The organism is Suilimivivens aceti, assembly GCF_025567405.1.
Lineage (GTDB): Bacteria > Bacillota > Clostridia > Lachnospirales > Lachnospiraceae > Suilimivivens > Suilimivivens aceti.
The window spans coordinates 172,096-229,766 of sequence record NZ_JAOQKJ010000002.1 but is presented as its reverse complement, the minus strand read 5'-3'; the positions used below and the strand labels follow the sequence as shown (position 1 = coordinate 229,766).

57 protein-coding genes and 1 tRNA gene (2 of these 58 only partly in view) are annotated in these 57,671 nt (G+C 44.5%); 51 read left to right on the top strand and 7 right to left on the bottom strand.

Going from position 1 to position 57,671, the window contains the following annotated elements:
- The 9 genes from tgt to OCV77_RS02835 all read left to right on the top strand — a co-directional run.
- Positions 1–219, top strand: partial view of a tRNA guanosine(34) transglycosylase Tgt gene (gene tgt / locus OCV77_RS02875; protein ID WP_262573188.1) — the end only. It extends 927 nt beyond the left edge of the window; only the last 219 of its 1,146 coding nucleotides appear in the window; its start codon lies off the left edge, out of view; the stop codon is at positions 217–219.
- A 109-nt stretch (positions 220–328) separates the two neighbouring features.
- On the top strand, positions 329–652 hold the full coding sequence (gene yajC / locus OCV77_RS02870; RefSeq protein ID WP_118796911.1) for a preprotein translocase subunit YajC: 324 nt from the start codon (positions 329–331) through the stop codon (positions 650–652).
- A 78-nt stretch (positions 653–730) separates the two neighbouring features.
- The gene (gene leuB / locus OCV77_RS02865; RefSeq protein ID WP_262573186.1) at positions 731–1,819 is read left to right on the top strand and encodes a 3-isopropylmalate dehydrogenase; all 1,089 of its coding nucleotides are present in this window, start codon (positions 731–733) and stop codon (positions 1,817–1,819) included.
- Complete coding sequence (locus OCV77_RS02860) at positions 1,803–3,467, top strand: glycosyltransferase family 39 protein (protein WP_262573184.1); 1,665 nt, start codon at positions 1,803–1,805, stop codon at positions 3,465–3,467. The genes leuB and OCV77_RS02860 overlap by 17 nt, the downstream gene beginning before the upstream one ends.
- Positions 3,464–5,134: a dihydroxy-acid dehydratase gene (gene ilvD / locus OCV77_RS02855; RefSeq protein WP_118796914.1), complete on the top strand. Its 1,671-nt coding sequence runs from the start codon at positions 3,464–3,466 to the stop codon at positions 5,132–5,134. The genes OCV77_RS02860 and ilvD overlap by 4 nt, the downstream gene beginning before the upstream one ends.
- A 25-nt stretch (positions 5,135–5,159) precedes the next feature.
- The gene (gene ilvB / locus OCV77_RS02850) at positions 5,160–6,833 is read left to right on the top strand and encodes a biosynthetic-type acetolactate synthase large subunit (RefSeq protein ID WP_262573182.1); all 1,674 of its coding nucleotides are present in this window, start codon (positions 5,160–5,162) and stop codon (positions 6,831–6,833) included.
- Complete coding sequence (locus OCV77_RS02845) at positions 6,833–8,236, top strand: L,D-transpeptidase family protein (RefSeq protein WP_262573180.1); 1,404 nt, start codon at positions 6,833–6,835, stop codon at positions 8,234–8,236. The genes ilvB (OCV77_RS02850) and OCV77_RS02845 overlap by 1 nt, the downstream gene beginning before the upstream one ends.
- A 105-nt stretch (positions 8,237–8,341) precedes the next feature.
- Positions 8,342–9,433: a 3-phosphoserine/phosphohydroxythreonine transaminase gene (gene serC / locus OCV77_RS02840; protein ID WP_262573177.1), complete on the top strand. Its 1,092-nt coding sequence runs from the start codon at positions 8,342–8,344 to the stop codon at positions 9,431–9,433.
- A gap of 6 nt (positions 9,434–9,439) precedes the next feature.
- Entirely contained in the window at positions 9,440–10,603 is a 1,164-nt protein-coding gene (locus tag OCV77_RS02835) for a phosphoglycerate dehydrogenase (protein ID WP_118796918.1), read from the top strand.
- Between the two features lie 117 nt (positions 10,604–10,720).
- Here the strand turns inward: OCV77_RS02835 and OCV77_RS02830 are convergent, their stop codons facing one another.
- Positions 10,721–11,017: a hypothetical protein gene (locus OCV77_RS02830; RefSeq protein WP_118796919.1), complete on the bottom strand. Its 297-nt coding sequence runs from the start codon at positions 11,015–11,017 to the stop codon at positions 10,721–10,723.
- Between the two features lie 142 nt (positions 11,018–11,159).
- On the opposite strand from OCV77_RS02830, the gene glgB reads away from it, so the two are divergent.
- The 3 genes from glgB (at position 11,160) to OCV77_RS02815 (ending at position 14,574) form a co-directional block, all read left to right on the top strand.
- Positions 11,160–13,580, top strand: coding sequence for a 1,4-alpha-glucan branching protein GlgB (glgB, locus tag OCV77_RS02825; RefSeq protein ID WP_262573174.1), 2,421 nt, complete (start codon positions 11,160–11,162; stop codon positions 13,578–13,580).
- A complete protein-coding gene (locus tag OCV77_RS02820) occupies positions 13,581–14,450 on the top strand; it encodes a mechanosensitive ion channel family protein (protein WP_262573173.1) in 870 nt (289 codons plus the stop codon).
- 51 nt (positions 14,451–14,501) lie between these two features.
- Positions 14,502–14,574 (top strand) — tRNA-Thr (locus OCV77_RS02815).
- A gap of 14 nt (positions 14,575–14,588) precedes the next feature.
- Here OCV77_RS02815 and OCV77_RS02810 read toward each other — a convergent pair.
- A complete protein-coding gene (locus OCV77_RS02810) occupies positions 14,589–15,413 on the bottom strand; it encodes an ABC transporter permease (protein ID WP_262573171.1) in 825 nt (274 codons plus the stop codon).
- Entirely contained in the window at positions 15,391–16,161 is a 771-nt protein-coding gene (locus tag OCV77_RS02805) for an ABC transporter ATP-binding protein (protein ID WP_118796921.1), read from the bottom strand. The genes OCV77_RS02810 and OCV77_RS02805 overlap by 23 nt, the downstream gene beginning before the upstream one ends.
- 174 nt (positions 16,162–16,335) lie before the next feature.
- On the opposite strand from OCV77_RS02805, the gene argH reads away from it, so the two are divergent.
- From argH to OCV77_RS02740, 13 genes are all read left to right on the top strand, one after another.
- The gene (argH, locus tag OCV77_RS02800) at positions 16,336–17,715 is read left to right on the top strand and encodes an argininosuccinate lyase (RefSeq protein WP_262573169.1); all 1,380 of its coding nucleotides are present in this window, start codon (positions 16,336–16,338) and stop codon (positions 17,713–17,715) included.
- Between the two features lie 19 nt (positions 17,716–17,734).
- Positions 17,735–18,820, top strand: coding sequence for an aspartate-semialdehyde dehydrogenase (gene asd, locus OCV77_RS02795; protein WP_262573167.1), 1,086 nt, complete (start codon positions 17,735–17,737; stop codon positions 18,818–18,820).
- 40 nt (positions 18,821–18,860) lie between these two features.
- The gene (locus tag OCV77_RS02790; RefSeq protein WP_262573166.1) at positions 18,861–20,582 is read left to right on the top strand and encodes a putative bifunctional diguanylate cyclase/phosphodiesterase; all 1,722 of its coding nucleotides are present in this window, start codon (positions 18,861–18,863) and stop codon (positions 20,580–20,582) included.
- A 19-nt stretch (positions 20,583–20,601) separates the two neighbouring features.
- Entirely contained in the window at positions 20,602–21,963 is a 1,362-nt protein-coding gene (locus tag OCV77_RS02785; protein WP_262573162.1) for an ATP-binding protein, read from the top strand.
- Positions 21,963–24,014, top strand: coding sequence for a DNA topoisomerase (locus tag OCV77_RS02780; protein WP_262573159.1), 2,052 nt, complete (start codon positions 21,963–21,965; stop codon positions 24,012–24,014). The genes OCV77_RS02785 and OCV77_RS02780 overlap by 1 nt, the downstream gene beginning before the upstream one ends.
- Complete coding sequence (locus tag OCV77_RS02775; protein WP_262573156.1) at positions 24,015–24,680, top strand: acyltransferase; 666 nt, start codon at positions 24,015–24,017, stop codon at positions 24,678–24,680. It begins immediately after the preceding gene.
- A 130-nt stretch (positions 24,681–24,810) separates the two neighbouring features.
- A complete protein-coding gene (locus tag OCV77_RS02770) occupies positions 24,811–25,503 on the top strand; it encodes an iron-sulfur cluster assembly scaffold protein (protein ID WP_118796927.1) in 693 nt (230 codons plus the stop codon).
- Positions 25,504–25,523: 20 nt separating this feature from the next.
- Positions 25,524–26,534, top strand: a complete 1,011-nt coding sequence (locus tag OCV77_RS02765) for a GGGtGRT protein (protein WP_262573153.1) — start codon at positions 25,524–25,526, stop codon at positions 26,532–26,534.
- Between the two features lie 92 nt (positions 26,535–26,626).
- Positions 26,627–27,205 (top strand): ECF-type riboflavin transporter substrate-binding protein, encoded by a 579-nt coding sequence (locus tag OCV77_RS02760; RefSeq protein ID WP_118796929.1) that lies wholly within the window; start codon positions 26,627–26,629, stop codon positions 27,203–27,205.
- Positions 27,206–27,329: 124 nt separating this feature from the next.
- Entirely contained in the window at positions 27,330–29,057 is a 1,728-nt protein-coding gene (locus OCV77_RS02755; protein WP_262573151.1) for an ABC transporter ATP-binding protein, read from the top strand.
- Positions 29,029–29,883 carry an energy-coupling factor transporter transmembrane component T family protein gene (locus OCV77_RS02750; RefSeq protein ID WP_118796931.1) on the top strand — a complete coding sequence of 285 codons (855 nt, stop codon included), beginning with the start codon at positions 29,029–29,031 and terminating at the stop codon, positions 29,881–29,883. The genes OCV77_RS02755 and OCV77_RS02750 overlap by 29 nt, the downstream gene beginning before the upstream one ends.
- 16 nt (positions 29,884–29,899) lie before the next feature.
- Complete coding sequence (locus OCV77_RS02745) at positions 29,900–30,745, top strand: SAM hydrolase/SAM-dependent halogenase family protein (protein ID WP_262573147.1); 846 nt, start codon at positions 29,900–29,902, stop codon at positions 30,743–30,745.
- Between the two features lie 11 nt (positions 30,746–30,756).
- Complete coding sequence (locus OCV77_RS02740) at positions 30,757–31,680, top strand: NYN domain-containing protein (protein WP_118796933.1); 924 nt, start codon at positions 30,757–30,759, stop codon at positions 31,678–31,680.
- Between the two features lie 5 nt (positions 31,681–31,685).
- Here the strand turns inward: OCV77_RS02740 and OCV77_RS02735 are convergent, their stop codons facing one another.
- Complete coding sequence (locus tag OCV77_RS02735; RefSeq protein ID WP_262573144.1) at positions 31,686–32,144, bottom strand: helix-turn-helix domain-containing protein; 459 nt, start codon at positions 32,142–32,144, stop codon at positions 31,686–31,688.
- Positions 32,145–32,284: 140 nt separating this feature from the next.
- Between OCV77_RS02735 and OCV77_RS02730 the strand changes: the two genes are divergently transcribed.
- Positions 32,285–32,926, top strand: coding sequence for a DUF4190 domain-containing protein (locus OCV77_RS02730; protein ID WP_262573141.1), 642 nt, complete (start codon positions 32,285–32,287; stop codon positions 32,924–32,926).
- Positions 32,916–33,326 carry a DUF2752 domain-containing protein gene (locus OCV77_RS02725; protein ID WP_118796935.1) on the top strand — a complete coding sequence of 137 codons (411 nt, stop codon included), beginning with the start codon at positions 32,916–32,918 and terminating at the stop codon, positions 33,324–33,326. The genes OCV77_RS02730 and OCV77_RS02725 overlap by 11 nt, the downstream gene beginning before the upstream one ends.
- Here the strand turns inward: OCV77_RS02725 and OCV77_RS02720 are convergent.
- The gene (locus OCV77_RS02720; protein WP_118796936.1) at positions 33,309–33,893 is read right to left on the bottom strand and encodes a hypothetical protein; all 585 of its coding nucleotides are present in this window, start codon (positions 33,891–33,893) and stop codon (positions 33,309–33,311) included. The two genes, OCV77_RS02725 and OCV77_RS02720, sit on opposite strands and share 18 nt — an antisense overlap.
- A gap of 141 nt (positions 33,894–34,034) precedes the next feature.
- Between OCV77_RS02720 and OCV77_RS02715 the strand changes: the two genes are divergently transcribed.
- The 9 genes from OCV77_RS02715 (at position 34,035) to OCV77_RS02675 (ending at position 43,952) form a co-directional block, all read left to right on the top strand.
- On the top strand, positions 34,035–36,515 hold the full coding sequence (locus OCV77_RS02715; protein WP_262573140.1) for a homocysteine S-methyltransferase family protein: 2,481 nt from the start codon (positions 34,035–34,037) through the stop codon (positions 36,513–36,515).
- A gap of 8 nt (positions 36,516–36,523) precedes the next feature.
- Positions 36,524–36,943 carry a hypothetical protein gene (locus OCV77_RS02710; RefSeq protein WP_262573138.1) on the top strand — a complete coding sequence of 140 codons (420 nt, stop codon included), beginning with the start codon at positions 36,524–36,526 and terminating at the stop codon, positions 36,941–36,943.
- Between the two features lie 56 nt (positions 36,944–36,999).
- The gene (ilvB, locus tag OCV77_RS02705) at positions 37,000–38,616 is read left to right on the top strand and encodes a biosynthetic-type acetolactate synthase large subunit (RefSeq protein ID WP_262573135.1); all 1,617 of its coding nucleotides are present in this window, start codon (positions 37,000–37,002) and stop codon (positions 38,614–38,616) included.
- Between the two features lie 13 nt (positions 38,617–38,629).
- Positions 38,630–39,121 carry an acetolactate synthase small subunit gene (gene ilvN / locus OCV77_RS02700; RefSeq protein WP_118796940.1) on the top strand — a complete coding sequence of 164 codons (492 nt, stop codon included), beginning with the start codon at positions 38,630–38,632 and terminating at the stop codon, positions 39,119–39,121.
- Between the two features lie 94 nt (positions 39,122–39,215).
- On the top strand, positions 39,216–39,713 hold the full coding sequence (ilvN, locus tag OCV77_RS02695; protein WP_118796941.1) for an acetolactate synthase small subunit: 498 nt from the start codon (positions 39,216–39,218) through the stop codon (positions 39,711–39,713).
- 16 nt (positions 39,714–39,729) lie between these two features.
- Complete coding sequence (ilvC, locus tag OCV77_RS02690) at positions 39,730–40,749, top strand: ketol-acid reductoisomerase (protein WP_331488695.1); 1,020 nt, start codon at positions 39,730–39,732, stop codon at positions 40,747–40,749.
- An 82-nt stretch (positions 40,750–40,831) separates the two neighbouring features.
- A complete protein-coding gene (gene leuC, locus OCV77_RS02685; RefSeq protein ID WP_262573130.1) occupies positions 40,832–42,100 on the top strand; it encodes a 3-isopropylmalate dehydratase large subunit in 1,269 nt (422 codons plus the stop codon).
- Positions 42,101–42,120: 20 nt separating this feature from the next.
- Positions 42,121–42,609, top strand: coding sequence for a 3-isopropylmalate dehydratase small subunit (gene leuD / locus OCV77_RS02680; protein ID WP_118796943.1), 489 nt, complete (start codon positions 42,121–42,123; stop codon positions 42,607–42,609).
- Between the two features lie 47 nt (positions 42,610–42,656).
- Positions 42,657–43,952, top strand: a complete 1,296-nt coding sequence (locus OCV77_RS02675; protein ID WP_262573129.1) for a hypothetical protein — start codon at positions 42,657–42,659, stop codon at positions 43,950–43,952.
- Between the two features lie 40 nt (positions 43,953–43,992).
- Here the strand turns inward: OCV77_RS02675 and OCV77_RS02670 are convergent, their stop codons facing one another.
- A complete protein-coding gene (locus OCV77_RS02670; RefSeq protein ID WP_262573127.1) occupies positions 43,993–44,778 on the bottom strand; it encodes a histidine phosphatase family protein in 786 nt (261 codons plus the stop codon).
- A 161-nt stretch (positions 44,779–44,939) separates the two neighbouring features.
- Here OCV77_RS02670 and OCV77_RS02665 point away from each other — a divergent pair, with 161 nt between their 5' ends.
- The 13 genes from OCV77_RS02665 to OCV77_RS02605 all read left to right on the top strand — a co-directional run bounded on the left by OCV77_RS02665 (position 44,940) and on the right by OCV77_RS02605 (position 55,652).
- Positions 44,940–45,341 carry a NusG domain II-containing protein gene (locus tag OCV77_RS02665; protein WP_262573125.1) on the top strand — a complete coding sequence of 134 codons (402 nt, stop codon included), beginning with the start codon at positions 44,940–44,942 and terminating at the stop codon, positions 45,339–45,341.
- A 6-nt stretch (positions 45,342–45,347) separates the two neighbouring features.
- On the top strand, positions 45,348–45,851 hold the full coding sequence (locus OCV77_RS02660; RefSeq protein WP_118796946.1) for a Gx transporter family protein: 504 nt from the start codon (positions 45,348–45,350) through the stop codon (positions 45,849–45,851).
- Complete coding sequence (gene ruvA, locus OCV77_RS02655; protein WP_262573122.1) at positions 45,848–46,456, top strand: Holliday junction branch migration protein RuvA; 609 nt, start codon at positions 45,848–45,850, stop codon at positions 46,454–46,456. The genes OCV77_RS02660 and ruvA overlap by 4 nt, the downstream gene beginning before the upstream one ends.
- Before the next feature lie 21 nt (positions 46,457–46,477).
- Positions 46,478–47,476, top strand: a complete 999-nt coding sequence (gene ruvB / locus OCV77_RS02650) for a Holliday junction branch migration DNA helicase RuvB (RefSeq protein WP_262573119.1) — start codon at positions 46,478–46,480, stop codon at positions 47,474–47,476.
- 42 nt (positions 47,477–47,518) lie between these two features.
- Positions 47,519–47,923, top strand: a complete 405-nt coding sequence (locus OCV77_RS02645; RefSeq protein ID WP_118796949.1) for a cell division protein ZapA — start codon at positions 47,519–47,521, stop codon at positions 47,921–47,923.
- Between the two features lie 86 nt (positions 47,924–48,009).
- Entirely contained in the window at positions 48,010–50,292 is a 2,283-nt protein-coding gene (locus tag OCV77_RS02640; protein ID WP_262573116.1) for a peptidase U32 family protein, read from the top strand.
- Positions 50,293–51,735: an FtsW/RodA/SpoVE family cell cycle protein gene (locus OCV77_RS02635; protein WP_118796951.1), complete on the top strand. Its 1,443-nt coding sequence runs from the start codon at positions 50,293–50,295 to the stop codon at positions 51,733–51,735. It abuts the gene before it with no gap.
- Positions 51,716–53,158: a peptidoglycan D,D-transpeptidase FtsI family protein gene (locus OCV77_RS02630; protein WP_262573114.1), complete on the top strand. Its 1,443-nt coding sequence runs from the start codon at positions 51,716–51,718 to the stop codon at positions 53,156–53,158. The genes OCV77_RS02635 and OCV77_RS02630 overlap by 20 nt, the downstream gene beginning before the upstream one ends.
- Before the next feature lie 44 nt (positions 53,159–53,202).
- The gene (locus OCV77_RS02625; protein ID WP_262573112.1) at positions 53,203–53,535 is read left to right on the top strand and encodes a hypothetical protein; all 333 of its coding nucleotides are present in this window, start codon (positions 53,203–53,205) and stop codon (positions 53,533–53,535) included.
- On the top strand, positions 53,525–54,436 hold the full coding sequence (locus OCV77_RS02620; RefSeq protein ID WP_262573109.1) for a DUF2953 domain-containing protein: 912 nt from the start codon (positions 53,525–53,527) through the stop codon (positions 54,434–54,436). Before OCV77_RS02625 ends, OCV77_RS02620 begins: the two co-directional genes overlap by 11 nt.
- Positions 54,423–54,821 (top strand): GerW family sporulation protein, encoded by a 399-nt coding sequence (locus OCV77_RS02615; protein WP_262573106.1) that lies wholly within the window; start codon positions 54,423–54,425, stop codon positions 54,819–54,821. The genes OCV77_RS02620 and OCV77_RS02615 overlap by 14 nt, the downstream gene beginning before the upstream one ends.
- Positions 54,822–54,899: 78 nt before the next feature.
- Entirely contained in the window at positions 54,900–55,040 is a 141-nt protein-coding gene (locus tag OCV77_RS02610; protein WP_262573104.1) for a hypothetical protein, read from the top strand.
- 39 nt (positions 55,041–55,079) lie between these two features.
- A complete protein-coding gene (locus OCV77_RS02605) occupies positions 55,080–55,652 on the top strand; it encodes a hypothetical protein (protein ID WP_118796955.1) in 573 nt (190 codons plus the stop codon).
- A gap of 48 nt (positions 55,653–55,700) precedes the next feature.
- Here OCV77_RS02605 and rpmB read toward each other — a convergent pair whose 3' ends face one another.
- Positions 55,701–55,886: a 50S ribosomal protein L28 gene (gene rpmB, locus OCV77_RS02600; protein ID WP_118796956.1), complete on the bottom strand. Its 186-nt coding sequence runs from the start codon at positions 55,884–55,886 to the stop codon at positions 55,701–55,703.
- Positions 55,887–56,068: 182 nt separating this feature from the next.
- Between rpmB and OCV77_RS02595 the strand changes: the two genes are divergently transcribed.
- On the top strand, positions 56,069–56,428 hold the full coding sequence (locus OCV77_RS02595; protein ID WP_118796957.1) for an Asp23/Gls24 family envelope stress response protein: 360 nt from the start codon (positions 56,069–56,071) through the stop codon (positions 56,426–56,428).
- 51 nt (positions 56,429–56,479) lie between these two features.
- Positions 56,480–57,671, top strand: the 5' portion of a protein-coding gene (locus tag OCV77_RS02590; protein WP_262573360.1) for a DAK2 domain-containing protein. It continues 425 nt past the right edge of the window; only the first 1,192 of its 1,617 coding nucleotides appear in the window; it begins with the start codon at positions 56,480–56,482; its stop codon lies beyond the right edge, outside the window.

Below are 57,671 nucleotides of genomic sequence, written 5' to 3'. Positions count from 1 at the left end.
CAGTGTCCCGCCTGCAGACGGTATTCCAGAGGCTACATCAGACATCTGCTGAAAGCAAAAGAAATGCTTGGTATGAGGCTCTGTGTGCTTCACAACCTTTATTTCTATAATACGATGATGACGGAGATCAGGGATGCACTGGATGCCGGCAGGTTTGCAGCCTATAAGAAGAGAAAACTGGAAGGAATGGCACAGGAGCCTGATCAGAAGGAAAAATAAAAAGGTCTTGTTTTTAAGCTGGGGATTGTGTATTATATTTTTTAAGGCATGAAATTTGCGGTCATTTGCCTGAACAGGACCGCAGACCAATTTTTCAGGAGGAAATTTAATGGGCAATACATTACTGAGTAGTACCGATGCAGCTGGATCTGCAGCCGGGGGCGGTCTGATCATGATCGTTTACATCGTTTTAATCTTTGTGTTTATTTATTTCTTTATGATCCGTCCACAGAAGAAGGAGCAGAAGAAACAGGCAGCAATGCTGTCTCAGCTTGCAATAGGTGACTGTGTTCTGACAAACAGCGGTTTTTATGGAATTATCATTGACATTACAGATGACACTGTGATCGTTGAGTTCGGAAATAATAAGAACTGCCGCATTCCCATGCAGAAAGCTGCCATTGCACAAGTAGAAAAAGCAGACAATGAATAAAGCAGAACGTGATTGGAAATGAGGCGCTTATGGCGTCTCATTTTGTTTACAGGAATATAAAAAAGGAGACCGAAAACTATGAAACTGAATATTACCTGTATCCCGGGAGATGGAATCGGACCGGAGATCGTTGCAGAAGCGAAAAAGGTTTTGGATAAGGTGGCTGAGGTTTACGGACACGAGATCACTTATAAGGATATTCTGATGGGAGGCGCTTCCATTGATGTACATGGCGTACCGCTGACAGATGAAGCAATTGCGGATGCCAAGGCAGCAGACGCTGTCCTGATGGGTTCCATTGGTGGAAATACCAGTACATCACCCTGGTATCAGCTTCCTCCGGAGAAGAGACCGGAAGCTGGACTGTTAAAGATCAGAAAGGCACTTAATCTGTTTGCTAATTTAAGACCGGCAGTGCTGTATCAGGAGCTGTCTGATGCCTGTCCGCTGCGGAAGGATATCAGTGACCGGGGCTTTGATCTTCTGATCATGAGAGAACTGACAGGTGGTCTTTACTTTGGAGCAAGACATACCACAGAAGTGGACGGTGTGCGTACCGCAGTAGATACTCTGACTTATAATGAAAATGAGATCCGCAGAATCGCCATCAAGGCATTTGACATTGCAAGAAAGAGAAGAGGAATTGTGACCAGTGTGGATAAGGCCAATGTACTGGATTCTTCCAGACTCTGGAGAAAAGTGGTTGAGGAAGTGGCAAAGGACTATCCGGATATTACACTTTCCCACATGCTGGTAGACAACTGTGCCATGCAGCTTGTAAGGGATCCTTCCCAGTTTGATGTGATCCTGACAGAGAATATGTTTGGAGATATCCTTTCGGATGAAGCAAGTATGGTAACCGGCTCCATCGGCATGCTGGCAAGTGCATCCCTGAATGATTCCAAATTCGGTTTATATGAGCCAAGCCATGGCTCAGCACCGGATATTGCCGGTATGGATATTGCCAATCCAATCGCAACCATTCTTTCAGCGGCAATGATGCTCCGTTATTCCTTTGACCTTGACAAAGAAGCAGATGCGATCGAAATGGCTGTCAAAAGCATATTGAAGAAGGGCTACCGCACAGCTGACATCATGGCAGAAGGCTGTGAAAAGGTTGGCTGCAGCAGAATGGGTGATTTATTAGCTGATGAAATTTCACGTTAATACAGAACGCAAAAAGGATCCGGAGATCATCATATTTGCTTGTATTTTGGCAGGAATGGCCGTTTATTATGGCTGCAGGATGTTTACCCTGACTCCCTGGTATGATGAGCTGTATACTTACTATTATTTCATCAGCCGGGGACCTGTCTATGCGGCGATCCACTGGCCGGTGCCCAATAATCATGTGGGATATTCCGTACTGTCAGCTTTTCTTGATTTCTTCGGGAATCCTTATATAGGACTTAGAGGTGTCAGTTATCTGTGTGCCCTGATTAATATGGTGCTTCTGTTTTTATTAGGAAGACGTTATTTTAAGGAAGGGATCTCACTTGCTGTAGTTTCCGGGTACTGCCTTTTAAATCTGGTGAATCAGCTTTCTGTGCAGGGAAGAGGATATACGCTTTCTGTGACCTGTTTCCTGACAGCCGTCAGTATGCTGGATGTGATCTGCAGGGAAGAACGGGTACGAAAGAAGACATATGTATTTTTTGCGCTTTCCCTGGTGCTTGGACTCTATACTGTTCCAAGCGATGTTTACTGGGTGATTCCGGTGTGCCTTTCCGGTGGGATTTACCTGCTTTTGCAGGCATTTGCAGAGAAAAGAAGCCGGCAGGGAAAGCTGATAGAAGCATCTGCATTCCAAAAGCTGATCCGGCTGATCCTTGTATCTCTGCTGGCAGCGTTTATTACAATATGCCTGTATGGAATCATCTGGCTGGCAATCGGATCCAACCTCTTGATCAAGGAGGATCCGGCATTTCAGGGAACAGGACATGTGCAGATGATCTTAAGGCATCCATTTATCTGTGTCAGTACAGGGATCGATTATATGCTGGCAACGCCCTATATCCAGAGTGTGCCAAAGGAAGGCTTCCTTACAAAGCTTGTGACATGGCTTCAGAATCTTTTTATCCAGTATCTGGATGGAAGCTGGTGGCTGATCCCAATGATTGTTATTGGCGGCTTCCTTGCGCTGGGAATCCGGACAGTGATCGGAAGCAGAAAAAGGAGGCAGCTGTCAGAAGAGGACATGAAAGACCAGGAAAAGGAAGAATTTACAGGGCAGACCAAAGAGAAGATGGCAGGAATACTGCCACTTCTTACAGTGATCTGTACACTTGCAATTCCCTTGTTTTTGCTCGTGCAGCATAAGCTCCCTTATTACCGGGTGTTTATGTATGGCGGTGCACTGACCGCCTTACTCCTTGGCTTTTTTCTTGACTGGATCTTACCTGATGACAGGAAGAAGACCGGATATGCAGCGTTTCTGACCGTGGCAGCCTTTGGCATATGGTGTTTTGCAACCAGAGGCTATCAGAATCAGTACAGTGACAGGGAACACAGCATGCAGGAGGTATTGGCAAAAGGCAATATCGAAGAAGCACAGAATGTCTGTGTCACGGACTGCACACAGCAGTATCTGATTCGGTTCCTGTATGGGATCACCTGTGAAAATCAGCAGATAGAGGGTTCTGACTTCCTGCTTCTTGACAGGAGGATGGCAGATCCGGACTTTACAGAAATGGAATGGGAGTTTTATCATTATTACAACACGATCCCCTGGGATTATGTAAATACAGAAATGGAAAAGAAATATGAAAACCAGAACTTTATTTTATATACTGGCATAAGGGAGGAAACAAAATGAGAAGTGATAACGTAAAAAAAGGAATGCAGCAGGCTCCTCACAGAAGTTTGTTCAATGCACTTGGCTTTACCGAAGAGGAAATGCAAAAGCCCATGATCGGTATTGTAAGCTCCTACAATGAGATCGTTCCGGGACATATGAACCTTGACAAGATCGTAAATGCTGTCAAGCTTGGCGTGGCAGAAGCAGGTGGTGTACCGGTTGTATTTCCGGCCATTGCTGTCTGTGATGGAATCGCCATGGGACATGTAGGTATGAAGTACTCTCTGGTAACCAGAGACCTGATCGCTGATTCTACAGAGTGTATGGCACTTGCACATCAGTTTGATGCCCTTGTTATGGTGCCAAACTGTGATAAGAATGTACCAGGACTTCTGATGGCTGCTGCCAGGATCAATATTCCGACCGTATTTGTATCCGGAGGTCCCATGCTGGCAGGTCACGTAAGAGGACAGAAGAGAAGTCTTTCATCTATGTTTGAAGCGGTAGGTGCCAATGCAGCTGGAACCATGACAGAAGAAGATGTCCGTGAATTTGAGGAAAAGGTATGTCCTACCTGCGGCTCCTGCTCCGGTATGTACACAGCCAATTCCATGAACTGCCTGACAGAAGCCCTTGGAATGGGGCTTAAGGGAAACGGAACCATCCCTGCAGTATATTCAGAGAGAATCAAGCTGGCAAAGCATGCCGGTATGGCTGTTATGGAAATGCTAAAGAGAGATATCAGGCCAAGAGATATCATGACAAAGGATGCCATCTTAAATGCACTGACCGTAGATATGGCACTTGGATGCTCAACCAATTCCATGCTGCATCTGCCTGCTATTGCCCATGAGGTTGGTTTTGACTTTGATATTGCCTTTGCCAATGAGATCAGTGAGAAAACACCGAACCTCTGTCATCTGGCACCTGCAGGACCGACCTATATGGAAGATCTGAACGAGGCCGGCGGCGTTTCTGCTGTTATGAAGGAGCTTGCAGATCTTGGTCTGCTTCATACAGACTGTATCACTGTAACCGGCAAGACTGTAGCAGAGAATATTAAGGATGCTGTCAATAAGAACCCAGAAGTAATCAGACCGGTAGATAATCCATATTCCAAAACCGGCGGACTTGCCGTATTAAAGGGAAATCTGGCACCGGACGGCAGTGTTGTCAAGAGATCTGCTGTTGTAGAGGAAATGATGGTTCACGAAGGACCTGCCAGAGTATTTGAATGTGAGGAAGATGCGATTGCAGCCATCAAGGGTGGCAGGATCGCAGCGGGAGATGTGGTTGTGATCCGTTATGAAGGTCCCAAGGGCGGTCCTGGTATGAGGGAAATGTTGAATCCCACCTCAGCCATTGCCGGTATGGGACTTGGCTCATCTGTAGCCCTGATCACAGACGGACGTTTTTCAGGAGCATCCAGAGGAGCGTCTATCGGACATGTTTCTCCTGAAGCTGCTGTCGGTGGCCCTATCGCACTGGTAGAAGAAGGCGATATCATCAGCATTGACATTCCGGCACTGAAGCTGGAAGTTAAGGTTTCTGATGAAGAACTGGCAAGAAGAAAGGCAGACTGGAAGGAAAGAGAGCCCAGGGTAACAACCGGATATCTGGCAAGATACAGAGAAATGGTAACAAGTGGAAACAGAGGGGCTATTCTGGAAACTCCCAGAAAATAATAATGAGCATGGAGGCAAAAGAACTATGAAATTAACAGGAGCGGAGATCGTAGTTGCCTGCCTGAAGGAGCAGGAAGTAGATACTGTTTTCGGTTATCCGGGCGGTACGATCCTGAATGTATATGATGCTTTGTATAAACACAGTGATGAGATCAGACATATTCTGACCTCCCATGAACAGGGCGCAGCCCATGCGGCAGACGGGTATGCCAGGGCTACCGGTAAGGTCGGTGTCTGCCTGGCAACCAGCGGACCTGGTGCAACCAATCTTGTAACCGGTATTGCAACGGCCTACATGGATTCTGTACCTATGGTAGCAATCACCTGTAATGTAAATCTTCCGCTCCTTGGAAAGGATTCCTTCCAGGAGGTAGATATTGCAGGTGTAACCATGCCGATCACAAAGCATGGGTATATTGTAAAGGATGTCAGTATTCTGGCAGATACGATCAGAAAGGCCTTTGCGATTGCAAGAAGTGGCCGGCCTGGACCGGTTCTTGTGGATATCACCAAGGATGTGACAGCGGCACAGTTTGAATATCAGGAGAAAAAGCCGGAAGCACTGCCTGTAAAGAAAAAATATGAGGAAGAAGATATAGAGAAGGCAGTAGCTCTGATGAAGGAAGCAAAAAAGCCATATATCTATGTAGGTGGCGGTGCTGTTATTTCTGGAGCCTACCAGGAAGTGCGGAAGCTGTCCGGGCTGCTGGATGCACCGGTATGTGATACCCTTATGGCGAAGGGTGTTATGGATGGACACAGTGACTATTATACCGGCATGATTGGTATGCATGGAACGAAGACCTCTAATTTCGGAGTAAGTGAATGTGACCTTCTGGTTGCCCTTGGTGCCAGATTCTCAGACAGAGTTGTAGGAAATGCTTCTGCCTTTGCAAAAAATGCGAAGGTATTACATATTGATATTGATGCGGCTGAGATCAATAAGAACATACACAGTGATGCGTTTGTAGTCGGGGACCTGAAGGAAGTGTTAACAAAGATCAATGAAAAACTGCCAGAGCAGGAACATCCGGAATGGATCGCTCATATAAAGGAATTAAAAGAGAAATATCCTCTTTCCTATGATCACAGTGTATTATCCTGCCCTTATATCATGGAGGAAATTGATAAGGCAACAGAAGGAAAAGCCATCATTACCACGGATGTCGGGCAGCATCAGATGTGGGCTGCCCAGTATTACAAATATTCAGAGCCTAGAACCTTCTTATCTTCCGGCGGTCTTGGAACCATGGGGTATGGACTTGGAGCCTGCATCGGAGCCAAGTGCGGCAGACCGGAAAAAATCTGCATCAATATCGGTGGAGATGGATGCTTCCGTATGAATATGAATGAGCTTGCCACCGCAAGCCGCTATCAGATCCCGATCATCCAGGTGGTGATCAACAACCATGTGCTTGGTATGGTAAGACAATGGCAGACTCTGTTCTATGAAAAAAGATATTCACAGACGGTTCTGGATGACGGCGTGGATTTCTGTATGGTTGCAAAGGGGCTTGGCTGCGAAGCTTTCCGTGTGACCACGAAGGAGGAATTTGATGAGGCGATCAGAAAGGCTATTGAGCTGAAAAAGCCGGTAGTGCTTGACTGCATGATCGGGGAGGATGACAAGGTATTCCCGATGGTTCCGGCAGGGGCACCTATCAGCGAAGCCTTTGACGCTTCTGATATGGAAGCATAATGAAAAATTCTGCATTAGTAAAAGGCTGCGTGATCGGATTTTCCATTGTGGCAGCGTCAGTGATAGGGTTTTATCTCTGGCTGTCTCATTATTATAAAGACGGCTTCAGTTATGGAACGTGGATTAACGGTGTTTACTGCACCGGCAAGAGCATTAATGAAATCAATGAGGAACTGCTTTCCGGCAGAGAACATGGAGGGCTTACTGTTCTGAAAAAGGATGGGGAGTCCTTCAGGATAAAGGCACAGGATATTTCGCTTACAGTTTCCTATACAGAGCCTCTCAGACTGTATCTGGACAGACAGAACCCCTATCTCTGGATCGACAATCTGATCGGTTCCGGTGGAAAAAAGGAACTGAAGCCACAGGTGGAGTATGATGCGGATATATTGGAGCAGATCCTGATGGATGCCGGAATTCCCAATGCTCCGTTAAAGACAGACGGCAAAGTCATGATCAGGAAAACAAAAGAAGGTTATGTTCTTGTGAATGAAAGAGAAGGACTTCTGAATGGGAAGAAGGCATGCCTGCTGATAGAGGATGCACTGGAAAACGGCGATATGGAGGTGGATCTGGAGGAAAATGAGTGCTATGAGGATCTGCCATTGACAGAGGAAATGGAGGAGAGTATTACTCTGTTTCAGAAAATATCTGATTTTCAGGACTGCAGGATCATTTACCAGATGGGAGATGATCAGGTGCCGGTAGATGCTTCCAGAGCCTGTGACTTTATAAAGCTGGATGAAAGCGGGAATTTTGTTCTGGATGAACAGGGAAAGCTCTGTGCTGATGAAGAAAAGGTATTTGCTTTTGTAGACTGGCTTGCTGATACCTATGATACAGTAGGAGCAGAGCGTACCTTTCATGCTACAAGGGGAGATATCGTGAAGGTGGAAGGTGGGATCTATGGAAACCTGATCGACAGGGAAGCAGAGAAGGAGTATCTGCTTGACGCTTTTCTTCAGAAGAAGGCAGAAATACATACGCCGGTCTATTCCCAGATGGCCAGAAGGCAGGGACTGGATGATATCGGGGACACCTACATTGAAGTGGATATGACAGAACAGAAGCTGTACTATTACGAAGAGGGAAAGCTCCTGATCGATACTCCGGTGGTAACAGGAAATACATCTCTTCGGAGGGGAACTCCATGTGGAACCAATTATGTCTATGCCAAGCAGAAAAACAGGACTCTCCGGGGAGCTGATTATGAAAGTTTTGTCAGATACTGGATCCCGGTAAAGGGAGCGATCGGCATCCATGATGCGTCCTGGCGATCGGAATATGGAGGAGAAATCTACAAAAGGTCCGGTTCGCACGGCTGTATCAATACACCTCTCGATGAAGTGGCAAAGCTTTATGATCTGGTAGAGATAGGTACACCGTGTGTAATGTTTTACTAAAGCAGTTGACTAAAGTGTTAAATCGGTTTACAATAAGTGAAATATTTTATAATATTTTAAGATTTTCATATATGAGGGGATAACCCGTGACAGGAGGAAGAAAAAGTGGCCAGAGTGTATAACTTTTCAGCAGGTCCGGCAGTTTTACCTGAAGAAGTATTAAAAGAAGCTGCAGATGAAATGTTAGATTACAGAGGAACCGGTATGTCCGTGATGGAGATGAGTCACAGATCGAAGGCCTTTGAAACTATCATTAACGAAGCCGAGGCTGATCTGAGAGAGCTGATGAATATCCCTGATAATTATAAGGTGTTGTTTTTACAGGGAGGAGCAAGCCAGCAGTTCGCAATGATCCCTATGAATCTGATGAAGAACAGAAAGGCTGCTTATATTGTTACCGGTCAGTGGGCTAAAAAGGCATTTCAGGAGGCAAAGATCTATGGTGATGCCGTAGAGGTTGCATCTTCTGCAGATAAGACCTTTTCTTATATTCCGGATTGTTCTGATCTCCCGATTCCGGAGGATGCAGATTATGTTTATATCTGTGAAAATAATACCATTTATGGAACCAAATATAAAACACTTCCAAATACCAAGGGACATATTCTTGTTTCTGATGTATCATCATGCTTCTTATCAGAGCCCGTTGATGTAACAAAGTATGGTATAATCTATGGCGGTGTACAAAAGAACGTGGGACCTGCCGGTGTTGTTATTGTTATCATCAGGGAAGATCTGATCACAGAGGATGTTCTTCCCGGAACGCCTACCATGCTGAGATATAAGATTCATGCTGATGCAGGATCTCTTTATAATACACCTCCGGCTTATGGCATTTATATTTGCGGCAAGGTATTCAAGTGGCTGAAAAAACAGGGTGGTCTTGCAGCAATGAAGGAGCGCAATGAAAAGAAAGCAAAGATTCTGTATGATTTCCTGGATGAGAGCAAACTCTTTAAGGGAACAGTAAGAAAAGAAGACCGTTCCCTGATGAATGTACCTTTCGTAACAGGCGATGTTGATCTGGATGCCAAATTTGTTAAGGAAGCCAAGGAAGCTGGATTTGAAAACCTGAAAGGTCACAGAACAGTAGGCGGCATGCGTGCCAGCATTTACAATGCGATGCCGATCGAGGGCGTTGAAAAGCTTGTGGAATTCATGCGTGAATTTGAAAAAAATAACGGAAAAGAGGACTAGATCAGGATGTTTCAGTATTATTGTTTAAATCCCATTTCAAAGGTAGGCCTTGAGAAATTCTCAGATAGCTATACAAAGACAGAGACTGCAGAAGAGGCGGAAGGAATCCTTGTAAGAAGTGCTGCCATGCATGATATGGAGTTCTCGGATAAGCTGCTTTGTGTAGCAAGAGCAGGGGCCGGTGTCAATAATATTCCTCTTGACCGCTGTGCAGAAAAGGGGATTGTAGTATTCAATACTCCTGGCGCCAATGCCAATGGTGTGAAGGAACTGGTATTTGCAGGTATGCTGCTGGCATCAAGAGATATCATCGGCGGTATTAACTGGGTGATCTCTGATAAGGGTGATGAGAATATTGCCAAGGCTGCCGAGAAGGAAAAGAAGAAATTTGCCGGTACAGAGATTGAGGGCAAGAAGCTTGGTATCATCGGACTTGGTGCGATCGGTGTCAAAGTCGCAAACGCAGCAAAGCATCTTGGTATGGAAGTTTATGGATATGATCCTTATGTTTCCGTGGATGCAGCATGGAACTTAAGCCGTGATGTAAAGCATGTGCTGAATGTAGAGGATATTTATGAGAACTGCGATATCATCACCATTCATGTACCGCTTCTTGATTCCACCAAGGGCATGATCAATAAGGAAGCCATTTCCAAAATGAAGGATGGTGTGATCCTGCTGAACTTCGCAAGAGATCTTCTTGCAGATGAAAAAGATGTATTGGAAGGAATTAAAGCAGGAAAGATCAGAAAGTATGTATCTGATTTCCCAAATCCGACTACGGCAGGCCAGGAAGGCTGCATTGTCATTCCTCATCTTGGTGCTTCCACAGAAGAGTCAGAAGATAACTGTGCGAAGATGGCTGTGAAGGAAATGATGAACTATCTGGAGAATGGTAACATTGTAAACAGTGTGAATTATCCTTCTCTTGACATGGGTGTCTGCACACAGGCAGGCCGAGTGGCAATCTTCCATAAAAATATTGCCAATATGATCACAAAGTTTGCAGCATGCTTTGGTGATGAGGGAATCAATATCACAGATATGATGAACAAATCCAGAGGAGAGGTTGCTTATACCATGTTTGATCTGGAGAGTCCTGCAGAGCAGAAGATCATTGACAAGCTGCAGAGCATTGATGGTGTGTTCAGAGTCAGAGTAGTGAAATAAACAAAAATAAAACTGTTGTCATTTCGCTTGATGAAATGTTCCAACAGTTTTATTTTTGCTGTTAGTTATGTTTCTGACGGTATGACTCTTTGTCCGTAAAAGAAACTACTGCGAGGTTCAGATAGTCGGGAAGTCGATGGGGATGTTTCCTTTCTTTTCCTTCCCGGCCTTGCGGGCAAGGACTTCACTGGAGAGATCCATGTATCTGACAAAGATGTCTTCCAGGGCAACACCACGCTTTAAGGCAAGCTTACGCATAATGGGTTTTAATTTATCAAGCCGTTCTGACATTTTCATATCTTCCGGCTTCACATCTCCGATGACTTTTTCGGAGTAAGCAGTGATCTTCTGCATCAGTTCCTTATCGTCTCCGGTCAGAAAATCGAAGTCCTCAGGGGTGATTGGATCATACATAATTTCACTTCCTTTTTTATATATAGTAGGTAACAGATCCTGTATATTGTACCACTTGACCCTTGTACTGTACACCCATTTTTGATACACTGTAAGAACAGGTTGGATGGAAAATTCCGGAATGGAAAACAGGGGGATTATAATGGACAATAAATTATATAAGCTGATGAACTGGCCAAGAGTAGAAGGAATCATTTATTCAGAGGAGAACAGTCCGTTTGAGATACTGGGACCGCATCCGGCAGGACGGAATACACTGGTTCAGACCTTCTGGCCGGATGCCAAAGAAGTTTTTCTTGTTTCAGGGACGAAAAAGAAGCAAATGGAAATGGCTGATGAGGCCGGCTTCTTTGCCTGCCTGGTCAGCGGAAGGGACATGGCAGACTATCGGTATGAAGTGCACTATGATGATGAAAGAGGTATAAAGTCTGTGAAGGATGCTTACCGTTATCATCATGGATTGACAAAGCAGCAGATCGATAAGCTGAATGCAGGAATTCTGTATGATTCCTATGAGTTTCTTGGCGCACACCCCATGGAGATCGACGGGTGCCATGGTACTTTTTTTGCAGTTTATGCACCAAATGCCATCCGTGTCAGTGTAGTAGGTGATTTTAACTATTGGGATGGACGGATACACCAGATGCAGCTTTGCCGGGAAAGTGGTGTATATGAACTGTTTATCCCGGATGTAAAAGCAGGGGACTGCTATAAATACGAGATCAAATCTAAAGGAAATACAGTCGTTCTGAAGGCAGATCCCTATGCCTTCGGACAGCAGCTCCGTCCGGATACAGCTTCCATTGTCAGGAATATTTCTTATGAATGGTCGGACGAGGCATGGATGAAGGAGAGAAAGAAGCTTCAGCAGAAGGACGCTCCGGTCAGTGTGTACGAGCTTTATCTTGGAAGCTTCAAAAGAGGGGAAGATGGAGAGTACCTGAATTACCGGGCACTGGCACCCCTTGTTGCCTCCTATGCAAAGGATATGGGATATACCCACGTGGAACTAATGCCGGTAATGGAACATCCGCTGGATGCTTCCTGGGGATATCAGGTGATCGGATATTATGCACCTACGGCAAGATATGGCACAGCCGCAGATTTTAAATATTTTGTAGATATGCTTCATAAAGAAGGGATCGGGGTGATCCTTGACTGGGTTCCGGCACACTTTCCAAGAGATACTTATGGGCTTGGCAGATTTGATGGCACCTGTATTTATGAGCATGAGGATCCAAGAAAAGGGGCACATCCACATTGGGGTACACTGCTTTATAACTACGCCCGTCCGCAGGTATCCAATTATCTGATCTCCAACGCATTGTACTGGGTGAAGGAATATCATGCAGATGGGATCCGGATGGATGCCGTTGCCTCCATGCTGTATCTGGATTATGGCAAGAAGGAAGGAGAATGGATTCCCAATATTTATGGTGGCAATGAAAATCTGGATGCGGTGGAATTTTTAAAGCATCTGAATTCTATTATGAAAAAGAAAAATCCTGACGTGTATCTGATTGCAGAGGAATCTACAGCATGGCCGAAGGTGACCGGTGAGGTAGAGGAAGATGGACTTGGATTTTCCATGAAATGGAATATGGGATTCATGAATGATTATCTTTCCTATATCAGCTATGATCCATATTTCCGTGCCCATCATCATAATGAACTGACTTTCAGCATGGTGTATCAGTACAGCGAGAATTTTATGAGTGTATTTTCCCATGATGAAGTGGTGCATGGTAAATCTACCATGATTGGTAAGATGCCGGGAAATAAAGAAGATAAATTTGCCAATCTGAGGCTTACCTATGCCTATATGATGACACATCCCGGAAAGAAGCTCCTGTTTATGGGACAGGATATTGCCGAATATAAGGAATTTGATGAAACAAGGCAGACGGAATGGGGGCTTTTGCAGTACCCTGAGCATAAGGGAATTTCAAAACTGGTGAAGGATCTGAATTTCCTGTACAAAAACAAGCCTGCCTTGTATAAGAAGGATACGGATCCTGATGGATTTGAGTGGATCAACTGTATTTCCAGTGATAAATGTATGCTTTCTTTTGTGAGAAAAGCAGATAAACTGCAGGATATGATACTGGTAGTGGCAAATTTTGCAGGGATTGAACAGGAATTTACTGTGGGTGTACCTGCAGCTGGAAAATATAAGGAACTATTTACGACAGATGATAAAATATATGGCGGAAACAGTAGCCGGGTTACCAGAGCACAGGCAACGACAGAAGAGGAGGCGGACGGAAGGGAAAATTCCATTCATGTGGTGGTGCCATCACTTTCTCTTGTGATGTATTCCTATGCGCCTTATACGCAGAAGGAACTGGCAGAGATCGAGAGAAAGAAAGAAGCGGCGATGGCGAGAAGAAAAGCGAAAGAAGCCATGAAGGAGGCTGAGGAAGCTAGAAAAGAGGCTGATCTTGCAAGAAAAGAGGCAGGATTGGCACAGAAGAAGGCAGAAGCCGCAGAAGAAAGAGCTAAAGCTGCCATGGAAAGAGCAAAGGCTGCAGATAAGGAAGCACAGGAGAAGGAAAAGGCATAAATGGACGGAATTCAACAGATCGAACAGATCGAACAGCTTGATATTGAAAACGTGGATCCCGGAGTGATCGAAAAATTCCTGCAGGAGCTGCCTGAAAAGGCATTTCATCTGGGACTTCGGATCGTACTTGCCATTCTTGCGCTGCTGATCGGCATGCAGCTGATCAGACTTGTCCGCAGTGTTATGAAACGGGGACTCAGACGAGGGAAGGTAGAAGAAAATGCAATTCACTTTATTGATTCCTTTGTGAAATATGCACTGTGCTTTGTGCTGATCATTTTTATAGCTTCCTGGATGGGGGTTGATGCGACCAGCATTGTGGCGATCCTTGGTTCTGCCAGTGTGGCTATTGGTCTTGCCCTGCAGGGGAGTCTGAGCAATATGGCAGGAGGGATCCTGCTGCTCTGCCTGAAGCCCTTTGTTGTTGGTGACTATATCATGGATGCACAGGGGATGGAAGGCACCGTGACTGCCATTGATGTTTTTTATACCCGCCTGCATACCTTTGATGATAAGGTGATTGTACTTCCGAATGGTACTCTGGCAAACGGAAGTATCATCAACTATACCAAAAGTGAGAAGAGACGGGTGGATATTCCTGTGGGGATTGCATATGAAGAGGATATCAGGAAAGCCCGTGAAGTATTGATGACCATGATCAAAGGGGATGAAGATGTGCTGAAAAAGGAGACAATGCGGGTAGTTGTGGACAGTCTTGCTGACAGCAGTGTTAATCTTGTGATCCACTGCTGGTGTAAGTCTGAGGATTACTGGCCGGTTAAGTGGAGGCTGACAGAAAATGCCAAGTATGCGCTGGATGATGCAGGTATTACCATACCCTTTCCACAGCTTGATATTCATACAAAATAACTCTTGCCAAAATAAAGGCTTGCCGTTATAATAGTTTTGTTGTGTTGACAGGCTGGAATGGCGCAGTTGGTAGCGCAACTGATTCGTAATCAGTAGGTCGAGGGTTCGAGTCCCTTTTCCAGCTTAAGAGGTCGGAAGTTATCCGGCCTCTTTTTTCTTATAAAGATGCTCCAGAAACTGAATAAACTGATACAGTCCCATGGCAATGACACAGAGGATTAGGATAGAAGTGATGACCATATTCAGCTGAAATACCTGAGTTCCATAGATGATCAGATATCCGAGACCCTGCCTGGCAGCCAGAAATTCCCCTATGATCACACCTACGAGAGAGAGGCCTACATTGACCTTCATATTGCTTAAAATAGCCGGTACAGAGGAGGGAAGCACCACCTTTAAAAGAGCGGTAAAACGGGTACCCCCAAGAGTTTCTATGAGCTTCAGCTTTTCAGGGTCTGTATTCCGGAAAGCAGTATACAGACTGATTATGGATCCGAAGAGAGCAACAGAGATCCCGGCAACGATGATAGTCGTCATACCACTGCCAAGCCATACGATCAGGAGAGGCGCCAGAGCGGATTTTGGCAGGCTGTTCAGGATGACAAGATAGGGTTCGGCAACTTCAGAAAGGGTTTTAAAGTACCACAGAAGAGTGGCGCTGATCAGTCCAAGGAGAGTTACGAGCAGAAAGCTGATCAGTGTTTCAAACAGGGTGATCCCTGTATTTGAAAAAAAGGAACCGTTTTTTACCATAGCTGCAATGCAGGACAGGATCAGGGAGGGACTTGAAAAAAAGAAAGGATCAATCAGATGGGATCGGGAAGCAAATTCCCAGGCGGTAAGAAAAAGACACAGGATAAGAAAGCGGGAAAAGGTAACCATATGATGGTGATACCTGTGTTTTCTTAAAAAATCAATCTGGTTCTGACTGATCCCGGTTTTAATTTGTTTTTTGATATTCATCAGCGATCTCCTTCCAGAGAATTGAAAAATAGGAACTGAATTCCGGTGCATTCCGTGCTGCAAGTGGTGTCTGGTCTTTGAGTGTCAGGTGAATGGGGAGATCTTTTTTGATCCTGGCCGGACGTTTTGAAAGAACGATAATGCGATCAGCAAGAGAGATGGCTTCTGAAAGGTCGTGTGTGATCAGGATCGCTGTGATCTTACTGCTTTTGATAATACGTCCGATATCGGCAGACACCATCAGACGCGTCTGGTAGTCAAGAGCACTGAAGGGTTCATCTAACAGCAGCAGCTTTGGGTGCATCAGCATGGTCCGGATCAGAGCCGCACGCTGTTTCATGCCACCGGAAAGCTCACAGGGTCTTTTATACTGAAATTTATCAAGACCATAATCCTTCAGGAGTCTGTCAGCCAGTGTTTGGTGCTCAGAAGAGAGGATATGGTTGATTTCCGGTCCTAAAAGTACATTCCTGCGGATGCTGCGCCATTCAAAAAGATGATCCTGCTGAAGCATATAGCCGATCCTGCTCTTGTCTTCTATATTGATTATAATTTCTCCTTCTTCCGGGTGGCTTAAGCCAGCAATCAGTGACAGGAGAGTAGATTTGCCACAACCGCTTGGTCCGACAATGGACAGAAATTCTCCGGCCTGTACCTGAAAGGAGAGATTGGATAAAGCCAGGGTTTCACCACTGAGATTATGATAGGAATAACTGACATTACGACAGTCTAAAATTGGCTGATTCATACAGATTCCCTCCATGATTATAGTAATAGTTTATGAAAGATAAGGCTATTGGTGAAAGCAACGGGGATAAAATGATTGAAAATAAATATAAAATATGATAGTATCAAATTCAGATTTAATAAAATGGATATATTTATGAATAAGTGAAAATACGACCATTACAAGGAGGCTTTTATGGCACAGTTATGGGGTGGACGTTTTACCAAGCAGACGGATCAGATGGTATATGATTTCAATGCTTCCATCCGCTTTGACAAACGCCTTTTACAGCAGGATATCGAAGGCAGCATTGCCCATGTGGTCATGCTTGAAAAGCAGGGGATTCTGACCTGCGAGGAAAAGGATGCGATTGTAAAAGGACTGACAGAGATCAGGGAAGAGGTGGAGGCAGGCAGACTTGACATATCCACACAGTATGAAGACGTGCACAGCTTTGTGGAGGCAACGCTGATCGACAGAATCGGAGACGCCGGCAAGAAAATGCACACCGGAAGAAGCAGAAATGATCAGGTGGCTCTTGACATGAAGCTTTATGTAAGAGGAGAGGTGCTTGCAATCCAGGAAGAACTGAAGGAGCTGCTTACGACACTGCTTCATCTTATGGAGGATAATCTGGAAACCTATATGCCGGGATTTACCCATCTGCAGAAGGCACAGCCGACTACTCTTGCCCACCATATGGGAGCTTATTTTGAAATGTTCAAACGGGATGCCCAGAGACTTCAGGATATTTACAGAAGAATGAATTACTGTCCCCTTGGAGCAGGTGCATTTGCCGGAACTACTTATCCACTGGACCGTACCTATACAGCATCCCTTCTTGGATTTGAGGGTCCAACGCTGAACAGCATGGATTCTGTATCAGACAGAGATTATGTGATCGAATTTTTAAGTGCGCTTTCTACGATCATGATGCATCTTAGCCGTTTCTCGGAGGAGATCATTATCTGGAATTCCAATGAGTATCGCTTTGTGGAGGTAGATGATGCATTCTCTACCGGAAGCAGTATCATGCCGCAGAAAAAGAATCCGGATATAGCAGAGCTTGTCAGAGGAAAGACAGGACGTGTTTATGGGGCACTTGTCAGCATCCTGACAACGATGAAGGGACTTCCGCTTGCCTATAATAAAGATATGCAGGAAGATAAGGAAGTCACCTTCGATGCGATCGATACAGTTAAGGACTGTCTGCGTTTATTTGATGGTATGCTTTCTACCATGAAGTTTAATCATGAAATTATGGAAAAGAGCGCCATGAAGGGGTTTACCAATGCGACAGACGCGGCAGACTATCTGGTCGGTAAAGGCGTTCCCTTCCGGGATGCCCATGGTATCATCGGACAGCTTGTGCTGCACTGCCTGGATAAGGGCTGTGCGATCGATGAACTGTCTATAGAGGAGCTTCAGAAGATCAGTCCGGTGTTTGAGGCGGATGTGTATGATGCCATCAGCTTAAAGACCTGTGTGGAAAAGAGGCTTACCACAGGAGGACCGGGAAGACAGGCCATGCTTGATGCGATTGAAATGCAGAAAGCATATCTTAATACACTATGAGGAGAGGAAGGAATTTATCATGAGTGACAAGTTAAAAGTAGGTATTTTAGGCGGAACAGGAATGGTAGGCCAGAGATTTATTTCTCTGCTTGAGAATCATCCCTGGTTTGAAGTGACAACCATTGCAGCAAGTGAAAGGTCAGCTGGCAAAACCTATGAGGAGGCAGTTGGGGACAGATGGAAAATGACAACCCCGATGCCGGAAGCGGTCAAGAAGATCGTGGTCATGAACGTCAATGAAGTAGAGAAGGTTGCTTCATCTGTAGATTTTGTGTTCAGCGCAGTGGATATGACCAAGGAAGAGATCAAAAAGATCGAAGAAGAATATGCTAAAACAGAGACACCTGTTGTTTCCAATAATTCAGCCCACCGCTGGACACCGGATGTTCCCATGGTAGTGCCGGAGATCAATCCGGAGCATTTCAAGGTGATCGAGTTTCAGAAGAAGAGATTGGGAACCAAGAGGGGATTTGTTGCCGTAAAGCCTAACTGCTCTATCCAGAGCTATGCACCGGTTCTTACTGCATGGAAGGAATTTGAGCCTTATGAAGTAGTAGCAACAACCTATCAGGCAATCTCAGGAGCAGGAAAGACATTTAAGGACTGGCCGGAGATGGTAGGAAATATCATTCCTTACATTGGCGGTGAAGAAGAAAAGAGCGAAAAGGAGCCTTTACGAATCTGGGGAGAGATCAAAGATGGTGTGATCGAACCGGCTAAGAGCCCTGTTATTACCTGCCAGTGTATCCGTGTTCCTGTATTGAATGGACATACAGCGGCTGTATTTGTAAAATTCAAGAAAAAACCGACTAAGGAACAGCTGGTCGAGAAGCTGAGAAACTTCAGTGGACTTCCTCAGGAGCTGAAGCTTCCGAGTGCACCGGAACACTTTATCCAGTATCTGGAAGAGGACAACAGACCGCAGGTAAGCCTCGATGTTGATTATGAAAACGGTATGGGTATCAGTGTTGGACGTATCAGGGAAGACAGTGTTTACGACTGGAAGTTTGTAGGACTTTCCCACAATACAGTCAGAGGTGCAGCAGGCGGTGCTGTTCTCTGCGCAGAGCTGTTAAAGGCACAGGGGTATATCACAAAGAAATAGAGATTAATGTTTATGAGGGGTTAAAAGGGAACTGGCATTCATGGAAGAGTTACGTTATCAGGTGGATTTACTGAACGCCTTGAATCAGAAGCTTGAAAAAGAAGAAAAAATGCTGAAACTGATCTGTGAGACATCGACCAGTGCTTTTGTATATGTCAATTTTGAAGATCATTATGTGAAGACAGTAGCCAACTGGGACTATCTTTTTAAAGGTGTGGAGATCAGGGAGATCAAGGATATCAGCAAGATTTACGGGGAAGTAGAAGAAAAATATGTTCTTCCGCTTAAGGAGCTTCTCTTCCTCGAAAAATCTGGAATACAGTCTGACAGTGCGATCGTAAGACTGAAGGACGGAAAAACCTGGGTTGAGTGTGAGGTTTCCGTGATCTATGATCAGATGAATGTACCTACGGATAAGGTCATCCGTTTTAAAAATGTTTCCAAGATACAGAATCAGAACGATGAACTGACCTATATGGCATATTACGATGTTCTGACAGGACTGTACAACAGAAACTATTTTGTACGTCTTCTTGCCGATTTTGTAAGAAAAGCAGAAGACGAACAGAACATTGTTGCTGTCATGTTTGTAGATATTGATGATTTCAGAAAGATCAATGACGGTCTTGGCATTGTAGTTGGCGATGAAGTAGTACAGCAGTTTGGACAGTATCTGTCAGAATTTAACAGTGAGAATGTAGTTGTATCCCACTTTAATGCAGATATCTATTGTATTGCTATTTACAATCCATATGGAAACCGCAGTGTTGATTATATTTACGGGGCAATCGCTGAACGTGTAAAATCACCGTGGATCCTCAGTACTGGACAGGAGATCAGCATCAGTGTATCCATTGGTGTAGCAGAGTATCCGGAAGCGGCCAAATCTACCCTTGAACTGATCAACTGTGCAGAGATCGTCATGTTTAAGGCCAAAGAATCAGGAAAAACGTCTATTCAGTATTTTGATGCCCTGATCCTGAATGATTTCCTTCAGAATGTTGCTATTGAAAATAAGCTGAAGGATGCTGTATTTAACCAGAACTTTACGCTGAATTTCCAACCTCAGTATCATATTAAGGACAGAAAGCTGCGTGGAATGGAAGCGCTGATCCGCTGGAAGGACTCTGATGGAAAGATGATCAGTCCAGCGGTGTTTATTCCGATTGCCGAAAAGAACGGTGCCATTGTTCCAATCGGTACCTGGGTCGTAGAAGAGAGTATCCGCTGCTTTGCAGACTGGAAAAAGAAATATACAGGACATTTTGTCCTGTCGTTGAATATCTCTGCGATCCAGTATAAGAAGACGGATTTTGTAGATATCGTGATGCAGATCATCCGTAAATATGATGTAGATCCACACGAGATCGAACTTGAGATCACAGAAAGCGTACTGATTGATAATTTTACAGAAATGACAGAGAAGCTCTGCGTTCTGCGTGAATATGGCTTCCGTATTTCCCTGGATGACTTTGGAACAGGATATTCTTCCTTATCCTACTTGAAAGGTCTTCCGATCGATACTTTGAAAATTGATAAAAGCTTTGTGGATGCAATGCTTGTAGATGACAACGCAAGGATTATTACAGAATCTATTGTATATATGGTCAGGAAGCTGGGGTTTGAGACAATAGCAGAGGGTGTTGAGACTAATGAACAGTTTGAATATCTGAAATCCATAGAATGTGACTGTATTCAAGGATTCCTTCTTGGAAAACCGATACCGAAAGATGAGGTAGAAAAGCTTCTGCTCAGAAGCTGATTCAGAGGACGGCAAGAGCATGGTTTTAGGACGTACTGTTGAACTGAATTATCTGAATACTTATTTTGATAAGGCGGGAAGCCAGCTGATGATTGCCTATGGAGAGCGTGGAGCAGATAAGCTTGCTCTCCTTATGGAGTTTGCAGACGGAAAGCCTTTTCATTATTACCGGGCCAGACCGGCATCCTTAAAAGAACAGCTGATCCAATGGAACAGGGAGCTTTGGGAGCAGTCCGGTATTTCAAAAGATAGCATTTCTTTTTTTGGATTATTGAATTCCCTTTCAGAAAAACAAAAGAAAAAAATAGTGGTGATCATAGACGAATTTCAGCTTATGATCCGTGAGAATGGTTCTTTTATGGAAGAGCTTATTCGTTATCTGCATAAAAAAGAACAGGAAGAGGGAGTCATGGTTATTTTGTGCAGTTCCCAGGTTAGCTTTGTAGAAAACAGCCTGATTTCCAAAATTGGAGCTGCAGCCTATGAGATTACAGGCTTTCTAAAGATCAAGGAGCTGCCTTTTTCCTGTATAGGAGAATATTTTCCTGCGTTTTCCAGACAGGAATGCATAGAAGCTTATTCGGTTCTTGGCGGTATGCCCGGTCTATGGAAATATTTTGATGATAAACTGTCTGTCAGGGAAAATATATGCAGAACGATTCTGAATCCGGAAAGTGGTCTGTATACAGAAGGAAGAAGAGAAATGGAAGAACAGCTCCGGGAGACAGGAGTTTATGATACCATTTTGTCGGCTCTTTCATCCGGACAAAAGAAGCTGAATGATCTCTATCGGCATACCGGGTTTTCAAGGGCCAAGATCAGCGTTTATCTGAAGAATCTCATGGAACTGGAAATTGCAGAAAAAGTGTTTTCCTATGATACAGAAGGAAAAGCGGCGGCACAGAAAGGGATCTACCGGATTTCCAATCATTTTCTGCATTTTTATTATAAGTTTATATATCAGAATGCAAGCGGCCTGCAGAGACTTCCGGCAGATATGTTTTATGAGAGATATATTGCACCAGGGCTGAGAACTTACATTGCAGATTATTTCAAAAAGATCTGTATGCAGAGTCTGCAGATGTGGTCAGAAAATGGGAAACTCCCTTTCAGGGCAGAAGAATTTGGAGAATGGGTCGGCAAGTTTGGGAATATTGATCTGATCGCAAAGGGCGAAGGAAAGACACTGATCGGACTGTGCAATTATGAAAATGAGGTTTTCAGATATGATGATTATGAATGGCTGCTGTTCTGTGCAAAGAAGGCACAGCTCTCAGTCGATTACGTATATCTGTTTTCAGTGACAGATTTTGAGGATGCATTGAACAGAGAATCAAAACAGAAGGAATATTTGCGTTTACTGACGCTGGATGAAATATAATGGGGAAAAATTTGTTTATTGCGGAGAAGCCCAGTGTGGCAAGGGAATTCGCAAGAGTGCTGCAATTAAATACCAGTAACCGGGATGGCTATATGGAATCTGACCAGGCAATCGTTACCTGGTGTGTTGGACATCTGGTTACCATGAGTTATCCGGAAGTATATGATGAAAAATATAAAAGGTGGTCTTTTGATACGATTCCTTTTATCCCGGATCGGTTTAAATATGAGGTCATAGATAGTGTAAAGAAGCAGTTTCAGATCGTAAGCGGACTTCTGAACCGGGCAGATGTCGATACTATTTATGTCTGCACGGACTCCGGACGTGAGGGAGAATACATATACAGACTTGTGGAACAGGAAGCCCATGTGACGGGGAAAATACGGAAGCGTGTGTGGATCGATTCCCAGACAGAGGAAGAGATAAAGCGTGGCATCCGGGAAGCCAGGGATCTGTCAGCTTATGATGCACTCGGAGCGGCAGCTTATCTGCGTGCCAAGGAAGATTACCTTATGGGTATCAACTTTTCCAGGGCACTGACACTGAAATATGGAAACGGGATCAAAGGATTCCTGAAAGCTGACCGGGCAGTGGTTTCCGTAGGACGTGTTATGACCTGTGTCCTTGGAATGGTAGTGAAGAGAGAACGTGAGATCCGGGATTTTGTGAAAACACCATTTTACCGTGTGGTGATGGATATGGAAATCCAGGGAAGAAGCCTCGTCTGTGACTGGAAGGCAACGGAAAAGAGCCGTTATTTTAATTCGCCTCTCCTTTATAAAGAAAATGGTTTCAAGGAAGAGAAGGATGCCAGGGAGCTGATCTGCTTCCTGACAGAAGAGCCGACAGAAGATATGACAGTGGATGCGGTAGAAAAGAAAAAAGAAACCAAGAATCCACCGCTTCTTTATAACCTCGCGGAACTGCAGAATGACTGCTCCAAGTTTTTCAAGATCAGTCCGGATGAAGCACTGCGGATCGCCCAGGAGCTTTATGAAAAGAAGATGACGACCTATCCGAGAACGGACGCCAGAGTGCTTTCCAGTGCGGTAGCTAAGGAAATCCATAAAAATATCCGTGGGATCCAGAATTATGAGGTCTGCAGCCAGCTTGCTGCGGAAGTCCTTTCTTCAAACAAAATTGCAGGGATTGCAAAGAGCCGTTATGTGAATGACAAGCAGATCACCGATCACTATGCCATTATCCCTACCGGTCAGGGACTTTCCGCACTCCGTTCCCTGAATCCTACAGCGCAGAAGGTATATGAGATCATAGTAAGGCGTTTCTTAAGCATTTTTTATCCGCCGGCCATTTACCGGAAGGTATCCCTGACACTGAACCTGAAGGGAGAACAGTTCTTTGCCAGCTTCAAGGTGCTGGAAGAGGAAGGCTATCTGAAAGCTGCCAGAGCTTCTTTTTTTAATGCAAAGAAGAAGCAGGCTGAGAATGAGGAAGAGGATAAACAGGAAAACGGCGAACAGGAGAATGAGGATTTTGATATCGGATTCCTGAAAGCACTTCATGACCTGAAAAAGGGAGATCATCTGCCGGCGGGAACACTGGAAGTCAAGGAAGGGGAAACCTCTCCTCCCAAGCGCTATAATTCAGGAAGCATGATCCTGACCATGGAAAATGCAGGCCAGTTTATCGAGGATGAAGAGCTGCGTTCCCAGATCAAGGGAAGCGGGATCGGAACCTCTGCCACAAGAGCCGAGATCCTGAAAAAGCTGTTTAATATTAATTATCTGTCCCTGAACAAGAAGACTCAGATCATCACCCCAACCCTGATGGGAGAAATGATCTACGAGGTGGTTGGCAACTCCATAAGACCGCTCCTTGACCCGGCTCTTACCGCAAGCTGGGAAAAAGGTTTGACTATGGTGGCAGAAGGTACTATAACAGAAGAAGAGTACATGAAAAAGCTTGATGATTTTGTCCGCAGAAGGACAAATGTGGTGAAACAGCTGAATAACCAGTCATCCCTGACAAGACGGTATCAGGAGGTGGCCAGAAATTATTCATCAAAGGGAAGTGCACAGAAAGGAAAATAAATGGAAGAATTTAAAATCAGTAATCTTTATGACCTGAATGAAACAATCGCAGCAGAGCTGCTTCAGACAGCAGAGTATCCATGGGAGCTTCTGCCGAAGATCAGTGCGTTTATCCTGGAGCTTGGAGCAAAGCTTCCAAAGGATACCTATACAGAGATCAAAGAGCATGTATGGGTGGCAGACAGTGCTACCATCGCACCTACAGCGTGTATTAACGGACCTGCTATTATTGATGAGGATGCAGAAGTAAGACATTGTGCCTTTATCAGAGGAAATGCCATTGTGGGAAAGGGTGCTGTAGTGGGTAATTCCACAGAGCTTAAAAATGTCATCCTGTTTAACAAGGTACAGGTACCGCATTATAACTATGTAGGGGACAGTATCCTTGGATTTAAGGCGCATATGGGAGCCGGCTCCATTACCTCCAATGTCAAGAGTGACAAGACACTGGTTGTTGTGAAAAACCAGGAGGAAAGAGTGGAGACAGGGCTGAAGAAATTTGGCGCCATGCTGGGGGATCATGTAGAGGTTGGCTGCAACAGTGTACTGAATCCCGGTACTGTGATCGGAAGAGAGAGCAACATATATCCGACCTCCATGGTAAGGGGCTGCGTTCCTGCACACAGCATTTTCAAAAAGACCGGAGAAATTGTTGCCAGGAGATAAAAAATTATCAAAAGTACTGGATTTTTTACCAGACTTATGAGAAAATATGTGTTGTGATTATGACAAAATATTCACAAATAGTGGGTGTTTTGTTAGAAAAATACATCTATATGTTGAAAGGAGTTTTCACATGATTTATTCAAAAGAAGTTGAAGAAATGTGTACAGTAGCACAGGGCGTTCATCATGGCTGTGCGCCAATTCCCGAAGAAGCAAAATGGGTACAGGCTAAAAAAGTGGAAGACATTTCCGGTTTGACACATGGTGTAGGCTGGTGTGCACCTCAGCAGGGTGCCTGCAAGCTGACACTGAACGTTAAGGAAGGCATTATCCAGGAAGCACTGGTTGAGACGATCGGATGCTCAGGTATGACACACTCCGCAGCTATGGCTGCAGAAATCCTTCCCGGATTAACCGTTATGGAAGCTTTAAACACTGACCTCGTATGCGATGCGATCAACACCGCTATGAGAGAATTATTCTTACAGATCGTTTACGGTCGTTCCCAGAGTGCATTCTCTGAAGAAGGACTTCCGATCGGAGCTGGTCTTGAAGACCTTGGTAAGGGACTGAGAAGCCAGGTTGGTACTATGTATGGCACTCTGAAGAAAGGTCCCCGTTATCTGGAAATGGCAGAAGGTTATGTAACCGGAATCGCCCTTGATGCAGATAATGAGATCATTGGTTACAAGTTCGTTAATCTTGGTAAGATGACGGACTTCATCAAGAAGGGTGACGATCCGACTACCGCTTATGAGAAATCCTGCGGACAGTACGGACGTGTTGATGACGCTGTTAAGATTATCGATCCCAGAAAAGAATAATTCATAGGAGGAATGAGAAAATGGCTTTATTTGAATCATATGAAAGAAGAATTGATAAAATCACTTCTGTATTAAACTCTTACGGCATTTCTTCTATTGAAGAGGCTGAGAAGATCACAAAGGACGCTGGACTTAACGTATATGACCAGGTTAAGAAGATCCAGCCTATCTGCTTTGAGAACGCATGCTGGGCATACACAGTAGGTGCAGCAATCGCAATCAAGAAGAACTGCAGAAAGGCTTCTGAAGCTGCAGCAGCAATCGGTGAAGGACTTCAGGCTTTTTGTATTCCCGGATCTGTAGCTGATACCCGTAAGGTTGGTCTTGGACATGGTAACCTTGGTAAGATGCTTCTGGAAGAGGATACTGACTGCTTCGCTTTCCTTGCAGGACATGAGTCATTCGCAGCAGCAGAAGGTGCGATCGGTATCGCTGAGAAGGCAAACAAGGTTCGTCAGAAACCTCTTCGTGTTATCCTGAACGGTCTTGGAAAGGATGCTGCAAAGATCATTTCCAGAATCAATGGATTCACATTTGTAGAAACAGAATATGATCCTTACACAAACACTGTTAAGGAAGTATATCGTAAGGCATACTCCGAGGGACTTCGTGCAAAGGTTAACTGCTATGGTGCAAACTCCGTTCCGGAAGGTGTTGCTATCATGTGGAAGGAGAACGTAGACGTATCCATTACTGGTAACTCTACCAACCCTACAAGATTCCAGCATCCTGTTGCAGGTACTTACAAGAAGGAAAGAATTGAAGCAGGAAAGAAGTACTTCTCTGTAGCATCCGGTGGTGGTACAGGACGTACACTTCATCCTGATAACATGGCTGCAGGTCCTGCATCCTATGGCTTCACAGATACATTAGGACGTATGCATTCCGATGCACAGTTCGCAGGTTCTTCATCCGTTCCGGCACACGTTGAAATGATGGGTCTGATTGGTATGGGCAACAACCCGATGGTTGGTGCAACCGTAGCTGTAGCTGTTGCGATTGAGGAAGCAGCCGACGCTGGCAAGTTCTAATAAGACAGTACTTTTTGAAAGGGTTTTGAGAATGCCTCAAAGCCCTTTCTTATAGAAAAACTTACAGAAACATTTCTTAGGAGGAAAGAGATATGAAAGAGAGCAAATGGAAACAGTTCCTTGGTGTTTGGAATACCAAGACAATTGTAGGTGTGGCAATCGGAGCAGCGCTGTTTGGTGTACTGATGGTATTTGGAGGAATCAAGATCTTTTCTAATACTTCCCTGACATCTGCTATGGTAGTTGTAGTTGTTGTAGCTGCTCTGTTCGGACCTGTTCCGGCAGCACTGACAGCAGGTATCGGTAACGTGATCGCCGATCTGATCGGTGGCTGGGGCTTCTGGTTTGACTGGTCATTTGGAAACCTTGTTCTTGGTCTGTTTGTGGGACTACTCCCCTTATATGGTGCCAAGATTTCAGAAGGAATCTTTACAGTAAAGCATGCTATTATTTATGTAATCACCTGTATTGTAGGTAATATTGTTGCATTCGGTCTGGTAACACCACTTCTGACAAGCCTTTTCTATTCCCAGGAGCTGGCCATCACATGGCTGCAGGCAGCATCTGCTATCGTATCAAATGGTGTCGTACTGATCGTGATCGGTATTCCTTTCCTGTTCCTTCTTGCAAAAAGAAATGCAAGCAAGACAAACCTGAAGAAAGAAGACTAATGCTGGCAGCTTATGTCAGAGCTTTTACTGAAGAAGGCGGGATATCAGAGATCCTGTAAGAATCTGGTATCCTGCTTTCCTTAGGTTATACAGTACAAACAAAATTTTTGAATGAGAGAGAAAAATGGCACTTCCGATTATTGAATTTCATGATTTCGGCTTTCGTTATCAGTCACAGACAGAACAGACCCTGCATGATGTGAATCTGACTATTTATCAGGGAGAGAAGGTGTTGATCCTTGGACCAAGCGGAAGCGGAAAGTCTACCCTTGCCAACTGCATTAACGGACTGATTCCCTTTTCTTATGAAGGGGAGATCTCAGGATCCTGTAAGGTAGCTGGCATAGAGACGAAAGAATCCAGTATATTCCAGCTAAGCAAGCATGTAGGTACGGTCCAGCAGGATTCCGATGCACAGTTTGTAGGTCTTTCTGTAGGAGAGGATATTGCTTTTTCCCTGGAGAATGATGAGGTTCCAAGGAAAGATATGCTTCCCATGGTACTGGAAGCGGCGAAAACTGTCGGCATGGAGGATTATCTGATGGAGCCCCCGTTTAATCTTTCGGGTGGTCAGAAGCAGAAGGTGGCACTTGCAGGTATCCTGCATGACCATGCAGAGATCCTTCTGTTTGATGAACCGCTTGCGGCACTGGATCCTGCCATGGGTATGACAACGGTAGATCTGATTGACCAGATCCATAAAAAGGAAAATGCAACTGTCATTATTATTGAGCACAGGCTGGAGGATGTTCTTTACCGTCATATTGACAGGATCATTCTGGTAAATGAAGGAACAATACAGATGGATACCACTCCGGATGAGCTGCTTTGCAGTGATGTGCTTAAAAAGAATGGTATCCGGGAACCCCTGTATATAGCAGCACTGAAGCATGCGGGGATTCGGTTTGGAAAAGATGAGCATCTGGATAATATCAACGAACTTGCCATAGACAGATATAAAGAAAAGATACAGCAGGAGATGAAGACGGCAAGACCCTATGTTCCGGCAGAAAAGGGAGAAGAGCTTCTGAAGGCAGAGCATGTTGATTTTGCATATGAGGAAAGACAAGTGCTTTCTGATGTTTCCTTTACGGTATGCAGAGGAGAGAAGATTGCCATTATCGGAAAGAACGGTGCTGGAAAGTCTACGATGGCAAAGCTTTTATGTGGGATCATCCGGCCTGTATCTGGCAGCATCATGGTCCAGGGAGTGAATTATCTGCCGCTTACTATTAAGGAAATCGGCAGAAAGATCGGATACGTCATGCAGAATCCAAACCAGATGCTGGTAAAGGATATGATCCGGGATGAGGTAGAACTGGCTCTTATACTCAATGATTTTTCCAGGGAAGAGATCGACAGGAGGGTGGAAAAGACACTCAAAATGTGTGACCTGTACAGCATGCGCAACTGGCCTGTGAGTGTACTCAGCTACGGACAGAGAAAACGTGTGACGATTGCTTCCATTCTGGCACTGGAGCCGGAAGTCATCATTTTGGATGAGCCTACTGCAGGCCAGGATTATCAGAGATATTCCGAGATTATGGGATTTCTGGAAACACTGAACAGAAAGTATCATATTACGATCCTGTTTATTACCCATGATATGCACCTTGCTATCGAGTATACGGACAGAGCCATTGTTTTTGCAGATGGAAAATGTATTGCTGATGCACCTGTATTTACAGTACTTTCCAATGAAGGTTTAATTGAGCAGGCCAATTTAAAGCAGACGTCACTGGTACTTCTTGCAAAACAGGCAGGGATTGATCCAGAAAGCTATATCAGACATTTTATCGAAATTGAAAGAGAGGAGAGGGCACATGGGACTGACAAAACGACTGTTCATTAAAATTATTCCCGGAAAGACTTTCCTTGATAAATTGAGCGGAACTACAAAGGTCAGATTTTTTCTGCTTCTGATATTACTTCTGATCGTAAGCTGGGATCTTAGGGTGCTTCTTGCAGTATCGGTACTGGGTGTTATCGGAATGATATCCGTGAAGCCAAACTGGCCACTGATACGGGGACTTACGATATTCATGCTGCTTACGAACCTGTTTAACCTGTTCCTGATCTGGCTGACCAATCCAAATTACGGAGCGGATCTGACAGGTGGCTGTACGGTTCTTCTGGTACTGTCAAAGCATTACTTTATTTCATCGGAAACGTTGTTTGCCCTGTTTGTACGTTTTATGAAGTTTATGTCCACCTTCCTGATCTCACTGTGCTTTATCCAGTGTATTACACCAAGTGAGATGGCAGCCGGACTGTATTCCATCAAGGTGCCCTATAAGGTATGTACCGTAGTGTCACTGGCTTTCCGGTATATTCCGGATATTGCCAGGGATTTTGAAAATATCAAGATCTCCATGCAGGCAAGAGGAATGGAGCTTGACAGTAAAAAAGTCGGCTTTTTCGCCAGATTGAAACAGAATATACTGATTCTGATGCCTCTTATTATTTCTTCTTTTGACAGAATCGGAAATATTGCCAATGCCATGGATCTGAGAGGATTTGGAAAAGGAAAAAAGAGAACCTATTATTCAGAGCATGAGGAAACAAAACAGGATAAAATTATGAAGGTCTGCTATCTTCTGACAGCAGCCGGAATACTTGCAATTATAATTGGCAGAATTGTGGCACCACCCGAATATAAGATGTGGAAGCCATGGTAAAAGAAAGGAAAATAAAATGAAACCTTGTATTGTTTGGCAGACAGATTTTGGACTTTCCTGGGGAGCAGTTGCTTCCATGGTAGGCGTATGCAAGCAGGTCGATCCGGAACTGGAATGCATTGATATCACACATGAGATTGAAGCTTATAATATTCTGGCAGCGTCCAGGGAGATTATCTATGTGGAGCCTTTCTGGCCGAAGGGAACCGTATTTGTATCAGTAGTGGATCCCGGTGTTGGAACTGACAGACGTGCCTGTGTGGCAAAGCTCCATGATGGAAATTATATTGTTACACCGGATAACGGTACCCTGACTCACCTTTATTATGAAGTTGGTATTGATGAAGTCCGTGAGATCGATGAAACTGTAAACCGTTATCATGGAACAGAAGCAGTCAGCGTATTCCATGGAAGAGATCTGTTTGCGTATACGGCGGCAAAGCTGGCTTCCGGGAAGATCAGCTTTGAAGGTGTCGGACCAGCTTATCCGGTAGAAGAGATTGTACGCTTTGACAGAGATGTGATCGAGGCACAGGTAGATGGCAGCGATATCAAAGCAATCGTGGGGAGTGTCAGTGATCCCTTTGGAAGCATTGCCTTTAATATTAAGAGCTCAGATTTCGCAAAAGCAGGCTATGCCCAGGGAGATATGGTGCATGTCATCCTGAAGAAGGATGGAGAAACTTACTTTGAGCAGGATGTTCTGTATGAAAAATCTTTTGGCTTTGTAGAAAAAGGAGCGCCGATCCTGTTCAATTCTTCTACCAATTATATTGAGCTTGGACTGAATATGGGCTCATTCCGCGATACTTATCAGGTAAAGGAAGGCAGAAGCTATACAGCGGAACTTTCCAGAGCATAAGGAGAGGGCTTATGGAGAATAAACGATTTGCGCTGCTGATCGATGCAGATAACATTTCAGCAAAATATATCAGTGTGATCCTGGAGGAGCTTTCTACCTATGGGATTACAACCTATAAAAGGATTTACGGGGATTGGACAAGTACGCAGGCTTCCAAATGGAAGAACCAGCTTCTGGAAAATTCCGTGATCCCGGTACAGCAGTTCAGCAATACGGTAGGAAAAAATGCAACCGATTCCACGCTGATCATTGATGCCATGGACATTCTCTATACAGGAAATGTAGAGGGCTTCTGTATTGTGTCAAGTGACAGTGATTTTACCAGGCTGGCAAGCAGGCTCAGAGAATCCGGCATGGAAGTTATTGGCATGGGAGAAGAGAAGACCCCCAGATCCTTCCGTGTGGCCTGTACAAGGTTTGTGAACCTTGAAAATCTTGGAAATCAGGAAGACAGTGAAGAGAAAAAACAGCAGGATAATACTGTCAGCCGTGAAGTGATCTACAATGCGATCACCAATATTATTACTGAGAATGAAAATAAAGGAAAGAATGTGGAACTGGCATCAGTGGGAAACCGTCTGGTCAATATGTACCCGGATTTCGATGTCAGAAATTACGGTTACAGTCTGCTTTCCAGATTTTTGCAGGAATCCGGTCTGTTTCTGCTTGATAAAAGGGATAATGTGATTACGATTTCGCTGAAGGAAAATGAACAGTCCAAAGAGGAGATCAGAACCTATGTGATGGAGATCATCCATAAGGCGGGAAGTAAAGGGATTGGGATCAATGAACTCAGTAACCGTGTCCATGGCAGATACAGCCACTTTAATGTAAAGGACTTCGGCTACAGCCAGTTTTCCAAGTTTGTACAGGGAATGGAAGGCGTGCAGGTCTATGCAGACAAAAATGACAGGAAACGTGTCAAGGCATTATAAGTATATTAACGCTTCCGGTCATGGCTGCGGTTCTGACATTTCACTTTCATAAAGGAGAGGATATCCTGCTGGTCTCTTGCATCAAGCTGTTGGTAATAGTACAGGATCATCCGTTCCTTACGGTCAAGGGGTTTGAATTTCCTGATATTTTCCGGTGCATTGATATAATCAAGAAATCCTGAAAGATCTTCGGAAACAGCACTGTCGGAAACCGGAGGCTGTGTGGCAAAATCCATACTGATATTGTAGGTGACAGCCAGCTCCAGAAATTCTTCGGCCGGAACACCATAAAGCCTTGCAAGGTTATAAAGCGAATTGACCGGAGGGGAAATACGGCCGGTTTCATAATGAGAATAAGTCTGCCGTGTAATGTTAAGATGTGAGGCAACAAATTCCTGAGAATAACCACAGGACTTGCGAAGTTCTTTTAAATACTGGTTGAGGGGCCGCTTGTCTTTCTTCATACAAATTTCTCCTTCTGATTTTGTATATTATACCATTTTTTGAGAAAATAGACTATAGAAAGAATAGACAATTTACAAAAGATAGCTTACAATAAAAACAGATAATAAGCCTGTGATACAGGTATAGGAAAGAGGATATTATGAGCGAAAATAATGATCTGATCACATGCTCCCATTGTGGAAGCCAGAATCCGTCCACCTTCCGTTTCTGCAGTAACTGTGGAGAGAGACTGGATGAGAAGAAAGAAGAAGCACCCGTTCAGGAAACATCTTTTTCTGAAGATGCTGTACAGACACCGGTACAGGATCCTTCTGCAGCATGGGGAGCTGAAACAGAGCAGCCTTCTGCAGAAACATCCACATTTGCGAAGGCAGAAGGTGAAGTGGTAAGCGGCGGTGCATTTTCATCCCAGGATACAACAGGTACATATAAACCGCAGGAAGAGATTCATATCAATTATGAACGTGCAGCTGGTGATCCGGTACCTGCACAGACGGCAGTCAAAGAAGGAAACGGTAATATCGGTTTTGCCATTGCTTCCCTGATCTGTGGAATCCTTTCTATTCTGTGCTGTTGTTTTGTATGGCTTGCATTAGTTCTTGGCATTGCAGGCATTGTTCTTGGTATCATTACCCTGACACAGAAATATGAGGGGAAGGGTATGGCAATTGCCGGTATCATCACCGGAGGTGTTGGTCTGTTGCTTTTCCTTATTGTTTTACTTATTGCCGGCTCTACTGATGCATTCACTACTCTGATAGATACTCTTAATGAATACTAAAAAATTCAGACTGGATACTTTATTGTTTAAAACAGAAGCCCTGCTTGCTGTGCCCTGCATAGCAGCAGGGTATTGGTTTGTCAGAAGGATTTATCCTGAACATGCAGACTTTTTTTCCTGTACATTTAAAAGGATCACCAGCCTGCCATGTCCGGGATGTGGTGGTACAAGAGCGCTGTATGCTTTTCTGACAGGACATTTTGCGGAAAGCTTTCTGTACCATCCGGCCATTCTGTATCTGGCATTTGCCGGCATCCATTTTACCGTTCGTTATATTTTCCGTAATTTTATAAAAAAAGAACAGCCATCAAAAGAAATAGCTGTTCCTGTATATGCCTATATACTGATCGGTGTGATCCTGGTACAGTGGATCTGCAAGCTGTTATTCGGTTTCTGTTAAAAGATCTTCTTCAGCGGAAGGATCTGTTTCACCGGAAGCAGCACCGGAATCTGGCTGGCTGCTGTCATCTTCAGAATCATCCTCATAGGTATAAATCTCTTCCGGAATGTCCCCGTGGAGAATGGAAACGATATACTGGAGTCTGACATTGGCTCTGTCGTAATATTGCTTGGCAACGTCTGCAAGAGAGGCATCATATTCTTCCCCTTCAAAAGCCTGATGATAATAGGAAACAGCCTGAGACATATTCTCACTGGCTTCTGCGGCAAGCTGATCTACACCGGGAAAACCATCAGGAACTGTGAGAGATGCCATCTGGGCAAAGGAAGTATCCATGGAGTCAAGCAGGGCAAGCAGATCGGAAACCGCTGTATCGGACTGGGGATCAATGCTGTTGATAGAATCATTGTAAACCTTTATGTTTTCAAAGAACTGGTTCATGTTTGCCTTATAATTTTCAAGTTCCTGGTTTTTCTTGCCACAGCCTGTGAAAAGCAGGGAAAATGAAAGGATCATGATGGAAAAAATGGTCAAAACAGAGTATTTTCTGTGGAACTTATGGTACAAGATAATGTCCTCCCTTTTAAACTTGATCTAAATGCATACATATAAAATAGCATAGATGATTAAATTATTCAATTGTAGTTTCTGAGTAATTATGCTAACATGATGAGGAAATATAAGCAGTACGACAGATGGAGATTTTTCATGAATAAAGCAGAATTTAACCGGCTTTCCAGAGAAAGAGTCCTGTATCTGGATGGTGCGACCGGATCTAATCTGATCAAGCGTGGCATGCCTGCAGGAGTATGCCCGGAGAAGTGGATCTTAGATCATAGAGAGATCATGATCGGTCTGCAACGGGAATACATAGAAGCCGGAAGTAATATTATTTATGCGCCTACCTTTACTGCAAACCGGATCAAATTGAAGGAGTATGGTCTTGAGAAGGAAACCAGGTCCATGAACAGGGAGCTGATCAGGCTTTCTCTGGAAGCAGCAGAGGGGAGGGCGCTTGTTGCTGCGGATATCACCATGACAGGAGAGCAGCTTGCTCCTATGGGAACCATGGATTTTGAAACCCTGATTTCGGTTTATAAGGAACAGATCACAGCTGTTGCGCAGGCGGGAGCTGATCTGATCGTTGTGGAAACTATGATGAGCCTTCAGGAATCGAGAGCCGCATTAATTGCCGCAGGTGAGGTCTGTGATCTTCCGGTTATGGTTACTATGACGTTTGAGAGTGATGGTAAGACACTGTATGGCACCGATGCTACTACAGCGGCAGTCGTTCTTGAAAGTCTTGGTGCCTGCGCGATCGGCGCCAACTGTTCCACGGGACCGGATAAGATGATGCCGATCATCAGTGAGATCGCAGAAGCGGTATCCATTCCGGTCATAGCCAAGCCAAATGCCGGCCTTCCTGCTCTAAACGAGCATGGAGAGACTGTCTATAGTATGGGGGAAGAGGACTTTGTTGCAGGCATGCAGGAGCTGATAGAAGCCGGCGCGTCTATTCTGGGAGGCTGTTGTGGAACTTCACCCTCTTATATAAGAGCACTTTCAGATTCCTGTCATGGAAAGGAGCAGATGGTCAGGAAAGAGCAGCTGCAGAAGACAGATCACAGATTGCCGCGGCGTTTCCTGACATCCGAAAGAAAGACCCTTGCTTTTAATCTGGATTCACCGTTTATGATCGTGGGTGAAAGGATCAATCCTACTGGGAAGAAAAAGCTTCAGGAAGAGCTGCGCAGCGGAAGCCTGTCCATGGTACTTGACTTTGCGGAGGAGCAGGAAGCAAGGGGAGCATCTTTACTGGATATTAACGTAGGCATGAGCGGTATTGATGAAAAGGATATGATGCTTAAGATCCTGGATGAGGTCACGCTTGCATCCTCCCTGCCACTTTCACTGGATTCCAGCCATGTTGATGTACTGGAGGCAGCCCTCCGGAAATATCCTGGAAGAGCTCTGGTCAATTCCGTATCGGCTGAACGGGTCAAGCTGGAAAGGCTTTTGCCAATTGTCAGGAAGTATGGGGCTATGTTCATATTACTTCCTTTGTCGGATGAAGGACTTCCTGCAAATCTTGATGAAAAAATTGCACTCATTGAAATGATCGTTCAGAAAGCTTCTGAACTGGGCATGAGAAAAGAAGATATTGTGGTAGACGGTCTTGTGGCTACAATAGGTGCTAATAAAAATGCAGGACGGGAAGTACTGGAAACAATCCGTTATTGTAAGGAAAATGGGCTTGCCACGATCTGTGGTCTTTCCAATATTTCCTTTGGCTTGCCGGAGAGAAGCTTTGTAAATACGGCATTTTTGACTATGGCGATCAAGGAAGGACTTACGATGGCAATCGCCAACCCTTCCCAGGAGATGCTGGTCAATGCGGCTTTTGCTTCTGATCTTCTTATGAACAAGGAAGAAAGCGATATCCGTTATATTGAACGTATGGCTGATTACCAGGCAAGAAACCCGAAGGTGGATCCGACACTTCTCAGGGCTGCTGTCAGTAAAACAGACCAGCCGGCCAGGAAGGAAGAAAAAGAACAGACCGGTATTTTATATCAGGATGTATTAAAGGGAAACCGGAAGATGATCCTTTCCCATACCAAAGAAGAAATAGAGGCAGGTAAAGAGCCGTCTGTTCTTTTAAATGAAATGCTGCTGCCGGCAATCGATGAAGTGGGAAAGCTGTTTGATCAGGGAAAATATTTCCTTCCCCAGCTTATAGCCAGTGCAGAGGCCATGAAGCTGTCCATTGAATATTTGGAGCCCCTTCTTGCAGGAACGAGGGCAGAAGGAGATATGCCAACGGTTGTTATTGCTACGGTGCAGGGAGACATTCATGATATTGGCAAGAATCTGGTAGGACTTATGTTAAAAAACCATGGCTTTCATGTGATCGATCTTGGAAAGGATGTTTCAAAAGAAGCGATCGCTGAAGCGGCACTGACCAATCATGCGGCAATCATCGGATTATCAGCACTGATGACGACAACCATGCAGGAAATGAAACATGTGGTTGATTATGTCCATGAGAAAGGGATTCCGGTCAGGATTATGATCGGCGGGGCTGTCATCACACCGGAATATGCAAAAGAGATCGGAGCAGATGCTTATTCCAAGGATGCGGCAGAAGCGGTTGTTGTGGCAAAAAGGCTTTTGGGAATACAGGACTAGGAGGAAATATGGACGAAACAAGGGATGAGCTGCTGCAAAGGATTGCAGAGCAGACGAAAAAACAGGTTTTTTATGCCAGGATCAGTGCTATATGCGGAGGAATACTGACAATGGCTGTCGTGATTGCACTTCTTATACTGGTTCCGTCACTGCTGAAGACCATCCACCAGGTGAACGGCGTGGCCGCAGAAGCAGAAGAGACTTTAGCGCAGGCACAGGATGCTCTTGCGGGCGTGGATGAGATGACAGATGCTGTAACCAGTATGAGTGAAAATATGGATACCTTTGTTACCGAAAATGCTGTATCCATTGAACAGGTCATGAAAAAACTGGAGACTATTGATTTTGAAGGACTGAACGGTGCCATCAAGGATCTTGGTGATGTAGTGGAACCCATGGCTAAATTCTTTGGGAAGTTTAAGAAATAACAGGTAAGCCCCTCTTACAGGGTAATGATACAGAAATGGGAAAGGAACAAACGAATATGATAGGTGCAGATGCAATCGTTAAATGTCTGGAAGAAGAAAAAGTAAAATATGTATTTGGATATCCTGGTGTGGCAATCTGTCCGTTTTATAACAGCATTCTGGATTCTTCTATAGAAACCATTCTTGTCAGAACGGAGCAGAATGCAGCCCATGCGGCAAGCGGACTTGCCAGAGTGACAGGAAGACCAGGAGTCTGTGCAGTTACTTCCGGTCCAGGTGCAACCAATGTGATCACCGGAATTGCCACAGCCTTTGCCGACAGCATCCCTCTGATCTGTATTACAGGACAAGTAAATTCAGAGCTTCTTGGAAGTGATGTGTTTCAGGAGGCAGATATCACAGGTGCTGTGGAATCTTTTGTAAAATACAGTTATCTGGTAAAGGATGTCAATGACATTCCGAGAATTTTCAAGGAAGCCTTTCATATTGCCAGTACCGGCAGAAAAGGACCTGTACTGATCGATATTCCCATTGATATCCAGAATGCGGAGATAAAAAAGTTTTCCTATCCGGAACGTGTATCCATGAGAACCTATAAGCCTACGGTAAAGGGAAATATGGTACAGATCAAGAAAGTAGCATCCCAGCTTGAAAAAGCAAAGAAACCGATCATCTGTGCAGGGGGTGGTGTTCTTTTATCCGATGCGGAAACGGAGCTTAGGAGCTTTGCACAGAAGTATGGGATTCCTGTTGTTTCTACTATGATGGGGATTGGTGTTATGCCAACTGAGGATCCTCTTTACTTTGGGATGGTTGGAAATAATGGAAAGCCTTATGCTAACCGTGCAATGAATGAATCTGACCTTCTGATTATGGTGGGTGCAAGGGTGGCTGACAGGGCAGTCAGCCAGCCGGATCTGATCACGGAAAATAAGGTACTGATCCATATTGATGTAGATCCTGCAGAAATCGGTAAAAATGTTGGAGCAGCCATTCCACTTGTCGGAGATGCAAAGCATATCTTCAGAGATCTTCTTGAGCTTACTATTGACTGTGAACATCAGGAATGGCTTACTACACTGGATACCTACCGCAAAACTATGGTGCCAAAGAGAAATCCGGATCCATCCTATGTAGATCCGGCAGCCTTTATCACCCTGCTGTCAGAGAAAATGCAGGCAGATGGCATTTATGTGGCAGATGTAGGGCAGAATCAGATCTGGTCCTGCGGCTACCATATAGTAAGAGATGGAAAGTTCCTGACTTCCGGCGGTATGGGGACGATGGGGTATTCCATTCCGGCTGCTATGGGAGCCAAGCTGGCAGATAAAAAGAGGCAGGTCGTTGCAGTCTGCGGTGATGGATCCTTCCAGATGTCCATGATGGAGCTGGCAACCATGAACCAGCATCATATTCCTGTCAAGATCGTTGTCCTTAAGAATAATTATCTTGGTATGGTACGTGAATATCAGCATTATACCTATAAGGATCATTATTCTGTTGTAGATCTGTCAGGAAGTCCGGATCTTGAGAAGCTTTCTGCGGCTTATGACATGGACTTTGCAAGACTTGAGAATATGAATCATGCACAGGAAACGGTCGATGCTTTTCTGAGGGAAGATAAGTCCATGCTTCTTGAATGTCTGATCAATCCGATGGATCTTGTAAAGTAGGAGGAGAAGTATCATGAAGAAAATATATTCTGTACTGGTAGAAAACAGATCCGGTGTACTGTGCAAGGTGGCAGGTCTTTTCTCAAGGAGATGCTTTAATATTGATTCGCTTGCTGTAGGAGAAACGGATACGAAGGATGTTTCCTGCATGACGATCGTGAGCAGCGGGGACAAGAGAACCATAGAACAGATCGAAAAACAGCTGAATAAAAAGCTGGATGTCATCAAGGTAAAAACCTTTGATACGGAAAGCAGTATCAGCCGTGAACTGATGCTGATCAAGGTCAAGTACAACAAGACGAACCGGAGAGACATTATGGAGATCTGCGAGATCATGCACGCCCAGATCGTGGATATGTCTAAAAATCTCATGCTGATCCAGATGTGTGATCTGCCTGAAAGAACACAGCTCCTGATCGACATGTTCCAGTCAGTCAGCATCGTGGAGGTGGCACGTACCGGTACCTTGGCGCTGCAGAAATGCAATGAAACAGATCTGAAATGATAAAATAGATCAACAAAATTGGATAAAATGGTACAATTGACTTTTATAACGTCAGTTGCTAAAATATTGGATAAAAGTTAAGGAGGAGTCTTACGTGCATAAGAAAGTATTTCAGCTTCTTGTTGACAATACCTCAGGTGTGTTAAGCCGTATTTCAGGTCTGTTTTCAAGGAGAGGCTATAACATTGAGAGTATTACTGCAGGTGTAACTGCGGACCCTCGTTTTACAAGGATCACCATTGTCGCTTCAGGGGATGATGAGATTCTGGATCAGATTGAAAAACAGGTCTCCAAGCTCGTGGATGTCCGCGATGTGAAGGAGCTTAAGCCGGACAGCAGTGTTTACAGGGAACTGGCACTGATCAAGGTAAAGGCAGGATGTGACCAGAGGCAGGGTGTGATCTCCATTGCAGATATTTTCCGTGCGAAGATCATTGATGTGGCTTCTGACAGTCTGATCGTTGAACTTACAGGTAATCAGGATAAGATTGATGCTTTCATCAATCTCCTTGATGGATATGAAATTCTGGAGCTTGCCAGAACCGGTATTGCCGGACTTGGCAGAGGTTCAGAAAATGTTACCTATTTATAAGAAAGGAGTCATGAAAATGGCAAATATTTATTATCAGGAGGATTGTAATCTTTCCCTTCTTGAAGGAAAAACAATCGCAGTTATCGGTTATGGCAGTCAGGGACATGCCCATGCACTGAATGCAAAGGAGTCCGGCTGTCACGTAATTATCGGTCTTTATGAAGGATCCAAGTCCTGGGCAAAGGCTGAGGCACAGGGATTTGAAGTATATACTGCAGCAGAAGCAGCAAAGAAGGCTGATATCATTATGATCCTCATCAATGATGAGCTGCAGGCAGCAATGTATAAGAAGGATATCGAGCCCAACCTGGAAGCAGGCAACATGCTGATGTTCGCACATGGTTTCAATATTCATTTCGGACAGATCGTTCCGCCTAAGGATGTCGATGTTACCATGATCGCTCCCAAGGGACCTGGACATACTGTAAGAAGCGAGTATCAGGCTGGTAAGGGTGTTCCCTGTCTGGTTGCTGTTCATCAGAATGCTACAGGTAAGGCCCTTGAGATGGCACTGGCTTATGCACTTGCTATCGGTGGCGCAAGAGCAGGTGTTCTTGAGACAACCTTCCGTACAGAAACAGAGACAGACCTCTTTGGTGAGCAGGCAGTTCTCTGTGGTGGTGTATGTGCGCTGATGCAGGCTGGCTTTGAAACTCTCTGCGAGGCTGGTTATGATCCGAGAAATGCATACTTTGAGTGTATCCATGAAATGAAGCTGATCGTAGATCTGATCTATCAGTCAGGCTTCGAAGGAATGAGATATTCCATCTCCAACACAGCAGAGTATGGTGATTATATTACAGGTCCCAAGATCATTACAGATGAAACCAAGAAGACTATGAAGAAGATCCTGAAGGACATCCAGGATGGTACTTTTGCAAAGGACTTCCTGCTTGATATGTCTCCTGCGGGCGGACAGGCTCATTTCAAGGCCATGAGAAAGCTTGCTGCAGAGCATCCTTCAGAGCAGGTTGGCAAGGAGATCCGTAAGCTTTACAGCTGGAACAACGAAGGCGACAAACTGATCAATAACTAAAGGTATGACAGTTCTATAAAAATGACATGAACCTTGTGCCGAACTTCTGGCACAGGGTTCTTTCTATCAGGAGGAAATAAGCATGGGAATGACAATGACCCAGAAAATTCTGGCAGCACATGCCGGACTTGAGAAGGTAGAAGCCGGACAGCTGATCGAAGCAGATCTGGATCTGGTGCTTGGAAATGATATTACCAGTCCGGTAGCCATTAAGGAAATGGCAAAGATGAATACCAAGGGAGTTTTTGATAAGGACAAGATCGCACTTGTTCCTGATCACTTTGTTCCCAATAAGGATATTAAATCTGCGGAACACTGCAAGTGTGTCAGAGAGTTTGCAAGGCGTAATGAAATTACCAATTATTTTGAAGTAGGAGAAATGGGAATTGAGCATGCCCTGCTTCCTGAAAAGGGACTGACAGTAGCCGGCGATGTGATCATCGGGGCAGATTCCCATACCTGTACCTATGGTGCACTTGGTGCATTCTCAACGGGTGTTGGAAGTACCGATATGGCTGCCGGAATGGCAACGGGTAAGGCATGGTTCAAGGTGCCGGGAGCTATTAAGTTCAATCTGACAGGTAAGCCCTCCAAATGGATTTCCGGTAAGGACGTGATCCTGCATATTATCGGCATGATCGGTGTAGATGGTGCCTTATACAAGTCCATGGAGTTTGTTGGAGATGGTATCAGAAATCTTACCATGGATGACAGATTTACCATTGCCAATATGGCGATCGAAGCCGGCGGCAAGAATGGTATTTTTCCGGTAGATGATCTGACGGTCGCTTATATGAAAGAGCATGCGACCAGATCCTTTACAGTATATGAAGCAGATGAGGATGCTGTTTATGATGAGGAGTATACCATTGACCTTTCTGAGTTAAAGCCTACCGTGGCATTTCCTCATCTTCCGGAGAATACAAAGACAGTAGATGAGATTACAGAAGATATCGCCATCGATCAGGTAGTGATCGGCTCCTGTACCAATGGACGGATTGATGATATGAGAATTGCAGCATCTATCCTTAAGGACAGACATGTTGCAAAGGGAATGCGCTGTATCGTAATCCCTGCTACCCAGGCTGTTTATCTGCAGGCCATGGAAGAGGGTCTGTTAAAGACCTTTATCGAAGCCGGCGCCGTAGTCAGTACACCCACCTGCGGACCCTGCCTTGGTGGTTATATGGGTATCCTGGCAGAGAATGAAAGATGCGTTTCTACCACAAACCGTAACTTTGTAGGTCGTATGGGACATGTAAAGAGTGAAATTTATCTGGCAAGCCCTGCAGTAGCTGCTGCAAGTGCCGTTGCAGGTAAGATCGCAGATCCCAGAAAGTTAGATGCGTAGAGAAGGAAAGGACGAAAACTATGAAGGCAGCAAAAGGAATCGTATTTAAATTCGGAGATAACGTAGATACAGATGTGATCATTCCTGCAAGATATCTGAATTCCTCAGATCCTGCGGAACTGGCTGCACATTGTATGGAGGATATTGATAAGGATTTTATTAAAAATGTAAAAAAGGGAGATATTATCGTGGCAGACAAAAATTTCGGCTGCGGTTCTTCCAGAGAGCATGCCCCTATTGCCATTAAGGCTGCAGGTGTAAGCTGCGTCATCGCGGAAACCTTTGCCAGAATTTTCTACCGCAATGCGATCAATATCGGACTTCCTATTATTGAATGTAAGGAAGCAGCCAGAGAGATTGAGAACGGGGATGAGGTTTCCGTTAACTTTGATACCGGTGTGATTACTGATATCACAAAGAACACAACTTATCAGGGACAGGCATTCCCTGAATTCATGCAAAAAATAATTGCTGCAGAGGGACTTGTTAATTATATCAATCAGAAGTAAAATAGGTTCTGTAGTTATTGAGAAAGAATTAAGGAGGAGCTCTACAAATGGCAAAAAAAAATGAACCTGAGGTAACAGAGCAGAAGGTTCAGACCCGTTATGACAAAAAAATGGCAGCCAGAAAGGCGAAAGAAGAAAGGGACAGACGTGACGAGAAGATCTTCAAAACAGTTACAGCTGTGATCGGTATCGCTATTGTACTGGCAATTGTAATTGGTTTTGGATCCAGTATCGTTAAGAAACAGACAGCACTTCACGGAACCTATATCCAGGTAGGAGAAGAGAATATCAGCAAGCTGGAATTTGATTATTATTATCATTCCGTTGTAAATAGTTATCTTTCCACATATGGTTCCATTGCTTCTTATATGGGTCTTGATACATCCAAGGATCCGGCAGAGCAGATCTATGATCAGGACAAGAACCTGACCTGGAAGGATCTGTTTGAGGAGATGGCTGTACAGCAGATTGTTTCCACTTATGCGATGAAAGCGGATGCACAGGCAAATGGTTTTACCTATGACAGTACGGAGGAATACGAAAGTCAGATAGAGCAGTTCAGATCGGCTGCCGATTCAGCTGCTGAGACACTTTCTGTTTATTACAGAGAAACCTTTGGTGATTATGCTACTGAGAAGAATATCAAGCCTTTCCTTGAGGATGCGCTTCTTACCAATGCATATTATCAGGAACTGCTTGCAAAGAATGCGCCTTCAGAGGAAGAGATCAAGACAACTTACGAGGCTGACCCGGCGTCTTATGATGATGTGGATTACAGAAGCTTTGTTTTCAAGGCTGATCTTGCAGATGATGCTACAGAGGATGATATTGCAGCAGCAATGGATGACCTGAAAGCAAAAGCAGATGCTTTTCTGACAGAGCGCAAGGCCGGTGGAGATTTCAATGCACTGTGTGCTGAGAATGCTTCTGAAGATGATAAAGCAAATTATGAAGATACTGAGTCTGATTATTCGCTGAAGGAAGGTCAGCGTAAATCCTATGCTCCTTCTGTTATTCAGGATTTTCTGTTTGATGATACAAGAGCAGAGGGGGATATCGAAGTTATCGAGGACACTGACAATCATCAGTATTATGTAGTTGAATTTATCAAGAGATACTATGATGCTGAAACAGTAGACGGTGAAATTTCTGATTCCATGGCTTCTGATGCGACAGCGGCATACCTTTCTTCTCTGACTGAGAAATTTGAGGTATCAGATCAGAAGGGACATCTGAATTATCTGACCGCAACAGACAGTTCTTCAGACAGTACTGCAGCAGATGGTTCTGACAGTACAGATGAGACCAGTGATACTGGCACAGAAGATACAGCGGAAGAATAAGAAGATTTAAAAGGCTGCGAGTAATCTCGCAGCCTTTTGGTTACTGCTGAAAAACAGGCGTAAAGGAACCGGCATTGGATATGGGCTCTCCTGCAAGCAGCAGATGGGATACATCTCCCATGGCCTGCACGCGGAAATAAGCTTCATTGCTCCAGCGTTCTTCGGTACCGAGAATAGTCAGGGAGGTAGTTGGCAGGAAAAATCCATGTGCAAGAAGTGGGAAGGGGATATTCAGCAAATGGGACAGCATAATGCAGATTGCACCCAGATGACAGAAGATAACGACAACCTTTTCCCTGCCATGCTGCAGCTGGTTACTGATATTGGCCTGATTGTCAGGAGAAACGGTTCTGGAAATGAATACTTCCTTTTTACCGGGAACTCTGTAAAAATTATCCTCCCGTACATAGCCGTATTTTTCAAGAAACTGATCCAGCTGCTTACATACATCCTGATAATGGACTGCAATATCGGGATTCTGGCTCATGATATCAGATTGAACCCAGCCGTCTTTGGACAGCATAAGGATATCATTACACCAGGAAGAAGGAACAAGATCCCATGGAACACCATGCCTGCCGGTAACAGGGTCATCGATCGGATAATTAAATTCCTGTGTCCAGCTCAGGATCTTTGCCTTACGGTTCATTTTTTTCAGTGTACAGTAAGCGGTATCTCTTGCACGGCCAAGAGGAGAACAGTAGAAGTCATCCACGTCAAAGCTGCTGATCCGTTCTGCCAGTATTTCTGCCTCACGCCAGCCTTTTTCTGTCAGGGAATCCAGTGTATAGTCAGGATCCCCATGTCGAACGAATATTAATTTCATCTGTTGTTTTCCCTTTCTTAAAAACGGTTTTGTATTCCTGATCAGTTTAGCACAGAAAAGGAAGAAAATAAATACCAGAGAAGCTTGAAACATATGTTCGATTATGATAATATAACAATATGGTTTTGCAAGAATGTGAACAGGAGATACCAGTATCGTATATGGAGAGGCAGACATTGTTTCAGAAGCTGAAGGGCGATTTGCTTATTGTCGGAATCATTCTTCTTCTGGCAGCCACTTTTTTCCTGATCAATGTAATCAGGGACAGGCAGTCCTCAGGAGAGGGGAGTGTCCTTGTGATCAGAGACGGCAGTGTGACAGCTTCTTATCCTCTTTCTGAGGATATTACCGTTACGCTGTGGAATGAAGAACGGACACATTATAATTTGTTGATGATCAGAGACGGCAGTGCAGAAATTTCTGATGCCAACTGTCCGGATAAAATCTGTGTCCGCTCAAAAGCCATAGCAAGGGATGGGGAGAGCATCATCTGTCTGCCTCATAGGCTGGTTCTATCCGTTCATTCAGAAAGGGAGAGTGACATGGATGCGGTCACCGGTTAGGCACATATGAAGAGAACTGCAGTAATGGGACTTTTACTTGCCCTTGCTTTAATTTTATCCTATGTGGAAAGCCTGATTCCGCTCCCGATAGGAATACCTGGGATCAAGATCGGACTTGCCAATCTGGCAGTTGTGCTTGCCATGTATCTGGTGGGGGAGAGGAATGCGCTTCTCCTTACGATATCAAAGGCTGTTTTAAGCGGTCTGTTATTTGGAAATCTTACAGTGATCCTGTATAATCTTGCAGGAGCCCTGATCAGCTTTTTTACCATGGCACTGATGAAAAAATCAGGAAGATTCCACCTTCCGGTGATCAGCGCTGTCGGAGGTGCGATGCATAATACCGGCCAGCTCCTGGTTGCATGTGTGATCGTGAGCACCTATGGCATTGTATATTATATTCCCTTTCTGCTGATCGCAGGCCTTGGCACCGGCATGGTGATCGGCAGTGTGGCAGTACTTGTGCTGCCGGCAGCCAGAAAGGGTATGAACGGAGGAAACAGAGGATGATTGCTTTTATCAGGGGGATCATTGATGAAATTACAGAAGAAAGTGTTGTGATAGATACCGGAAGTATGGGTTACAATATCCGTATTTCAGGGAAAACAGCCGGTGAACTCCCGGGGATTGGAGAAGAAGCTAAGCTTTATACCTATACAAGTGTACGTGAGGATGCAATCTGGCTGTATGGTTTTCTTACAAGGGATGAACTGGCTGTTTATAAACAGCTTATTACGGTAGGTGGAATCGGTCCTAAAGGAGGTCTTGCAATCCTGTCTGTGATGAGTGCAGATGATCTGCGGTTTGCTGTCCTTTCCGGGGATGCCAAAGCGATTGCCAAAGCACCTGGTGTCGGTATCAAGACTGCAGGCAGGGTGATCCTTGACCTGAAGGATAAGATCTCCATGAGGGATACCGCAATCGGCCGGGAAGAAGCTGCATATGCTGAAGGTATGGAACAGGATGGAAACAGTGCCAGAAGTGAAGCTGTAGAAGCACTGACGGCGCTTGGATACAGCCCGGCAGATGCCCTTAAGGCGATAAGGAAGGCAGAAATCCCCGAGGATGCAGATGCAGAGCTGATCCTGAAGCTGGCTCTGAAAAATATGTTCTAAATTCTGAAAAGGAAATGAAGCATGGCAGGAAGAATGATAGAAACCAGTCTGAAGGAGGAAGATATCCATGTAGAAGGATCTCTCCGCCCCAAGCAGCTGGATGATTATATTGGACAGTCCAAGATCAAAGAAAATCTGAAGATCTATATTGAAGCGGCAAAGAAACGACAGGATCCACTGGATCATGTTCTTTTTTATGGACCGCCCGGACTTGGTAAGACGACGCTGGCAGGTATTATTGCCAATGAAATGCAGGTCAATATGAAGGTGACCAGTGGACCAGCCATCGAGAAGCCAGGGGAAATGGCTGCGATTCTGAACAATCTGAAAGAAGGGGATGTTCTCTTCGTAGATGAGATCCACAGACTGAACAGGCAGGTGGAAGAAGTTCTGTATCCGGCTATGGAGGATTATGCCATTGATATTATGATCGGTAAGGGACAGGCAGCCAGATCAATTCGTCTTGATCTTCCGAAGTTTACATTGATCGGAGCAACCACCAGGGCAGGTCTTTTAACTGCACCTCTCCGTGACCGTTTCGGGATCATCCACCGGCTTGAATTCTATACGCCGGAAGAATTGCAGCAGATCATTCTGCATTCAGCAAGGATACTGGAAGCACCGGTAGATTTTGACGGAGCGATGGAGATGGCAAGGAGGAGCCGGGGAACACCGCGTCTCGCCAACCGGATACTGAAGAGAGTCAGGGATTTTGCACAGGTGAAATATGACGGTGTGATCACAAAGGACGTAGCAGTAACAGCCTTAAATCTGATGGATGTGGATCCTATGGGACTCGATCATATTGACAGGAATCTGCTGCTTACCATGGTCAATAAATTTCAGGGAGGGCCGGTAGGTCTTGATACACTGGCTGCAGCCATTGGAGAGGATGCCGGTACCATAGAAGATGTTTATGAACCCTATCTGATCAAAAACGGCTTTCTGAACAGAACTCCCAGAGGACGTGTAGTGACAGACCTTGTTTATCACCATTTTGGACTTGAAATTCCCGGTTAATATGCGTATAATTAACTCAATATATACAAAGGGGTGAAGGGGATGTCAGTGAAGACAGATACAGAGGTTATCATCGGTGGTAAGGTATTTACACTGAGTGGTTATGAGAGCGAAGAATATTTGCAGAAAGTGGCCTCCTATATCAACAACAAGCTGTCTGAGTACAACAAAGTAGAGTCTTTCAGACGTCAGCCCCAGGATACCCAGAATGTACTGATGCAGCTCAATCTGGCTGATGATTATTTTAAGGCGAAGAAACAGATTTCCCTGCTGGAAGAAGAGATCCAGAGCAAGGAGAAGGAGTTGTATAATCTGAAGCATGAGCTCATTGCTTCCCAGATCAAGCTGGAGAATATGGAGAAAAATATCAAGGGTCTCCAGACAGAAGTCAATGACAGTGCCAGGAAGATCGTCAGACTGGAAACAGAATTAAAAAAACAGCAATAGTATAAATAAAAGAACGGATCTACGAAAGAAAGCTGTCTCAAGAAGACAGCTTTTGTCACATTATGAGAAGTTGTTGGAGACTTTGTATGAAAGAGGTTCCGCAAGCTTTACAGATCCGTATTATTGAGGCAGCTATGAATCAAACAGAATTACTGGCACCGGCAGGAAATTATGAAGCGCTGACAGGTGCCCTTTCAGCAGGTGCAGATGCCATCTATCTTGGTGGCAGTGCCTTTGGGGCGAGAGCATATGCAGATAACTTTTCTCAGGAAGAAATCTGCGAAGGGATCCGTTATGCCCATACCCTCCAGAAGAAAATATATCTTACTGTCAATACACTGGTAAAGGAATGGGAATTCCCAGCACTTTATCAGTTTCTGATACCCTTTTATGAAGCAGGACTGGATGCTGTGATCGTACAGGATCTGGGTGCCTTTCTTTTTATAAGAGATCATTTCCCGGGTCTTTCCCTTCATGTCAGTACCCAGATGACCATTACTGGCCCCTTCGGGGCGAAGCTGCTGAAATCACTTGGCGCATCCCGTATTGTTCCTGCCAGGGAACTGTCCCTGCTGGAAATTATTACCATGAAGCGGACAGCAGATATCGAGGTGGAAACCTTTATCCATGGAGCTATGTGCTACTGCTATTCCGGACAGTGCCTGTTCAGCAGTATCCTGGGAGGCAGAAGTGGTAACCGTGGCAGATGTGCACAGCCCTGCAGACTTCCCTATCACGTAGAGGACGGCAGGGAGGAATATCCTTTAAGCATGAAAGATATGTGTACGATCCATTTGATTCCGAAGCTTATGGATGCCGGGATTGATTCCTTTAAGATAGAAGGCCGTATGAAAAAACCGGAATATGCAGCCGGTGTGACTGCAATCTACCGGAAATACATGAATCTTTATACAGCCCTGAAGCAGGAAGGGAAAGAAGCACTGTATGCGGTATCGGCAGAAGATATTCAGAAGCTGAAATCCTTATATTTGCGAAGCAGTCTTTCAGAAGGCTACTATGAGAAGCATAATGGACGGGATATGATCACGATTTCTTCACCTTCCTATAATGGTGCTGACGAGTCACTTCTTCAGGCTGTCCGGAAACAGTATATTGAGAAGCCGGTTCGAAAGGAGGTTTCTCTGTCTGCTGTATTTCATGCAGGTGAACAGGCCGTCCTTACTGTAACGGACGGTATCACGACTACAGCCGTTAAAGGTGATATTGTAGATAAAGCCAAAAACAGGCCATTATCAGAAGAACAGGTGGTTGAACAGCTCCGGAAATGCGGCGGTACATTTTTTACAGTTGCAGATGTGCAGATTACCATGGATCCGGATATTTTTATGCCTGTTAGCAGGCTGAACCAGCTGCGTAGGGATGCCCTGAAGGCTTTTGAATCACTTTTTCTGTGGGATGACGCCGTAAAGGAAAGACATCCACTGCCATTTGAAGAGGGTTCTTTATCAGACAGAGCTGCCGTACAGAAGGTACAAAGTGTCCGGAAAGAACAGGAAGCACTTCCGTCTTTGAAAGGAACGCAGCTTCATGTCCTTGTGACACAGAAAGAGCAGCTGCAGGCAGTATGCCATACCTGCCTTGAAAAGAGGGGAGAGGCAGCAAGGCTTTATGTGGAACTGGCACTCACGAAAGATCCTTCTGTGACAGAACTGTTTTCCCTGTACAGACAGGCAGGCGGGGGTGAGGTATATCTGGCACTTCCCTATGTCAGCCGACAGACCTGTGACAGCGAATGCAGACAGCTTATCGAGCTGACAACGCAGGGATTTATTGATGGATGTCTTGTACGAAATATGGAAATGCTTTCCTGCCTTTTGGAAATGAACTATACAGGTCATATAGTAACAGACAGTGGTATTTATGTGTGGAACAGCAGGTCATTTGCTGTTCTTCAGAAATATGCAGAAGAAAGCTATCTGCCGATTGAACTGAATGGAAAGGAACTGTACACTCTGATACAGAATGCTGATATCAGAAGGCCTTCTTTGCAGATATATGGGCGCTTTCCCATGATGGTCAGTGCGGGGTGCCTGCAGAAAACTTCCGGAAAATGTACCCATGTACCGGGTTATCTTACATTAACAGACCGGTACCGGAAGACATTCCCGGTTTATCATGAATGCAGCTCCTGTTATAATATTCTTTATAATTCTGTACCGCTGTCACTACATACGCTTCTGATGAACAGAACATTTCCGGTATCTGTCGGAAGGCTTGACTTTACTACAGAGACGGCGGGGGAAACAGAAAAGGTTCTTTTGTATTTTACAGCGCTGGTCAGAGGAGAAAAAAAGCAGCCGTTTTATCAGGATTTTACAACAGGACATTACAAACGGGGAGTTGAATAAATGGAGTTATACGTCAGCGAGTTTTCAAAATATGTTATAACGCTGCTGATTGCACTATATACTTATGAAAGCTTTGCAGTTTTCAGGAAAAAACAGGAAAGCGACAGAAACGGCATTTACACGAGACAGAATATACTTATGTTTGGTCTGCATTTTAGCTGCTTTATTGTGATCTGCTTTGAAACGGGAGATATCACGTATCTGTTCTTTTATGCTTTTCAGCAGATCGTGCTGTATGCGACTGTGATCCTGTTCCGGATGCTTTATCCCAAAACGAACAGGCTTCTTGTCAATAATATGTGTATGCTTCTGACAGTTGGATTTGTGATCCTGACAAGACTTTCCCTTGGTAAGGCGATCAGACAGTTTATCATAGTCATGATCTCTCTGGTGATAGCGCTTGTGATTCCTTTCTTTGTAAGTCGTTTCAGGTTTCTGAAGGAATGGAAATGGATCTATGCAGCGGCAGGTATTGTGGCACTTGGCATTGTGCTTGTTCTTGGACAGACAACCTATGGCAGCAAGCTTTCTTACACCATAGCCGGGCTGACCTTTCAACCATCAGAATTTGTGAAGATCATCTTTGTCTTTTTTGTGGCCAGTGCTTTATATAAGGCAGCCGGATTCTTTGAGGTATTTACAACAGCAGTGATAGCAGCAGCCCATGTCATTATTCTGGTCTGCAGTAAGGATCTTGGAAGTGCCCTGATCTTTTTCGTGGTGTATGTACTTATGGTAGTGGTGGCCAGCAGAAACTGGCTTTATCTGTTGGCGGGTGTATCCGGCGGCAGTGTGGCTGCCTATCTTGCTTATCGTGTGTTCCCACATATTCAGGTGCGGGTACAGGCCTTTAAGGATCCCTGGAGCGTGATTGATTCCACTGGTTATCAGATTACCCAGTCTCTGTTTGCGATTACGAGCGGGGGCTGGTTTGGACTTGGACTTTTTAAAGGCACACCGGAATCCATTCCCTTCGTGGAGGCGGATTTTATTTTTTCGGCGATCACGGAAGAGCTTGGTCTTCTGTTTGCTCTGTGTGTCATACTGATCTGTGTCAGCAGCTTTGTCATGTTTATGAATATTTCCATGAACCTGAAGGATAAGTTTTATCAGTTAACAGCCTTTGGACTTGGCGTTACTTATATTTTCCAGGTTTTTCTCACCATTGGCGGTGGCTGCAAATTTATTCCGCTGACCGGAGTTACGCTTCCCTTTATCAGCTATGGAGGAAGCTCTGTCCTTACTACACTGATCATGTTTTCCATTACGGAAGGTCTTTCCATGATCCAGGAAGAAGAAGCCGAGGAAGAGAAACACCGCAGGAAACGTATCAGGCAGAAGAAAAAGAAACAGGCGGGCAGAAAGAAAGACAGACCTGTCTACGAATATGAGGATTTAGATTTTGAAGAAGACGGAGAAACCTTTGAACAGGAAGAAGAATAAAGGAAAGAAAAAAAGCCCACAGATTATGATCATAACGGCTGGCTTTACGCTGCTGTTCCTGTCCATGATCGGGTATATTACCTATTATTCAGTGACGCACAAGCAGGAGCTGATCAATAACAGCTATAATGGAAGACAGCAGATGCTGTTATCCCAGAATCGCAGAGGCAGCATTTATTCTGCTGATGGAAAGGTGCTGGCACAGACGGTAACTGATGAAAACGGAAATGAGGTCAGGGAGTATCCTTATGGCAATCTGTTTTCTCATGCTGTCGGATACGCAACCAACGGGCGTATGGGTGTGGAAGCACAGGCAAATTATTATCTGATCAATTCGAATGCGCCTCTTTCCACGAAAGCGGCACTGGAAGCCAGCGGTGATAAGTATCCTGGAGATAATGTTTACACGACCCTGGATACAAAGCTCCAGCAGGTTGCATCCACAGCACTTGGTGTTTACCGTGGTGCGATCATAGTGACTGAGCCGTCTACCGGCAGAATCCTTGCCATGGTAAGCAAACCGGATTTTGACCCGGGTACGGTAGAAGCAAACTGGGATGAGCTTCGAAGTGACAGTCAGAAGGGTGTTCTTTTAAACAGAGTAACACAGGGATTATATCCACCAGGATCTACGTTTAAGATCGTTACAGCTCTTGAATATATCAGGGAGAACCCGGATACTTATCAGCAATATACTTATCAGTGTAATGGTTCTATTTCGAGGGGAGAAGACAGGATCCAGTGTTATCATGGCTCTGTACACGGACAGATTGGCTTTGCCAGATCCTTTGCCAAGTCCTGTAATTCCTCATTTGCGAATATGGGACTGACTTTTGACAGAGGTCATTTTGAAGAAACCCTGGATCAGCTTCTGTTTAACCAAAAGCTGCCATTGTCCATGAATTACAGTCAGAGCCGGGTGGATATGAGTGATACGACTTCAGATGCAGATATGATGCAGGTATCTATCGGACAGGGAACAACAGCCATGACGCCTATTCATCTGAATATGATCACAAGTGCCATTGCCCATAACGGGGTTCTGATGAAACCCTATATTGTTGATCATGTACAGAACAGCGCTGGCGGTAACATTAAAACCTTTAACGCTGCTGCCTATGGAAATCTGATGACAGAGGAGGAAGCCTTCATACTGACAGGACTGATGACAGACGTTGTAGAGGAGGGAACAGCCTCCAGACTAAAGGGACTGTCCTATACAGCGGCTGGAAAGACAGGCTCTGCAGAATATGGTACGGTAAAGGGAGACAGCCACGCGTGGTTTACCGGTTTTGCACCGGCAGAGGATCCGGAAATCTGTGTTACTATTATTATCGAAGGAGCCGGTGCCGGCGGTGATTATGCGGTACCGATCGCCAAACGGATTTTTGATGCCTACTTTGGAGTAGAAACAATCTACTGATCCGGAGCGGATCGGGATAAGGAAGCATACATGAGGAAATATCTATGAAGTTTTACAGATATCTTTATGTCGGAGAGTCTGTGACAAATCCGGCTAAGGTCAAATGGAAACTGAAAAATCATATCGGGCAGCTTTCGATTTATGTGATCTGTCTGGCAAACGGCATGGATCAGCTTGAAATCTATCACTGTGCCTATCTGAAGCAGAAATATTACCGGTTTCACCCGCCGGTCATCATAGGCATTTCAGGAAGCTATGAGGAGGCTGTAGAGCTTGTCATGCAGATGACAAAGGAAAGCCTTGAGACTACCGGCTGCTGCAATATTAATGCCTATCTGAAAAAGAGAACGGAAAAAGGAGCTGCTTATGGGGATTAAGATACTGACAGTACTCCTGCTTATACTGAAAATCCTGGGCATAGTCCTGCTTGTACTCCTTGGGATCCTGCTGGCTTTTTTACTGATCGTCCTTTTTGTCCCGGTCAGATATCAGGGAAGCGGATACAGAGAAGAGGGAGATCCTGTTCCGGTGCATGTGCAGCTTAAAGTAACCTGGCTGTTACATCTTGTCAGGGTATCCTTTATTTATCCGGAAGAGGCATTTCTGAAGGTAAAGGTACTGTTTTTCCAGATCCTTCCGGCAAAAGAAAAGAAGAAAAAGGCTTCAAACAAAAAGGAAGCTGATGGAAAGAAGCCGAAAACAGATAAAAAGGAAGTCGGATCTGACGTCAGCGATACAACTTCAGATCAGAAGATTTCTGATGAAGGAAATGCCGCTGATGAGGACGGTGGCGATGACAGAAGAACCCTTTTGGATTTCGTAAGAAAGCTTTTTTCCGCTATCAGAAATATTAAGTACACAATCCGGAAGATATATGATAAGATAAATCATATCATTCATAACATCAGATATTATATAAAGATTTTACAGACAGAGAGCTTTAAAAGAGCGTTTGTGTTATGCAGGGAACAGCTTTTAAGACTCATGAAGATAGTTCTTCCACGGAAGGTATCCGGTACCTTTACAATCGGCATGGAGGATCCTGCAGCTACAGGACAGATTCTTTCCATATATGGGATTCTGTATCCACTGATCGGGGACAGCATTACGGTAATCCCCGATTTTGAAAAGCCGGTGATGGAGGGCAGCTTTAGATTTAAAGGGAAGATTACTGCATTTACCCTGATCAGGATTGCAGCGAAGATTTATTTTGATAAGGATCTGAAAAGAGTGATCTGTTTATTTAAGAAGGAGGCAGTGCAGAATGGCAGAAAATAATTTTACCGGTGTGATCGAATCGTTGATGAAAGGAATGAATACGGTACTTTCTACTAAAACGGTTGTCGGGGAACCAACGAAGCTTCCGGATGATACGGTGATCGTACCTCTTGTAGACGTAAGCTTTGGTGTTGGTGCCGGTGCCAGTGTGGGAGATAAGAAGAACGGGGGCATGGGCGGCTTTAGTGGAAAGATGTCACCAAGTGCAGTTCTGGTGATCAAAAATGGCAGCACCAAACTTGTTAACATCAAGAATCAGGATACCATGACAAAGGTACTGGATATGATCCCTGATATTGTAGATAAATTTACAGCACCGAAGGAAGAGATGATCGATGATGAACAGGCTGTAGATGTGGCTTTTCCGGAGGAAGAAAATAACTGATCCTTTTAGAGAAATCAGGAAAAATTAAGGTTTTTCTGCATATAATAAAGAAAGAAGTATGTGAAAGAGAGCAGCAGAATGAAAAAAATGATCGGCTTTATTGCTTTCTGGATTGCGGTAGGGATGCTGTTTATGCTTTTTCTTGCCCATCACTATCTGATCGCACTGATCATTATCGGACTGCTTTTACTGGTAGGCTATAATTTTTACTGTGATTAAAAGTAAAGCGGCAATCTATCAGGCCGCCGGGAATGATTCATGGACATGTTTAAAGAAAAGGATGAGCATCAGCCTGAGTTCGAAAAGAAGCTGGTGGATGGAAGGGAAGAGGAACTGAATGAACTGAAGGCCTGGCTGTTCAGGGAAAATATCCGTGTGGAGACGGAGAAAAAAGACCTGAAACACAGGCAGGAGGAGTTCCTGAAAGAAAAACAGCAGTTTCGGAGAGAAATGGACGAGGTCAACAGAAGACTTGTCGTTGAAAGAAAACGCCTGAAGCAGGACGAGCTGTTTTTTGATAAAAAAATGGATATTCTGAAAAGCGGATTTTTGCAGCTTGATGCAGAACGCAAACAATTAAACCGTGAAAAACAGGAATTTGCCGGTGAAAAGAGAGGCGAGGAGAAAGTGCGTCGTATGGAATACAGCCAGATGACGGCAAAGCTTCTGTTCCAGGGGGTAAAGAGCCAGCTTGCACTCAAAAAGAGATACAGGGATCTTCTTAAGATGTTCCATCCGGACAATATTGCAGGAGACCATGAGATGGTGCTTCTGATCAATGCGGCCTATGAGGAACTGAAAGAAGAGTATGATATAGGAAAAAGAGCATAAAAAAACTTCACTTTGCAGTGAAGTTTTTTATTACGCATTTCTTGCTTATTAAGCTCTCTCAACTTTACCAGACTTTAAGCAGTTTGTACAAACGTGCATTCTTTTAGGAGCTCCGTTTACTTTACATTTAACACTTTTAATGTTGGAATTCCAGATTCTGTTAGATCTTCTATGAGAATGGCTTACGTTGTTACCAAAATGAACGCCCTTACCACAAATATCACATTTAGCCATCGTTGCACCTCCTAACATATTATTATCTGCGTGCTTCAAATAGCGGATTATATCCGCAACAGTTGTATAATATCAGAAAACCCAGAATAATGCAAGAAGAAATTTAAATTTATTTTATAGTTTCTTTTTTGGAAGATACAGGTTATAATCAAAATATATGGAAAGAAATAAGGAGGCAGCCTATGAAATCTTCTTCAATGAATACCCACATGGGAAATGTTTCAATTGATAATGAAGTAATCGCCCAGTATGCCGGCAGTGTAGCCATGGAATGTTTTGGTATTGTCGGAATGGCAGGCATTAATGTGAAAGACGGACTTGTGAAGCTGTTAAAGATGGACAGCATGACAAGAGGAATCAATGTTTCCATAAAGAACAACAAGCTGACACTGAACTTTCACGTGATCGTGGCATATGGAGTCAGCATTCTTGCTGTTACGGACAATCTGATCAGCAATGTGAAATACAAGGTAGAGGAATTTACCGGTATAGAAATTGAAAAAATAAACATCTTTGTTGAAGGTGTTAGAGTGATTGACTAAGAGGAGGATACATTCGTGGTTAATACGATTGACGCTAAGTTACTTGCAAAGATGTTCTTAGCTGGAGCCAAAAATCTGGAAGCAAAGAAGGAGTGGATCAACGAGCTCAATGTTTTCCCCGTACCTGACGGTGATACAGGAACCAATATGACACTGACAATTATGTCTGCAGCCAAGGAAGTGGCTGTTATGGAAGATCCGGACATGGCAACCCTGTGTAAGGCAATCTCATCCGGTTCCCTTCGTGGAGCGAGAGGAAATTCAGGTGTTATCCTTTCGCAGCTGTTCAGAGGTTTCACCAAACGGATCAAGGGGGAAGAAACACTTACGATTCCGATCCTTTCAGAAGCTTTTGATAAGGCGGTGGAAACTGCTTACAAAGCAGTTATGAAGCCAAAGGAAGGAACGATCCTGACTGTTGCCAAAGGCGGTGCTGATAAGGCAAGAGAGCTTGCAGAAAACGGATGTGATGATCTTTCCGTATTTATTGATGAAATTATCAAATATGCAGATGAGGTTCTTGAGAAGACTCCCGAGATGCTTCCGGTTCTGAAACAGGCTGGTGTAGTGGATTCCGGCGGACAGGGACTGATGCAGGTGCTGAAGGGTGCCTATGATGCATTCCTTGGGAAGGAGCTGGATCTGACGATCCAGGAGAATACTCAGGCGAAGCCACAGACAGAAACAGCACAGAAGGAAGAGCGGGAGATCAGATTCGGTTATTGTACGGAATTTATCATTCTTCTGAATAAAACCTTTAATATAAAGCAGGAAATTGATTTTAAAGCCTATCTGGAATCTATCGGTGATTCTATTGTAGTGGTTGCGGATGATGATGTTGTTAAGGTACATGTACACACCAATGATCCGGGACTTGCGATCCAGAAGGCTCTGAAATATGGTGCTCTTTCCAATATGAAGATCGACAATATGCGCCTGGAGCATCAGGAAAAGCTGTTTAAGGAAGAAATGAAGAAGGCTGCACAGGAAGAAGTACAGATGCCTCATAAGGATACCGGCTTTATCGCTGTTTCAGTCGGTAAGGGAATGGATGAGATCTTTAAGGGACTTGGTGTTGATTATATTATTGAAGGCGGACAGACCATGAATCCAAGTACAGAGGATATGCTGAATGCCATTGATAAAGTCAATGCTGACCATGTTTTCATTCTCCCCAATAATAAGAATATTATTCTTGCCGCAAATCAGGCCAAGGCCATGGTGAATGATAAGGATATTATTG

Excerpts from the sequence above, each read along its gene's own strand:
- yajC (WP_118796911.1), top strand. The coding sequence starts at position 329 with ATGGGCAATACATTACTGAGTAGTACCGATGCAGCTGGATCTGCAGCC.
- leuB (WP_262573186.1), top strand. The coding sequence starts at position 731 with ATGAAACTGAATATTACCTGTATCCCGGGAGATGGAATCGGACCGGAG.
- OCV77_RS02860 (WP_262573184.1), top strand. The coding sequence starts at position 1,803 with ATGAAATTTCACGTTAATACAGAACGCAAAAAGGATCCGGAGATCATC.
- ilvD (WP_118796914.1), top strand. The coding sequence starts at position 3,464 with ATGAGAAGTGATAACGTAAAAAAAGGAATGCAGCAGGCTCCTCACAGA.
- ilvB (WP_262573182.1), top strand. The coding sequence starts at position 5,160 with ATGAAATTAACAGGAGCGGAGATCGTAGTTGCCTGCCTGAAGGAGCAG.
- OCV77_RS02845 (WP_262573180.1), top strand. The coding sequence starts at position 6,833 with ATGAAAAATTCTGCATTAGTAAAAGGCTGCGTGATCGGATTTTCCATT.
- OCV77_RS02835 (WP_118796918.1), top strand. The coding sequence starts at position 9,440 with ATGTTTCAGTATTATTGTTTAAATCCCATTTCAAAGGTAGGCCTTGAG.
- OCV77_RS02830 (WP_118796919.1), bottom strand. The coding sequence starts at position 11,017 with ATGTATGATCCAATCACCCCTGAGGACTTCGATTTTCTGACCGGAGAC.
- glgB (WP_262573174.1), top strand. The coding sequence starts at position 11,160 with ATGGACAATAAATTATATAAGCTGATGAACTGGCCAAGAGTAGAAGGA.
- OCV77_RS02820 (WP_262573173.1), top strand. The coding sequence starts at position 13,581 with ATGGACGGAATTCAACAGATCGAACAGATCGAACAGCTTGATATTGAA.
- OCV77_RS02810 (WP_262573171.1), bottom strand. The coding sequence starts at position 15,413 with ATGAATATCAAAAAACAAATTAAAACCGGGATCAGTCAGAACCAGATT.
- OCV77_RS02805 (WP_118796921.1), bottom strand. The coding sequence starts at position 16,161 with ATGAATCAGCCAATTTTAGACTGTCGTAATGTCAGTTATTCCTATCAT.
- argH (WP_262573169.1), top strand. The coding sequence starts at position 16,336 with ATGGCACAGTTATGGGGTGGACGTTTTACCAAGCAGACGGATCAGATG.
- asd (WP_262573167.1), top strand. The coding sequence starts at position 17,735 with ATGAGTGACAAGTTAAAAGTAGGTATTTTAGGCGGAACAGGAATGGTA.
- OCV77_RS02790 (WP_262573166.1), top strand. The coding sequence starts at position 18,861 with ATGGAAGAGTTACGTTATCAGGTGGATTTACTGAACGCCTTGAATCAG.
- OCV77_RS02785 (WP_262573162.1), top strand. The coding sequence starts at position 20,602 with ATGGTTTTAGGACGTACTGTTGAACTGAATTATCTGAATACTTATTTT.
- OCV77_RS02780 (WP_262573159.1), top strand. The coding sequence starts at position 21,963 with ATGGGGAAAAATTTGTTTATTGCGGAGAAGCCCAGTGTGGCAAGGGAA.
- OCV77_RS02775 (WP_262573156.1), top strand. The coding sequence starts at position 24,015 with ATGGAAGAATTTAAAATCAGTAATCTTTATGACCTGAATGAAACAATC.
- OCV77_RS02770 (WP_118796927.1), top strand. The coding sequence starts at position 24,811 with ATGATTTATTCAAAAGAAGTTGAAGAAATGTGTACAGTAGCACAGGGC.
- OCV77_RS02765 (WP_262573153.1), top strand. The coding sequence starts at position 25,524 with ATGGCTTTATTTGAATCATATGAAAGAAGAATTGATAAAATCACTTCT.
- OCV77_RS02760 (WP_118796929.1), top strand. The coding sequence starts at position 26,627 with ATGAAAGAGAGCAAATGGAAACAGTTCCTTGGTGTTTGGAATACCAAG.
- OCV77_RS02755 (WP_262573151.1), top strand. The coding sequence starts at position 27,330 with ATGGCACTTCCGATTATTGAATTTCATGATTTCGGCTTTCGTTATCAG.
- OCV77_RS02750 (WP_118796931.1), top strand. The coding sequence starts at position 29,029 with ATGGGACTGACAAAACGACTGTTCATTAAAATTATTCCCGGAAAGACT.
- OCV77_RS02745 (WP_262573147.1), top strand. The coding sequence starts at position 29,900 with ATGAAACCTTGTATTGTTTGGCAGACAGATTTTGGACTTTCCTGGGGA.
- OCV77_RS02740 (WP_118796933.1), top strand. The coding sequence starts at position 30,757 with ATGGAGAATAAACGATTTGCGCTGCTGATCGATGCAGATAACATTTCA.
- OCV77_RS02735 (WP_262573144.1), bottom strand. The coding sequence starts at position 32,144 with ATGAAGAAAGACAAGCGGCCCCTCAACCAGTATTTAAAAGAACTTCGC.
- OCV77_RS02730 (WP_262573141.1), top strand. The coding sequence starts at position 32,285 with ATGAGCGAAAATAATGATCTGATCACATGCTCCCATTGTGGAAGCCAG.
- OCV77_RS02725 (WP_118796935.1), top strand. The coding sequence starts at position 32,916 with ATGAATACTAAAAAATTCAGACTGGATACTTTATTGTTTAAAACAGAA.
- OCV77_RS02715 (WP_262573140.1), top strand. The coding sequence starts at position 34,035 with ATGAATAAAGCAGAATTTAACCGGCTTTCCAGAGAAAGAGTCCTGTAT.
- OCV77_RS02710 (WP_262573138.1), top strand. The coding sequence starts at position 36,524 with ATGGACGAAACAAGGGATGAGCTGCTGCAAAGGATTGCAGAGCAGACG.
- ilvB (WP_262573135.1), top strand. The coding sequence starts at position 37,000 with ATGATAGGTGCAGATGCAATCGTTAAATGTCTGGAAGAAGAAAAAGTA.
- ilvN (WP_118796940.1), top strand. The coding sequence starts at position 38,630 with ATGAAGAAAATATATTCTGTACTGGTAGAAAACAGATCCGGTGTACTG.
- ilvC (WP_331488695.1), top strand. The coding sequence starts at position 39,730 with ATGGCAAATATTTATTATCAGGAGGATTGTAATCTTTCCCTTCTTGAA.
- leuC (WP_262573130.1), top strand. The coding sequence starts at position 40,832 with ATGGGAATGACAATGACCCAGAAAATTCTGGCAGCACATGCCGGACTT.
- leuD (WP_118796943.1), top strand. The coding sequence starts at position 42,121 with ATGAAGGCAGCAAAAGGAATCGTATTTAAATTCGGAGATAACGTAGAT.
- OCV77_RS02675 (WP_262573129.1), top strand. The coding sequence starts at position 42,657 with ATGGCAAAAAAAAATGAACCTGAGGTAACAGAGCAGAAGGTTCAGACC.
- OCV77_RS02670 (WP_262573127.1), bottom strand. The coding sequence starts at position 44,778 with ATGAAATTAATATTCGTTCGACATGGGGATCCTGACTATACACTGGAT.
- OCV77_RS02665 (WP_262573125.1), top strand. The coding sequence starts at position 44,940 with ATGGAGAGGCAGACATTGTTTCAGAAGCTGAAGGGCGATTTGCTTATT.
- OCV77_RS02660 (WP_118796946.1), top strand. The coding sequence starts at position 45,348 with ATGAAGAGAACTGCAGTAATGGGACTTTTACTTGCCCTTGCTTTAATT.
- ruvA (WP_262573122.1), top strand. The coding sequence starts at position 45,848 with ATGATTGCTTTTATCAGGGGGATCATTGATGAAATTACAGAAGAAAGT.
- ruvB (WP_262573119.1), top strand. The coding sequence starts at position 46,478 with ATGGCAGGAAGAATGATAGAAACCAGTCTGAAGGAGGAAGATATCCAT.
- OCV77_RS02645 (WP_118796949.1), top strand. The coding sequence starts at position 47,519 with ATGTCAGTGAAGACAGATACAGAGGTTATCATCGGTGGTAAGGTATTT.
- OCV77_RS02640 (WP_262573116.1), top strand. The coding sequence starts at position 48,010 with ATGAAAGAGGTTCCGCAAGCTTTACAGATCCGTATTATTGAGGCAGCT.
- OCV77_RS02635 (WP_118796951.1), top strand. The coding sequence starts at position 50,293 with ATGGAGTTATACGTCAGCGAGTTTTCAAAATATGTTATAACGCTGCTG.
- OCV77_RS02625 (WP_262573112.1), top strand. The coding sequence starts at position 53,203 with ATGAAGTTTTACAGATATCTTTATGTCGGAGAGTCTGTGACAAATCCG.
- OCV77_RS02620 (WP_262573109.1), top strand. The coding sequence starts at position 53,525 with ATGGGGATTAAGATACTGACAGTACTCCTGCTTATACTGAAAATCCTG.
- OCV77_RS02615 (WP_262573106.1), top strand. The coding sequence starts at position 54,423 with ATGGCAGAAAATAATTTTACCGGTGTGATCGAATCGTTGATGAAAGGA.
- OCV77_RS02610 (WP_262573104.1), top strand. The coding sequence starts at position 54,900 with ATGAAAAAAATGATCGGCTTTATTGCTTTCTGGATTGCGGTAGGGATG.
- OCV77_RS02605 (WP_118796955.1), top strand. The coding sequence starts at position 55,080 with ATGGACATGTTTAAAGAAAAGGATGAGCATCAGCCTGAGTTCGAAAAG.
- rpmB (WP_118796956.1), bottom strand. The coding sequence starts at position 55,886 with ATGGCTAAATGTGATATTTGTGGTAAGGGCGTTCATTTTGGTAACAAC.
- OCV77_RS02595 (WP_118796957.1), top strand. The coding sequence starts at position 56,069 with ATGAAATCTTCTTCAATGAATACCCACATGGGAAATGTTTCAATTGAT.